Source organism: Siculibacillus lacustris (genome assembly GCF_004328075.1).
Taxonomy (GTDB): Bacteria; Pseudomonadota; Alphaproteobacteria; order Rhizobiales; family Ancalomicrobiaceae; genus Siculibacillus; species Siculibacillus lacustris.
In genome coordinates this window covers 1-56,846 of record NZ_SJFN01000007.1, presented here as the reverse complement: position 1 = coordinate 56,846, position 56,846 = coordinate 1, and the positions used below count along the sequence as shown (strand labels likewise).

The window sequence follows — 56,846 nt, the reverse complement described above, 5'->3', positions numbered from 1 at the left end:
AGCAGTTCCATGCGCTGTCCGGCATCTCCGGCTACCAGGGCGGCGAGTTCCACGTGCCCTCGACCAACATCGGCAATCGCGAGGTGATCTTCGGCGGCGCCGATCGGCTCGACGAGCTGATCGACGCGACGCTGAAGGTGATGGAGGCCGATCTCTTCGTGGTCCAGACCGGCTGCATCCCGGGTCTGGTCGGCGACGACGTCGAGAACGTCGTCGCCCGCTGGCGCCGGCGCGGCGCGCCTCTGGTCTTCGCCGAGACCACCGGCTATCGCGGCAACAACTTCACCGGCCACGAGATCATCGCCAAGGCGATCGTCGACCAGTTCGTCGGCCCGTCGACGGCGCCGAAGCGGGCGCGGCGGGTCAACGTCTGGTCGGCGCTTCCCTACCAGAACCCGTTCTGGCGCGGCGATCTCGGCGAACTGAAGCGCCTGCTCGAAGGCATCGGCCTCGAGGTCGCGATTCTGTTCGGCCCGGCCTCGGACGGTGTCGCCGAGTGGAAGCGGATCCCGGAGGCCGCCTTCAATCTGGTCGTCTCGCCCTGGCTCGGGCTCGGCATCGCCCGCCACTTGGAGCGCAGCTACGATCAGCCGTTCCTGCACCTGCCGCGTCTGCCGATCGGCGCGCGGGCGACCCGCGCCTTCTTGGCCCAAGTGGCGGCCTTCGCCGGCATCGAGGCGCGCGTCGTCGAGGATTTCGCCGCCCGCGAGGAGCGGGAGCACTGGCTCTACCTGCGCGACTTCTCGGCCTTCTATTCCGGCTGCACCAGCCAGTATCGGCTGCCGTCGCAGGTGATCGTCGCCGGCGAGAGCGCCTATGCGCTGGCCGTCGCCGGCTTCATGGTCGAGCAGCTCGGCCTGTCGCCGGGGGCGATCGTCCTGACCGAGAACCCGCCGGAATCGGCGCGCGACGGCATCCGGGCCGCCTTCCGCAACCTCGCCGAGGGCGTCGATGCCGAGGTCGTCTTCGCCCAGGACGGCCCGACCGTCCATCGCCTGATCCGCGACCATGACCGCCACGGCGAATACCCGATCGTCTTCGGGTCGACCTGGGAGGCCGGGCTCGCCCGCGAGATCGGCGCGCCGCTGGTCGAGATCGGTTATCCGGCGACCGACGAGGTGGTGCTGTCGCGCAGCCACGTCGGTTGGCGCGGCGCGCTGACCCTGGTCGAGCACGTCTACACCACCGTCGTGCGCGCCTCGACGCTCGGCTGACCGGAGGGGACGATGTCGATCCGCGCCCGCCCCCCGATCGCCGTCGCCGTCGGCAGCCGCGACGGCCGCGCCGTCACCGAGCATTTCGGCTCGGCCGAGGTCTTCGCGATCTGGCACCTCGGCGAGGGGGCTCCGCGTCTGGTCGAGACGCGCGCCAACGAAGCGGCCTGCGGCCATGCGGTCGATCCGGCGGCGGCGATGGACCGCTCGGTCGAGCTCGTCGCCGACTGCCGCGCGGTGGTGGTCACCCGGATCGGCGACTGTGCGCTGACCCGGCTGAACAAGCTCGGCGTCCTCGCCTTCGAGAGCGACGAGAGCGTCGCCGCGACGCTCGCCGAACTCGCCGATTTCTTCGCCGAAGAGCGCGCCGCCGCGGAGGTCCGGGCATGATCGAGCATCGTCCGCCCTTCGATCCGGTGCCCGAAGGTGCCACCAACCTCTGCCCGTCGAGCGCGATGCGCACCGCGGCGTCGACGCCGGCCTTCCCCGAGCTGGAGGGCCGCCATCCCTGCTTCTCGATCACCGCCGCCGGACATGCGGCGAGCGCCCGGCTGCATCTGCCGGTCTCGCCCCGCTGCAACATCGCCTGCGCCTTCTGCCGCCGCGACTTCAACGACGTCGAACATCGCCCGGGCGTGGCGAGCCGGCTGATCGCCCCGGACGAGGCGGAGACCATCGTCGCGCGGGCGCTGACGCTGTTGCCCAACCTCGCGGTGGTCGGCATCGCCGGGCCGGGCGATCCGCTGGCCAGCGATCATGCCCTCGACGCCTTCCGACGGATCCACGCGCGCTTTCCCGATCTCGTCCTGTGCCTGTCGACCAACGGCCTGAGGTTGCCCGACCGGATCGACGAGATCGTCGCGGCGGGCGTCGCCACCCTGACGGTGACCGTCAACGCCGTCGATCCCGAGATCCAGGCGCGGATCGCCCCGAAGATCGGCTGGCAGGGCCGCGGCCTGTCGGGTCGGGCGGCGGCCGAACGGCTGATCGCCAATCAGCTCGCCGGCATCGCCGCCGCTGCCGCCCGCGGCCTCACCGTCAAGATCAACACCGTGCTGATTCCGGAGATCAACGAGGCCCATGTCGGCGAGGTCGCGCGCGTCACCGCCGCTGCCGGGGCCCGGGTGATCAACGTCATCCCGCTGATCCCGCAAGGCGACCTCGCCCACCTTCCGGCCCCCGGGATCGTCGCCCGCGCCCGCGCCCGCGCGGCGGCCGCCGAGCATCTGCGCGTCTTCTCGCACTGCGCCCGCTGCCGGGCCGACGCCTGCGGCATTCCCGGGGTCTCCGACGTCTCCGCCGAACTGTGGGGCGACGGACGCGTCGCCGAACCGACCTTTTCGCACGGCTGACGCCGCGCCCCCCGACACGAGGACCGACCGATGACCAAGAAACTCAAGCAGATCGCCATCTACGGCAAGGGCGGCATCGGCAAGTCGACGACCACGTCGAACATCTCCGCCGCCCTGTCGGAAGCCGGCTACCGGGTGATGCAGTTCGGCTGCGATCCCAAGGCCGATTCGACGACGACGTTGCGCGGCGGCGAATACATCCCCTCGGTGCTCGATCTCCTCGCCGAGAAGCGCCGGGTCGATGCCTGGGAGGCGGTGTTCGAAGGCTGGAACGGCATCTATTGCGTCGAGGCCGGCGGTCCGGCGCCGGGCGTCGGCTGTGCCGGGCGCGGCATCATCACCGCCGTCGAGCTCCTGAAGCAGCAGAACGTCTTCGAGGAACTCGACCTCGACTTCGTCATCTACGACGTGCTCGGCGACGTGGTCTGCGGCGGCTTCGCCGTGCCGGTGCGCGAAGGCATCGCCGAACACGTCTTCACCGTGTCGTCGGCCGACTTCATGGCGATCTACGCCGCCAACAACCTGTTCCGGGGCATCGAGAAATTCTCGAGCGCCGGCGGCGCGCTGCTCGGCGGGATCATCGCCAACTCGATCAACACCGACTTCCAGCGCGAGATCATCGACGATTTCGCGGCGAAGACCGGCACGCCGATCATCCAATACGTGCCGCGCTCGCTGACCGTCACCCAGGCCGAACTGTCCGGCCGCACCACCATCGAGGCGGTGCCCGAGTCGGCGCAGGCCGAGGTCTATCGCCAGCTCGCCCGCAGCATCGCCGCCCACGAGGTCTCCCGCGTGCCGACCCCGCTCGGACCGGCGGAACTCCGGCAATGGTCCGCCGGCTGGGCCGACCAGTTGGTGGCGATGGAGCGGGCGGCCGCCGGCGGCGAGGGGGCGATCACCGTGCCGGTCCGCGGCAATGGGGCCGCCCACGCGGCGGCGATCCGCGCGCCGGACGGGCGCGTCGCCCGGGTCGGTGCCGCCGAATAGGTCAGATCGCCGCAGGTCCGCCTCTCGACCGCTCGGGCTGGCGGGGGCATTGTCGGAAGGTTGCGCCCGATCGATCCGCCTCTGGAGACACCCCGTCCGATGATCCGCATTCTCGCCCCCGAGGTCTACGACCGCTCGCCCGACGTGCTGGGCACCATCGCCACCCACGTCGCCGCCCTCGGCGGTCGGGCCTTCGTCCTCGGCGGCGAGACGGCGCTCGGCCTCGCCCTGCCGCAGATCGCGGCGAGCCTGGAATCGCGTGGTCTGCCCTGGGAGACCCGCCTGTTCCGCGGCCAGCCGACCGCGGCGGTGATCGACGACCTCGCCGCCGAGATCGCCACCCGCGACGGCGTCGTGGTGGTCGGGGTCGGCGGCGGCAAGGCGCTCGATGCGGCCAAGGCGGCGGGGGTCAAGGCCGGCCGGCCGATCGTCACCGTGCCGACGGTGCCGGCGACCTGCGCGGCCTGGGCGGCGCTGTCGATCGTCTATTCCGCCGAGGGCGTGCAGGAGGAGATCCGCTGGCTGCCCTACGGCCCGGCGCGGGTCCTGGTCGATCCGGCGATCCTCGCCGCCGCCCCCCGACGCTTCCTCGCCGCCGGCATCGCCGACACGGTGGTCAAGTGGTGGGAGACCTTGCCCAATCTCGCCGGCCGCGGCGATCCGCTGGCGCTGCGCCTCCAGGCGGCGATCGCCCGCTTCACCCTCGACACCATCGACCAGGCGCTCGCCGAGACCGACGGCGGTCGGACCATCACCGCCCACCCGATCGCCCACGCCGATCTCCTCGACGCCATCGTCGGGCTCGCCGGCCTGTGCGGCAGCATCAAGGGTGAAGTCGTGTGGGGCGGTTTCGCCCACCCCTTCTACGGCGCCGCGACCCGCGAGCCGGTGACTCGGCGCTTCCTCCATGGCGAGATCGTCGGCTTCGGCCACCTCGTCCAATGGGCTCTCGAAGGCCGTCGCGAGAGCGAGATCGCCGCCTCCATCGAGATGTTCCGCGGGCTCGATCTGCCGGTGACGCTGGCCGCGATCGGCATCGACGACGACGCGACGATCGATCGCATCGCCGCCCACATCGCCGCGTCGATCACCCGCGGCCCCTTCGTCGATCGCGCCGACCCCGCCCGGATCGCCGCCGCGATCCGCGCCGTCGATGGCCTCGGCCGGCGGTCGCCGGCCACCGAAAGCTAGCCGCCCGCCCCGATCGGGAAGCGCCATCCGACGATCGCCAGCCCGGCGCCGAGGGGCGTCGCCGCCGCCCAGAAGGCCGCGACCGGATAACGGGTGATGCCGAGAAAATGGTCGTTGCGGCACAGCGCCTGGGCGAGCGAGCACAGATCCGAGCGCGAGACGAGGCAGGGCACCGCGTCGGCGAGCGCCATCGACGTCGAGCCGACCAATTGGCCGTAGACGATCCACCACCAGCCGATCGCCAGGGACACGCCGATCAGGCCGATCGCCAGCAGCCCCGCCGCGACGACGCGCACCACGCGCCCGCCCGCGGGTCGGCGGGCCGTCGTGCCCGCGCCGGTCGGGGCGTCAGATCGGGACATGGGGGATCCCGAGCCGTTCGAGCACCGTTCGCCGCAGCGCGACCAGGGCCGGATCGTCGCGCCGGCGCGGGCGGTCTTCTTCGATCCGGAATTCGCCGAGGATGCGGGCCGGTCGTTCCGAAAGCACGATCACCCGATCGGCGAGCAGCAGCGCCTCCTCGACGTCGTGGGTGACGAGGAGCGCGGTGAACCCGACCTCGCGCCACAGCGCCGCGAGCTCCTGTTGCAGCACCAGCCGGGTCAGGCTGTCGAGCTTGCCGAAGGGCTCGTCGAGCAGCAGCAGATGGGGATCGTTGACCAGCGCCCGGGCGATCGACACCCGCTGCGCCATGCCGCCCGAGAGCTGATGCGGATAGGCCGCGGCGAAGCCGTCGAGCTTGACCAGTTGCAGCACCTCTTCGATCCGCCCCCGGTGGGTGGCGAGCAGGCCGCGTGCCTCGAGCCCGGTGGCGACGTTCTTCCACACGGTGCGCCAGGGAAACAGCGTCGGATCCTGGAACACCAGGAGCCGGGTCGGGTCCGGGCCCTCGATCGGCACCGCGTCGGCGCGGATCTCGCCGACCGTCGGCCGTTCGAGCCCGGCCGCCAGTCGCAGCAGGGTCGACTTGCCGCAGCCCGACGGGCCGAGCAGGGCGACGAATTCGCCGGGCGCCAGGCTGAGATCGATCGCGTCGAGGACCGGCAGGCTGCGCCCGTCGAGATCATAGGCGTGGGACACCCCGATCACGTCGAGGGCGAGGTTCTGCCGCAGGCGCGCCGGCGCCGCGACGGGGTGCGGTGCGGTGTCGAGGGTCGCGGACATCAGACGATTCCCTTCTGCCAGGCGAGCAGCCGATCGCGGATCCGGAACTGCAGGTGGACGATGCCGGCGCACAGCAGGGCCATGATCACCAGCGTCGCATAGACGTTGGCATAGCCCGAATAGGCGGTCTGGAACTGGATGTACCAGCCGAGCCCATATTTCGCCCCGAGCATCTCGGCGACCACCAGCACCGCGAAGGAATAGTAGAGCCCCATGAACAGGCCGACGAAGACGTGCGGCAACGACGCCGGGATCGCCACCCGGAAGATCAGGAAGCGCCGATTGGCGCCCAGCGTCCGGGCGACGTCGTAGTAGGCGCGATCGACCGAAGCGACGCCCGAGGCGGTCAGGATCGCCACCGGAATGCCGGCCGACAGCGCGACGATGAAGATCGAGGCGTGGAAGGTGGTCGGGAAGAAGAAGAAGGTGCAGGGGATCCAGGCGGTCGCCGGCACCGGCCCGATCAGCTTGAGGATCGGCATGCCCCAGTAGGAGAAGCGCTTCGACCAGCCGAGCGCGACGCCGAGGGCGAAACCGGCGACGATGCCGGAGCCGAAACCGAGCCCCCACAGCCGCAGCGAATAGCCGATGCACAGCAGCAGGCGGTCGAAATCGACCACCCAGACGTTGAGCAGGCCCTGCGGCGGCGAGAAGAACGGCTTCGGCAACCAGCCGGTCTTGGCGGTGGTCAACTCCCACACCGCGAACCACACCCCGATCGCCACGAACCACGGTCCCCAATAGGCGATCTTCCGCCCGAGGTCGCCGAGCCGGTCGATCGTCACCGAAAGCAGCAGCAGCGCCACCCCGCCGCCGGTGACCAGTCCGGCGAACAATCCGGCACTGCCCCAGGGGATCACGTCGGGCAGGCCGACCGTGATCGCCGCGGCGAGGAACCAGGCGGCGGCGGCGTGCAGCCCCGGCCACCAGATCCTGAGGCCGGACCGTGCGACGCCGGCCGCGCCGTCGTCCAGGGATTGCGCCAGATCGCTCACGCCGAAGTCTCCTCTGTCCATGTCGGGCGGCACGGCGGGATGCCGCGCCGCCGGATCCCGTCTCAGGCGAGCAGGTTGAGCGTCACCTGCGCGGCGAGCTTGGCCGGGTCGGTGCCCGGCTCGAGCACCTTGACCAGCTTCAGGTCTTCCGCCCCGAGCCGGATCTGCTCGACGAGGTCGGGACCGATCGGGTGATTGTGGGTGACGAGATGGCCGATCACCTCGGTCAGCGACTTCAGGTCGAGGCCGGCCGGCTTGAGGTTCTCGAGGTACCAGGCGGCGACCTCGTCCGGATGGGCGGCGGTATATTCGTGGACCTCGATGTTGCCCTCGGCGAGCCGGCGCAGCGCATCGCGGTTGTCCTTGATGAAGGCGCCGTTGGCCCCGAGCACGCAGCACGAGCGGTTCTCGAAGATGCCGGTCTGGCTGTCGGCGATCAGCTTGAAGCCGTGCTTCTTCTCGATCGAATAGGCCCAGGGGTCGAGATGGGCGGCGAGATCGGCCTCGCCGCGGGCGACGACGTCGCCGACCAGTTCGAACGGCACCACCTTCCAGGTCACGTCGGCCTGCGGGTCGAGCCCGGCCTTGGCGACCGCCACCTGGAACTGGATGTGCGGCGAGGTGCCGAGCCCGTAGACCGCGACGGTCTTGCCCTTGAGGTCGCGGATGTCCTTGACCTTCGAGGCTTCCGAGGCGAGCAGCCGCAGGCAGCCGCCGTGCGAGCCGACGAACAGCTTGACGTCGAAGCCCTGCTCCAGCGGCTTCAGCCAGTCGCCGACCAGACCGGCGCCGGCGTCGGCCTTACCGGTGGCCAACGCCTGGATCAGGGTCTGGCCGCTCGACCCTTGGAAGAACAGTTCGACGTCGACGCCGTGCTTGGCGTAGATGCCCTTGGCGACGCCGAAGCCGAGCGGCGAATGGCAGGCCGCCACTTCGGTCCAGGCGAGGCGGATCTTGGTCGCCGGCGCGGCGATCGCCGGCGTGAACAGGCCCTTGCCCACGGCGAGGCCGCCGGCGGCGAGCCCGAGGGCGCCGGCGGCGCCGGTCAGGACCCGGCGTCGGGTCGGCCCGACGGCGGGAATGGGGTTGCGGACGTCGATCATGAATGCCCCCTCGTCACGTTGGGGCCTCGTCTCGCGGCCCGCTCGAACTCAGGATAGTCCGGGCTCGGATTGAATCAACATATTCTATAGAAATAGTATTTTGTTTTGCCGGAGCGAGGCAGCATGAGCGGGCTTTCGTGCGTCCGGACGCGAAACCCCGGGCGGCGGACCCGCCGACGCCGGTCGGCGGCGGTCGGGTCGAAGCCGGAAGCCCCGGTCGGTCGGGCGGCCTGCGCTCGCGGGCTTCACCGCCGCGGGTCGTCGCCCGCGGCGGTGGATCGAGGCGTCCACCCGATCGTGACCTTCAGCCGTCGAGCGCCTGGGCGAGATCGGCGACGAGATCTTCGCCGTCTTCGATTCCTGCCGACAGCCGCACCAGTCCGTCGCCGATCCCGAGGGCGGCGCGCGTCTCCGCCGGGATCGACGCATGGGTCATCACCGCCGGATGTTCGATCAGGCTCTCGACCCCGCCGAGGCTCTCGGCCAGCGTGAAGAGCTTCGTCCGCCCGAGGAAGCGGCTGGTTCCGGCGAAATCGCGATCGAGTTCGACCGTGACGATGCCGCCGAAGGCCTTCATCTGCTCGCGCGCCAGCCGGTGCTGGGGATGGCTGTCGAGACCGGGGTAGATCACCCGCCGGACGTCGCGCCGCGCCTCGAGGAAGCGGGCGATGGCGAGGCCGTTCGCCGAATGCCGCTCCATCCTGAGCGCCAGGGTCTTGAGCCCGCGCAACGCCAGGAAACTGTCGAAGGGGCCGGAGACGGCGCCCAGCGCGTTCTGCAGGAAGGTGAGTTTTTCGACCAGATCCGGGCGGTCGCCGACCACCACCGAGCCGCCGATCATGTCGGAATGGCCGTTGAGATATTTGGTCGTCGAATGGACCACCACGTCGATGCCGTGCTCGAGCGGCCGCTGCAGCGCGGGGCTGGCGAAGGTGTTGTCGGCGACGGTGACGACGCCGCGCCGCCGCCCGATCTCGGCGACGGCCGAGAGATCGGCGAGCCGCAGCAGCGGATTGGTCGGCGTCTCGACCCACAACAGCCGGGTTTCCGGCCGGATCGCCGCCTCGATCGCAGCGGGATCGCGGAAGTCGACGAAACTCGTCGACAGCCCGTTGGTGCGCTTCTTGACCCGCTCGAAGGTGCGGAACGAACCACCGTAGAGGTCCTCGGAGGCGACGATGTGCGAGCCCTCGTCGAAGACGTCGACCAGCGTGGCGATCGCCGCCAACCCGGACGCGAAGGCGAAGCCGGCGGTGCCGCTCTCCAGGTCGGCGATGGCGCGTTCGAAGGCCTGTCGGGTCGGATTGTGGGTGCGGCCGTATTCCCAGCCGCGATGCACCCCGGGGCTGAGCTGGGCATAGGTCGAGGTGGCGTAGATCGGCACCATCACGGCGCCGGTCGTCGGGTCGTGGCTCTGGCCGCCGTGGACGGTGCGGGTGGAGAAGGCGAGCCGATTGCGGGGGGTGGCGTTCACGATGCGAGCCTCAGACGGTTGATGAAGTCGACACGGGTGACGAGCCCGAGGAAGGCGTCGCCGTCGACGACCACCGCGACGTCGCCGCGCTCGAACAACGGCAGGAGATCGGCGACCGGCGCCGAGGCGGCGAGGGTGCGCACGTCCCGGGCCATCGCCGAACCGACCAGCCCGGCGAAGCGCCCGGTCGGTTCGCCGCCGGCGCCGAGAGCGGCGAGCAGGTCGCTCTCGTCGAGCAGCCCGACCAGGCGCACGCCGTCGACGACCGGCAATTGCGACACGTCGGCCGCGCGCATGCGGCGATAGGCGGTGAGCAGCGTGTCGTCGGCACCGACGGTGACGGTGCCGCCGTCGACGTGGCGGCGCACCACGAGATCGCCGACCTTGACCGCGCCGGCGCGCGCGCCGATCCGGTCGAGCCCCTCCTCGGTCAGCCACACGTCGTTGAACACCTTGGAGAGATATTTGGCGCCGGTGTCGCAGACCAGACTGACCACCCGCTTCGGCGCGCTCTGCGCCCGGCACCACTTCAGGGCCGCGGCGAGCAGCGTGCCCGACGACGAGCCGGCGAGGATGCCCTCGCGGGCGAGCAACTCGCGCGCCGCCGCCATGCTCTCGCGGTCGGAGATCGAGAAGGCCTGCGCGACCAGCGACAGATCGGCATTCGGCGGCACGAAGTCCTCACCGATCCCCTCGACCGTCCACGAGCCCGGCTCGATGGTCTCACCGGTGGTGATCAGCGGCGCCAGGATCGACCCGACCGGGTCGGCGAGGATCATCTTCGTCTTCGGCGAGACGCTCCGGAAATAGCGGCCGAGGCCGGTCAGCGTGCCGCCCGAACCGACCCCGACGACGACCGCGTCGACGTCGCCGCCGAGCGCCTCGAAGATCTCCGGACCGGTGGTCGCCTCGTGGGCGCGCGGATTGGCCGGGTTGGCGAACTGATCGACGAAGAAGGCGCCGGGGATCTCGGCGGCGATTCGCGCGGCGACGTCCTGATAGTAGTCGGGATGGCCCTTGCCGACGTCGGAGCGGGTGTTCCGCACGTCGACGCCGAGCGCCTTCAGATGCTGCACCTTCTCGCGCGACATCTTGTCCGGCACCACCAGGATCACCCGATAGCCCTTGGGCAGGCCGACCTGGGCGAGGCCGAGGCCGGTGTTGCCGGCGGTCGCCTCGACGATGACCCCGCCGGGTTTCAATCGCCCGTCGGCCTCCGCCGCCTCGATCATCGACAGGGCGATGCGATCCTTGATCGATCCGCCCGGATTCCAGCTCTCGAGCTTGAGGAACAGCCGGCACGGGCCGGTGTCGAGCCGCGTCACTTCGACCAGCGGCGTGTGGCCGATCAGGTCGAGCACCGACCGGGCGGCGGTGCCGCCGGCATCGCGGGTGGGCATCGTGGGGATCTCCTCTGGCCATCGGCGGGACCCGGCGGGCGCGCCGTCGCGGCCGACCGGCGGCGCACCGCGCCCGACGCGGAACACGGACGAGCGGCGCCGGCCCGCCGTCCTCGCCGACCCGGGCCGGTCGTCGCCGAAACAGACAATATCGATCGATCTTGTCTTCTTTCGGATCTTAGCCGAGCCCGACCGGTTTGCGCAGGCCTCGCCGTCGCGGTGTTCGGTCGATCGGGAAAACGGATTCCGCGGGGACGCCGATCGGCGCAACGGCGATGCTCTTCGCCGGGGAAGTTGCCGTCGTCGCCGCCGGCCGGGCGCCGCATCGAACCGGCCTTCCCGTCATTTTGAGACGCATCATTGCTCTCGAAAGCAAGACGGCTCACAAATCACGAATCGAAGGGCTCGACGCGGGGGGACACCCGTCGCGGGCCTTCGGATGAGATTGGGGAAAACGCCATGTCTGGGTTCACCGTCACCGCGGCACGGGTCCGCACCGTCGCCATCGGTCTCTTTCTGGGCACGACCCTGCTCGCCGGCGGAACGTCGGGCGTGCGCGCCGAGGGCAGCCTGGTGATGTACTGCGGCGTCGACGAGGCCTGGTGCCGCTCGATGGCCACGACCTACGAGAAGGAGACCGGGGTCAAGGTCGACATGATCCGCATGTCGGCCGGCGAGACCTACGCCCGCATCCGCGCCGAGAAGGAGAATCCCCACGGCGACATCTGGTGGGGCGGCACCGGCGATCCCCATCTCCAGGCCGCCGACGACGGCCTGACCGAGCCCTATGTCTCGCCCAAGCGCGCGACCCTGCACGACTGGGCCCAGAAACAGGCGGCCATCGCCCACGACCGCACCGTCGGCATCTACATGGGCGCGCTCGGCTTCGGCTACAACAAGGACGAGCTGGCGCGGCGCAAGCTGACCGCCCCGGCCTGCTGGGCCGACCTGATCAAGCCCGAGTTCAAGGGCGAGGTGCAGATGGCCGACCCCAACGCCTCCGGCACCGCCTGGACCGTGCTCGCCACCATCATCCAGCTGATGGGCGAGGAGAACGCCTTCACCTACCTCAAGGCGCTGCACGCCAACGTCAACGAATACCCCAAGACCGGCGCCGCGCCGGCCCTGTCGATCGGCCAGGGCGAGACGCTGATCGGCATCGCCTTCCAGCACGACATCATCAACGTCGCCCGCTCCGGCAAGCCGGCACAGGTGGTCTCGCCCTGCGAAGGCACCGGCTACGAGATCGGCTCGATGAGCCTGATCAAGGGCGCGCCGCATCTCGACGCGGCCAAGAAGTTCTATGAATGGGCGCTGACCCCGGCCGCGCAGAAACTCGCCGCCGCCGCCGGCAGCTTCCAGATTCCGTCCAACCCCGAGACCCCGGTGCCGCCGGAATCGCCCGATCTCTCCAAGATCAAGCTGATCGCCTACGACTTCACCACCTACGGCTCGAAGGCGACGCGCAACCGCATCCTCGCCCGCTGGGCCGAGCAGGTGAAGAACGCGCCGCGGTGATGGACGGGTTTCCGCGCTCCGCCAAGATCTGGCTGGTGGTGGCCTGGGCCGCGCTGATCGCCCTGCCGTGGTACGGCCTCGGCGGCATTCCGCGCGGCGTGCCGGCGTGGCCGGCGGTGGTCCAGGCCTCGGCAGGTGCGCGGGGGTGGCTGATCCCGCTGATCCTCGCCCTGATCCCGGCGACCGTCGCGGTGTTCGGGCGGGCGCGTCCGCGCCTGCTCGTCGCCGCCGCCGCCACGGCGATCCTGTGGACGGTGATCGAAGGTTTCGCGATCGTCCACAACGGCTGGGGCGTCGCGGCACTCGGTCCCTGGTTCGCGGATCCCGCACCGACCCAACCGGCGCTCGGCTGGGGCGCCCTGGTGTTCCTCGTCGCGATGCTGATGCTGATCGCCAACGGCCTCGCCCGGCAGGGGGTGTGCCGCGGCGACGTCTTCGTCACCGGCGCGATCCTCCTGGTCGTCGCGCTGATCGCCCTGTTCGTGATCTATCCGGCGCTGTGCATCTTCGTCTCCGCGGTCAAGGACAACGACGGCGGCTTCGCGCCGGAGCTGTTCGGCGCCAAGCTGTTCGGACGCCCGATCTGGGGCATCGATTGCCTCGTCGGCGGCGGCGCCTGCGGCACCGCCTGGAACACCGTGGTGGTGGCGACCGTGGTCGGGGTGGTCACCACCCTGCTCGGGCTGGCCTTCGCGCTGCTGGCGCTGCGCACCCGGGTGCCGATGAAGCCGCTGATCGGCCTCCTCTCGGTGCTGCCGATCATCACCCCGCCCTTCGTCATCGGTCTGGCGCTGATCCTGCTGTTCGGCCGATCCGGCGCGGTGACGATCTGGGTCGCCGATCTCTTCCACGTGCCGCGTACCCGCTGGATCTACGGCGTCACCGGCATCACCGTGGCGCAAGTCCTGGCCTTCACGCCGATCTCCTTCCTGGTGATGATCGGCGTGCTCCAGGGCGTCGCGCCGAGCCTCGAGGAGGCGGCCGAGACCCTGCGCGCCGGGCGCTGGCGCACCTTCCGCACCATCACCTGGCCGCTGATCCGGCCGGGCCTCGCCAACGCCTTCCTGATCGCCTTCATCGAGAGCATGGCCGATTTCGCCAATCCGCTGATGATCGGCGGCAACTTCACGGTGCTGTCGACCGACATCTTCTTCGCGGTGGTCGGCACCACCCACGATCAGGGCCGCGCCGCGGTGCTGGCGATCGTCCTCCTGACCTTCACCCTGACCGCCTTTCAGGCCCAACGCGCCTGGGTCGGGCGGCGCGGCTACGCCACCATGGGCGGCAAGGGCGCGGCGGGACGGGCGACCGAGCTGCCCGGCGGGCTCAAGGCGCTGTGCTACGGCCTCGCCTTGCCCTATCTCGCGCTCACCGTCGCGGTCTACGGCACGATCATGGTCGGCGGCTTCGTCGAATCGATCGGCCGCGACAACACCCCGACGCTGCGCCACCTGATCACCGCCTTCTCGATCGAGAAGGGCATCGGCGGCTGGTTCCTCAGCGGCTCGGCGTGGAATTCGCTGGTGACCACCTTCGAGGTGGCGCTGATCGCCATGCCCTTCACCGCGGCGATCGGCATCGTCGTCGCCTGGCTGCTCGACCGCCAGCGCTTCGCCGGCCGCCAGGCCTTCGAGTTCCTGGCGATGATGAGCTTCGCCATTCCCGGCACGGTCATCGGCGTCAGCTACATTCTCGCCTTCAACGTGCCGCCGCTGGCCCTGACCGGGACCGGCACGATCATCGCCATCGCCTTCGCCTTCCGCAACATGCCGGTCGGCATCCGCGCCGGCATCGCCAATCTCGCCCAGATCGACCGCTCCCTCGACGAGGCGTCGCTGACCCTCGGCGCGCGGTCGCTGCGCACCCTGGTGCTGGTGCTCCTGCCCCTGATGCGCCCGGCGGTGACCACGGCGCTGGTCTACAGCTTCGTGCGCGCCGTGACGGCGGTCAGCGCGGTGATCTTCCTGGTCACCGGCGAATATCAGCTCGCCACCGTCTACATCGTCGGCCGCGCCGACGTCGGCGACTACGGCGTGGCGATCGTCTATTCGGCGATGCTGATCGTCCTGATGTTGCTGATCCTGCTGATCATCCGCCTGGGCGTCGGGCTCAATCGGCCCGGTGCCCGTCCCGTCCGTGGGACGGCGTCCCTCACTCCCGCGACGATGGTGCAACCATGAGCGACGTCACGACCCCGGCCGTCGAACTGCGCGGCGTGACCAAGCGCTACGGCGACGTCACCGCCCTGCGCACGATCGATCTGGCGATCGACCGCGGCACCCTGGTGACCCTGCTCGGGCCCTCGGGCTGCGGCAAGACCACCATGCTGCGCCTGATCGCCGGTCTCGAGCGGCCGGACGACGGCCGGATCCTGATCGGCGGCCGCGACGTCACCCTCGCCGCGGCGTCGGAGCGCAACATCGGCATGGTGTTCCAGTCCTACGCGCTGTTTCCCCACATGACGGTGCTGGAGAACGTCTGCTACGGCCTGCGCGCCGGCGGCATGAAGAAGGCCGAGGCGATCGCCGCGGCGACCGACAAGATCGCCCTGGTCGGCCTCGCCGGCTACGAGAGTCGCCTGCCGAGCGAACTCTCCGGCGGCCAGCAGCAGCGCGTCGCGGTGGCCCGGGCGATCGTGCTCGAGCCCGAGGTTCTGCTGTTCGACGAGCCGCTGTCGAACCTCGACGCCAAATTGCGCCGCCACGTCCGCGAAGAGATCCGCGAATTGCAGCAGAGCCTGTCGTTGACCGCGGTCTATGTGACGCACGACCAGCAGGAGGCGCTGGCGATCTCCGATCGCATCCTGGTGATGAACATGGCCGCGGTGGCCCAGGACGGCAGTCCGCGCGCCCTCTACGAGCAGCCGGAGAGCCGCTTCGTCGCCGACTTCATCGGCGACGCCAACATCGTGCCGATCGAGGTGCGGCGGATCGACGGCCCCCTCGCCGAGATCGACCTCGCCGGTCTGGTCCTGACCTTGCCCCATCACGGGGCGACGGTCGGGGCCGCCGAACTGGCGATCCGCCCGCAGTCGGTCGGCCTCGCGCCGGGCGCCGGCGCTCCGGGGACCTTGCCCGGCCGCCTCGCCACCGCCGCCTATCTCGGCAGCCACATGGAATATCGCGTGCGGATCACCCCGGAGATCGAGCTCTTCGTGGTCTCGCCGGACGTCGCCGCACCGCTGAAGCCGGGATGCGACGTCGCCGTGTCGGTCGCCGCCGACGGCGTGGCGATCATTCCTGGACGGTGAGTTCCCGCCGAGCCTGCCGGTCGCGCCGTTCCCCGCCTCGTCCGACGTGGGCCGCCGGCTAGGATTCGTAGCCGGTGTCGTGGATCGCGCAGCCCATCCCCCGGACCGCATCGTCGGTCGTGGTCGGGCGAACCCAGTTCCCGGCGGCGATGCCGGTCTTCGCCGCGGATTCGGTCGCCAGCTTGGCGGCGACGCCGGCGAGCACGCCGGCGATGTCGCGCTGCGGCACCACCGCCACCCCGTCGGCGTCGCCGATCACCACGTCGCCCGGCATCACCACCACGCGCGCGCAGGCGATCGGCACGTTGACCTCGCCGCCGCCGGTCTTGAAGCTGCCCGCCGGCGTGACCCCGCGGGCCCGGATCGGCAGCCCGATCGACCGGAGTTGCTCGATGTCGCGGACGCCGCCGTCGATCACCAGTCCGGCGACGCCGCGATGGTGGGCCCACAGCGCGAGATTCTCGCCGATCAGGGCGTTGTCGAGGTCGCCCTGTCCGTCGATCACCACCACGTCGCCGGGCTGGGCGAGGTCGAGGGCCTTGTGGATCATCAGATTGTCGCCGGCGCGGACGCGGACGGTCAGGGCCGGCCCGACGAAGCGCCCCGGGACGATGGCGACGAGCCCGGCCTCCATCACGTTGAAGGTGCGCATCACGTCGCCGACGTCGGCCGCGGCGAGGTCCGCGAAGGCCGCGATCAGATCGGGCGCGGGCCGCGGCACGCGGGTGAAGATGCGAAAGCCGACGTCGGTCATGGTGTCTCTCCGAGTGTCGTTCAGCGGAACTTCGCCGCGAGGTCGTCGGCGCCGCGCACCAGCACGCCCTGGTCGGACCCGACCGCGACGATGTCGAAGCCGGCTTCGATGTAGCGACGCGTCAGCGCCTCGTCGCCGCAGATGGTCCCGGCGCTCTTGCCCGTCGCCTTGATCCGCCGGGCGGCGGCGATCAACACCTCGACGACCTCCGGGCGGGTCGCGCCGTGCAGGAGCCCCATGTCGGCCGAGAGGTCGCCGGGGCCGAAGAAGAAGCCGTCGATGCCGTCGATCGCCGCCACCGCTTCGAGCGAGTCGACCGCCTTCATCGATTCCGGCTGGACGATGATGCAGATCTCCGCCTCGGCCGTGAACGGATAGTCCTTGATCCGGCCGAAACCCGAGGCCCGCGGTGCGCCGCAATAGCCGCGCACGCCCTTCGGCGGATAGCGGGTCGAGGCGACGATCGCCGCCGCCTGCTCCGCCGATTCGACCTGCGGGAACACCAGGGTCTGGACGCCGATGTCGAGATATTGCTTGACCAGCACCGGGTCGCAGCTCGGCAACCGCACCAGCGGGTGGCTCGGGCCGCCGGCGGCGATCGCCTGGAGCTGGGCGTAGACGGTCACCAGATCGCTCGGCCCGTGCTCGGCGTCGATGCCGATGAAGTCGAAACCGGAACCGGCGATCATCTCGATCGCCGTCGGGCTGCCGATCTGGCTCCACAGGCCGATCTGACGGCGGCCTTCGCGGAGCCCCTTCTTGAAGGGGTTGACGGGTGCGGGCATGGGACTTCCTCCGGGGGCGGATACCGCGCGTGACGGCGGCACCCTGGGGATTCAGATGGTCGAGAAGCTCGTCTCGACGCGGCCGAGACCTTCGATCTCGGCTTCGTAGCGCTGTCCGGGGGCGACCAGCGCCATCGGTCCGAGCGAGCCGGTCATCACCACGTCGCCGGCCTGCAGCGGTCGCCCGTCCAGCGCCAGCGCGTCGGCGAGCCAGACGAGGGCGGCGATCGGATTGCCGGCCACCGCCGCGCCGACGCCCGACGACACCACCGCGCCGTCGAGGCGGGTCTCCATCCGGCAGCGCAGCGCGTCGAAGTCGCCGAGCTTCTTCGGCCGCGTGCCCAGCACGATGTGACTGGCGGCGGAGTTGTCGGCGATGAAGTCGGCGACCTTGACGTCCCAATTCAGCACCCGGCAACCGACGATCTCGAAGGCCGGCACCGCATAGGCCACCGCCGACAGCACGTCGGCGACGGTGTTCTTCGTCCGATCGAGCGCGCGTTCGAGCACCACCGCGATCTCGGTCTCGAGCTTGGGCTGGACCAGGTGCGCGAAGGGGATCTCTTGGCCTTCGGCGAGACAACCGTCGGCGAACAGCCGGCCATGGGTCGGCGCCGAGACGCCCATCTGCTGCTGGACCGCCTTGGCCGACAGCGCCACCTTGGCACCGATCGGCCGGCGCCCGGCGGCGATCCAGGCGCGGTGGTTGGCGGCCTGCGCGGCATAGGCGGCGGCGATGTCGTCGGCGCCGATCAGGTCGCGGACGGGTGCGCAGGTGGTCGCGGCGGCCTGGGCCCGGCGCAGCCGCAGGGCGGCGGCGTCGATCGGAGAAAGTTCGCTCATGGAGCCTCTCGAAGGGGGGAAGCGCCGCACCGCGACGGGCCGGGAGGCCCCTCGCGGTGATCGGTCGGGGTCAAGGGCGGACGACGTTGATCGGGCGTCCGGCGAGGAAGGCGGCGAGGTTCTCTTCGGCGATGGTCATCATTCGCTGCCGCGCCGCCTGAGCGGCCCAGGCGATGTGCGGCGTGACGATGCAGTTGCGGGCGGTCAGCAACGGATTGTCGCGCGCCGGCGGTTCGCTCGACAGCACGTCGAGGGCGGCGCCGGCGAGCCGACCGGCGTTCAGCGCATCGGCGAGATCCTGCTCGACCACCAGCGGCCCGCGCGAGGTGTTGAGGAGAAACGCGGTCGGCTTCATCTTGGCGAGCGCCGCCGCGTCGATCATGCCGCGGTTGGTCTCGGTGAGCGGGCAATGCAGGCTGATCACGTCGGACTGCGACAGGAGCTCGTCGAGCCCGGCGTAACGCAGGGTCGGGCTCTCGAGGCTCTCGTCCTGGTAGGCGTCGAAGGCGAGAATCGTCATGCCGAGCGCCTGCCCGATCCGGCCGAAGGCCTGACCGATCCGGCCGAAACCGACGATGCCGAGGGTCTTCCCCGCCAGTTCGACCAGCGGGTTCAGCCAGTAGCACCAGTCGGGCCGGCGGAACCACTCGCCGTCGTGGACGCTGGCGTCGTGGGCGCCGACCCGGTGACACAACTCGAGCATCAGGGCGGTGGCGAACTGCGCCACCGCGGCGGTGCCATAGGTCGGGATGTTGGAAACGACGACGCCCCGTTCGGTCGCCGCCGCGACGTCGACGACGTTGTAGCCGGTCGCCAGCACGCCGATGAAGCGGATCGCCGGACAGGCGTCGAGCACGGCCCGCGACAGCACCGTCTTGTTGGTGAACACGATCTCCGCCACGCCAATCCGCGCGACCACGTCGTCGGCGGCGGTGCGGTCGTGGACCGTGAGGTCGCCCTGGCCGGCGATCGGATCCCAGGAGAGATCCCCGGGGTTCAGCGTATATCCGTCGAGTACGACGATCTTCATGGCGCGCCACCGTCTTCGGTTGAAGGCGTCCGGCCGGCCTCGGGCCGGCGTCGGACGGAGGGACCGCGCGGCAGGACCGATCCTCCCGCGCGGCGATTCCGGCTCAGTGTAGCGGCGCCGCCTGACCTTCGCGAACCGCCCGCCCGTCGAGGGTGAGGGCCGAGATCAGCGAGATGCCGGCGGCGATCGCCAGCCACAGACCGACCATCGCATTGGAGTCGAAGGCGTGATTGAGCCAGGTGGCGATCGCCGGGGTGAAGCCGCCGAGCACCGCCGCGGCCACCGCCTGTGCGAAGGAATAGCCGGAGGTGCGGCTCTGGGCCGGCACGGTCTCGACCATGGTCGGCACCTGGGCGGCGCTGTAGCTCGCGTACATCACCGAGAACCACAGTTCGAACACCACGAACTTGACGATCGTCGGATCGGCCGCCAGCCAGGAGAGCAGCGGATAGGCGGTGACCATCGCCGTGGTGGTGACGACGATCAGCATCGAGCGCCGATTGACCCGGTCGGCGATCAGCGAGGCGAGCAGCAGCGACCCCAGGATGGTCACCCCGACGAAGAACAGGGTGACGAAGCCGACCACGTCGCCGAGCTTGAGCGACTTGATGAAGGTCGGGGCATAGGTGGTGATCGCCTGCGAGGTGACCACCGCCATCGCCGACAGGCCCATGCAGCGCAGGATGACGCGCCAGCCGGTGACCAGGCTGCTGCAGATCTCGCCGAGCGACGGGGTCTTCTTCTTGCGGGCGAAGACTTCGGTCTCGGCGAGGCTCGCCCGGAGCCAGAACAGCACCGGGATCACCGCGCAGCCGAACAGCAAGGGCAGACGCCAGCCCCAGGCCGACATCTCGCTCGGCGACAGGGAGTAGAGCAGCAGGATGCCGGCGATCGACGCGGCCATCACCGCGAACTGCTGACTACAGACCTGGAAGCAGGTGTAGAACGAACGCCGGTTGGGCTGGGCGATTTCGGCGAGATAGACCACCACGCCGCCGAGTTCGGCACCGGCGGAGAAGCCCTGGAGCAGGCGGCCGAGCAGCACGATCAACGGTGCGGCGATGCCGATCGAGGCATAGGACGGGGTGCAGGCCACCGCGATGATGCCGAGCGACATCATGGCGAGCGCCAGGATCAGGCCGGCGCGACGGCCGTGCCGATCGGTATAGGAGCCGATCACGATGGCGCCGACCGGACGGGCGAGGAACCCGAAGGCGAAGGTCATCAGCGACAACATCAGCGACACGTGTTCGTTGTCGCTGGGGAAATAGGTCTGGGCGATGTAGCGGGCGTAGTACCCGTAGATCATGAAGTCGTAGATCTCCAGGGCATTGCCGGCGCCGACCTGGATGATCGGTTTCATACTGAATTTCTTCTGGCCCGTCGGCTGTTCGATGATGGCCGCTGCGTTCGACATGCGCACTCCTCCCTGGAGTGGTTGGAACCATGATTGGATCTCGATGGGGACCGACCCGCCCCGTCGCGGCCGCCGTCGACGGCCGCGCAGAGCTGGTCCCGGGGTGTTCGTGGGCGGATTCAGCGCTTCAGCGCCGTCGGCCCCCAATAGGCGAGACCGGTCTGTTCGACCCGGACCGCCTCGTTCCACTTGGCCATGCGTTCGGAGCGGGCGAAGGAACCGACCTTGAGTTGGCCGGCGTTCCAGCCGGTGGCGAGATGGACGATCGCGACGTCTTCGGTCTCGCCGGAGCGCGCCGAGACCACGGTGCCCCAACCTTCCGCCTGCGCCGCGGCGAGGGCGGCGCGGGTCTCGGTGATGGTGCCGGCCTGATTGGGCTTCAGCAGCACCGCATTGCAGGCCCCGGCCTTCGCCGCTGCCGAGACACGCCCGGCGTTGGTCACCAGGAAGTCGTCGCCGATGATCTGCACGCGGTGACCCACCGCCGCGGTGAAGGCGACGAGCCCCGCTTCGTCGTCTTCCGCCAGCGGGTCTTCGATCGAGACGATCGGATAGCGGTCGAGCCAGCCGATCAGCATCTCCGCCATGGCGTCGGAGGAGAGTTCGCGATCCTCGAGGGCGAGGCGGTAGCGGCCGTCCTTGCCGAACTCCGACGAGGCGATGTCGAGGGCGATGGCGACGTCCTCGCCGGGGACGTAGCCGGCCCGCTCGATGGCGCGCACCAGGGTGTCGAGGGCGTGTTCGTTGTTCTCGAAGGCCGGCCACCAGCCGCCTTCGTCGGCGACGCCCTGCAACAGGCCGCGCTCGGCCATGATCCGGCCGGCGGCATGATAGACCTCGCAGGTCATCTCCAACGCCCGGTCGAAGCTCGTCGCGCCGGTGGCGATCACCATCAGATCCTGGATGTCGATGCGCCGCCCGGCGTGCGCCCCGCCGCCGAAGATCTGGATCTGCGGCAACGGCATCTTCGGCACGGTCGCGCCGGCGAGATGCTTCCACAGCGGCAGGCCGGCGTCGGCGGCGGCCGCGAACATCACCGCCATAGAGGTGGCGACGATGGCGTTGCCGCCGAGCCGCGACCGATTGGGCGTGCCGTCGAGCGCCACCAGGAGCCCGTCGATGCCCGCCTGATCCTGCACGTCGCGGCCGATCAGCGCCGGCGCGATCTCGCGGCGGACCGCCTCGATCGCCGCCGCGACCCCCTTGCCGCCGAGCGCCTCGCCGCCGTCGCGCAGCTCGACCGCCTCGTGCAGGCCGCGCGAGGCGCCGGCCGGGGCGATGCCGCGGCCCGATCGGCCGCCGGCGATGGTGACGTCGACTTCGACGGTCGGCCAGCCGCGGGAGTCCCAGACCCGGCGCGGCGTGACCTCGGTGATGCGGCTCATGATGCGACGATCCTTTCGAGATGCGTGGCGACCGCGGCGAGGCTCACCGGCGGTTGCGCGATCAGGGGGCGGGCGGCGGCGCGCACGAGGTCGCGGCGGCCCGCGTCGAGGTATTCGGCGGGCGACTTGCCGTCGACCCGAGCGAGAAGCAGGCAGGCGAGGAGAGCGGCCGCGCGGGCTTCGAGCGCGTCGACCGGCTCCCAGTCGACATGGGCGAGATGGGCCGCGGTCAGGCGGCGGAAACTCTCGAACAGCGCCGGGCGCACCGCCGGCAGCACCGCCGCCTTGAGCAGCAGGTGGTTGAGGCAGAAGGCGAGATCGAAGGCCGGATCGCCCCACCAGGCGCATTCGGCGTCGAGCAGCACCGGCCCTCGAGGTCCGATCAGAATGTTCTTCGGCGACACGTCGCCGTGCACCAGCGCCAGCTTGGTGGTCCGCGTGGTCTCGACCACCGCCTCCAGCCGTGCCGCCAGATCGGGGTGGTTGCGCGCCGTCTCGAGCAGATAGGGATCGAGCCGCAGGGCATGGAAATCGGCGTCGGTGGCGAAGGTGGCGGCGAGCTCCGGTCGGCGCGCCGTGGCCGCATGGATCCGCCCGAGGCGGTCGCCGAGGAGACCCGCGAAGGCGGGATCGACCGATCCGGCCATCAGCCGCGCCTTCCAATTGGGATGCTCGGCCGGCGCCAGGAATTCCATGGCGAAGCAACCGGCGGCGCGGTCGACGCCGAGCACCGCCGGCACCAGGGTCGGCTCGATCGTCGCGACGGTGGTCAACCAGTCGATCTCGGCATAGATCCGCGAGATCGGCACCAGCCATTCCTTCGCCACCTTGAGACGGGGCAGTGCCTGTTTGAGACAGAGGCGGCGCTCGCCGGTGCTGATCACCAGGACGTTGGACGAGACGCCGCCGGTCAGCGGCTCGACGACGAAGGGTTCGTCGGCGGCGAGCAGCCCCATGCCGGAGAGGGTCGCGCGGACGGCGGCGAGATCGGCGCTGAGATCGGTGAATGCCATGGCCATGCGAAACCCCACCCGCGCCGGGACGTTCTGTTGCAACGCACAAAGACCGCCGAGGGTCCCGTACGATTTCGCTCGCAACCGCGAAGCAACGCCGTTGCCGCGACTGGTGCTCACGTGTGCATTATTGCTAGCGCACACGTGTGCAATCTGTCAATGCCGCGATTCCGCGTTTCGTGGCATTGCGCATCGGCAAGAGGTCGCACGGGGCGCGCGTGCCGAGAAGCGGGTTGCCGCGCGGGCGGAATCGGTATCCTTTCCGGAGGGCGTCGACCCGCGGCGCGGACGGCGGCGAGCGAGCGAGATCCATCGCGTGGCGACGAGAGAGCCGATCACCATCAAGCAATTGGCGACCATGCTCGGCATGGCGCACTCGACCGTGTCGCGGGCGCTCAACGACCATCCGGCGATCAGCGCCGAGACCAAGCGCCGCATCCAGGAGCTCGCCGCCCATCACGGCTACGTCCCCAACAGTGCGGCGCGCAGTCTGAAGACCGCCAAGAGCCGGATCATCGGTCTGGTCATCCCCGACATCGAGAATCGCTATTACACCACCATCGCCAAGACGCTGGCCGACGCCGCCGCGCCGCGCTCGCGCCAGATGATGCTGTCGACCACCGACGACCGCCCCGATCGCGAACAGTCGGCGATCCTCAATCTGCTCGAGGCCCAGGCCGAAGGCGTGGTGCTGGCGCCGACCGCCGATCCGACGCCCGAGACCCTGGCGATGTTGGCGCGGCTCGACGTCGTGCAGCTGCTGCGCCACCACCCGCAGATCGACGCGCCGCGGGTCGAGGTCGCCGACGACTACGGCCTCGCCTTGTCGGCGCGCCACCTCGTCGATCTCGGCCATGTCCGTATCGGCTACATCGGCAATCTCTCGCGCGTGTCGACCGGGGCGGCGCGCCTCGACGGTTTTCTCTCGGTCGTCGGCCGCGATCCCGAGACGCTGCGGCGGGTGCGGATCTGCCCGCCGCGCGCCGATGCCGCCGAAGGCGCATTCCTCGACCTGATGGCCGGCCCCGACCGCCCGACCGGCCTGGTGCTCGGCAGCGCCCGCCACACCGCCGGCGTGCTGGCCGGTGCCGCCCGCCTCGGTTTGCGGATCCCCGAGGATTTCTCCCTCGTCGGCTATGGCGACGGCGAGCTGGTGCCCCACCTCGCCAACGGCCTCACCACCCTGGCGTTGCCCGAACAGGAGATGGCCGACGCCTGCGCCGCCCTGCTCGGTCTGATCGAGCCGGCCGGCGAGCGCCCCGCGCGGTTCCGCCCGACCCTGGTGGTGCGCCGCTCGACCCGCGCGCCGGCGTGAGCGAGCGGAACGGTCGACGGCGGCGCAGCGCATCGCCGTTCGTCGCCACCCATGCGACGTCACGCGGCGGACTGCACGCGTCGGAGATGAGATCTTAAAGGCTCCTCGGCTAGAAACGTCTCGGACGCCCGACGAAGGCGGTCGCGAAACCTTGGGCCGGAGACGAGGCGTGTCGCAGACGATCACCACCCGCCGCACCGGGCGCGGCCTTTCGGCCCTGATCCTGCCGGCCTTCGCCGGCACGCTGTTCCTCTCGGCCTTCCTGCTGTTCTCCGTGCAGCCGATGTTCACCAAGATGGTGCTGCCGAAGCTCGGCGGTTCGGCGGCGGTATGGTCGGTGGCGATGGTGTTCTTCCAGGCCGTGCTGCTCGCCGGCTATGGCCTCGCCCATCTCCTCACCACCCGGCTCGGTCTCGCCAAGGCGATCGGCGTCCACCTGATGGTCTGCCTCGCCGCCGCGGTGGTGCTGCCGATCGCCGTGCCGGCGTCCTGGGGCGCGCCGCCCGAGCGCTTCACCGAGGTCTGGCTGATCGGCCTCTTCGCCCTCACCGTCGGCCTGCCGTTCTTCGCGGTGTCGGTCAACGGGCCGCTGTTGCAGGCGTGGTTCGCCCGCACCGGCCATGCCCATGCGAGCGATCCCTATTTCCTCTACGGCGCCTCCAATCTCGGCTCGTTCCTGGCGCTCCTCGCCTATCCGGTGGTGATCGAGCCGTGGATCGGCGCGCAGGCCCAGGCCCGCCTGTGGGCCGGCGGCTTCCTCGTCCTCGCCGCGCTGATCGCCGCCCTCGGCGCGGTGACGCTGAAGACCGCTCCGGCCGGGGCCGCGCGCGAGGTCCGCACGAAGCCCGAACCCATCGCGGCGCGGCGCGCCTTGCGCTGGGTCTTCCTCGCCTTCGTGCCCTCGGCGCTGCTGGTCGCGGTCACCGCCCACATCTCCACCGACGTCGCCGCCGCCCCCTTCCTGTGGGTGCTGCCGCTGTCGCTGTTCCTCGCCACCTTCGTGCTGGTGTTCCGGCACCGGCCGCTGCCGCCCCATGGCGCCATGCTGGCGGTGCAGCCGTTCCTGATGGCCGCGGTCGTGGCGCTCACCGCCCTGCCGGTGCTGCCGCTGCCCGCCCGCGTCGCCCTCGAACTCGCCGCCTTCTTCGTCGCCGCGATGGTCGCCCACGGCGAACTCGCCGCCGACCGGCCGAAACCCGACAACCTCACCGCCTTCTATCTGTGGATGAGCCTCGGCGGCGTGCTCGGCGGCATCTTCGCCGGCCTCCTGGCGCCGGCGATCTTCACCACCATCGCCGAATACCCGATCCTGCTGGTGGCGGCGCTCGCCTGCCGGCCGGGCCTGCGCCGGCCCTCGACCGCCGATCTGCGACGCGCGCTGCCCTGGGTCGCCGGCGCGGCGCTCCTCTTCGCCCTGCCGGTGGCGCTGCATCTGCCGCTCGGCACGCTCACCGACGCCACCCTGCTGGCGCTGGTGGCGCTGGCGGTGGTGCTGGTGGTGATGGCGCGCGCCGACGATCTGCGCCTCGCCGGCACCTTCGCCGTCACCCTCTTCGCCGCCGTCGGCTTCGCGCCGGGCCTCGCGAAGGTCGAGAGTGTGCGCTCCTTCTACGGCGTCCACCGCATCGCCGAATCGGCCGACGGGCAGTTCCGCTTCCTGTTCCACGGCACCACCATCCATGGCGCCGAGCGCATCCGCGACGTCGCCGGCGCGCCGATCGACGGCCGCCCGCGGCCGGCGACCTATTACTGGTCCGGCGGCCCGCTCGCCGACGTGATCGCAGCGGCGCGGGCGGCCGGCGGCGGCCGCATCGCCCGGGTTGCGGCGATCGGGCTCGGTACCGGATCGCTCGCCTGCCACGCCCGCGCCGGTGAGGCCTGGACCTTCTACGAGATCGACCCGGAAGTGGTGCGCATCGCCCGCGACCCGGCGAAGTTCCGCTTTCTCGCCGCCTGCAGGCCCGATCAGGAGATCGTCGTCGGTGACGGCCGTCTGACCCTGGCGCGCGCCGATCGTCCGGCCGCCGACCTGATCGTCGTCGATGCCTTTTCCTCCGACTCGATTCCCGTCCACCTCCTCACCCGCGAGGCGATCCGCCTCTACCGCGATCGCCTCGGGCCCCACGGCCTCCTCGCCTTCCACCTCACCAACCGCCACATGGACCTGTTGCCGGTGGCCGCAGCGCTCGGCACCGCCGAGGGTTTGACGGTGTGGAGCCGGGTCGGGCATCCCGACGCGGCCGGCGAGGCCGAGCACGACGGGACTTCCGCCGTGGCGGTGATGGCCCGCGATCCGGCCGATCTGGCGACGATCGCCGGCGACCCCGCGTGGCGGCGCATGGCCCCCGAAACCCAGGTCGCCGCCTGGACCGACGACCACGCCGACGTCCTCGCCGCCATCCTGCGCCGAGCGACCGGCCGCGAGCCCGAGACTCACTGACCCGAGACCGGGGTTTGGACGGGTCCGCTCCGGATGAGTAGGGTCAAACCGCGAGAACGATGGTCGGGACCGTTCGAGCGGGCGTCGGAGCCGCCGCGTGGAGCGAGGCGGCGACGCAGCGCCGCAGATCGCCGACTCGTTTCGAGCGCGGTCGAGGCGTGATCGACGGGTCGCCGCGGCCGTCATCGTGGCCGAATAGGCGCAAACTTTGCCGCACACCGGCGCCGCGAATCGGTAGTATTTCGTATGACGCGGTGTCGCGGTCGCCCCTTCCCTCGGGGAGGTCCGGCGGCCGCAGGTGTGATCTCCGCCGTTCGAAAACATCGGTAACCGGCGCTCGCCGCGGAGCCTGCGGTCCCGAGAGGGGCGGGGCGTCTGCGGTGGCCCCAGATGATCGTGGCCTTCAGATGCCGTCTCCCCGCCGCGCGGTTCGCAACGCACTCTTCGCCGCCATTTGCCTCGCCGCCTCGGCCGCCGGCGCCGACGAGGCCCCGCCGGTCTGGGCCTACCCCGTCGCACCGCGCGACTATGTGCCACCCGCCGACGACGGCTCGGTCCGCCACGTGCCCGGGAGCAGCCGCGGTTACACCCTGACCGAGATCCGCGATCTCTTCGTCGCCCGTGACTGGTTCCCGCAGGCCCATCCCCCGATGCCGTCGGTGGTCGCCGAGGGGCGCAAGCCCGATCTTCGGCCCTGTGGGGTCTGTCATCGCCCCGAGGGTATCGGCGGACCGGAGAACGCCAGCCTCGCGGGTCTGCCGGCCGCCTACATTCGGCGTCAGATCGCCGATTTCCGCAGCGGTGCGCGCTCGACCGCGGTCAAGGAACGCGGCCACGTCTTTCGCATGATCGCCGGTCTGAAGACCCTGACCGACGAAGAGATCGAACAGGCGGTCGCCTATTACGCGTCGCTGACCCTCCCGCCCCGCATCAGGGTCGTCGAGACCGAGACGGTCCCGACCAGCTACGTCCCGTCCTGGTACTACACGCCGAAAGGCGACGGCAGCACGGAGCCCTTGGCCGGTCGCATCGTCGAAATGCCCGACGACGAGGAAAATTTCGTCAATCGCGATTCCCGCGTGACGTTCACCGCCCATGTGCCGCCCGGCAGTCTCGCGCTCGGTGAAGCGATCGCCAAGCGCGGCGCTTCCGACCGCATTCCCGCCTGCGTCGCCTGCCATGGCGACGCCCTCGAGGGCGTCGCCGACATTCCGCCGCTCGCCGGGCGGTCGCCCTCCTATCTCGTCCGCCAGCTCTACGAGTTCAAACACGGCCTCAGGGCCGGAACCATGGCCGAGCCGATGAAGGCGAACACCGCCGGGATGTCGCTCGCCGAGATGGTCGCGGTCGCCGCCTATGCGGCATCGCTGAAGCCGTGATCTCCCCCCCGATCCAGAGAGGATCCGTTTCCATGCACAACATTTTCACCGCGGCCGTACTCGGGCTCGTCGTCTGTGCGAGCGGTGCGGCTTCGGCCGGCGAAACGATGCGGAGCGAACTCATCGGCTCATGGAAGCTGGTGACCAACTACGACCAATTCGCCGACGGGTCGACGCGCGACACCTGGGGACCCGGCTCGCAGGGCCTGGTGGTCTTCACGCCGGAAGGCACGTTCAGCGCCGTCATCGTCGGTGGCGATCGCGCCGCCAAGGCCGGTACCGTGCCGACCGACCCGGTCGGTCCGGCCATCGCCTATTTCGGCGCCTACGACGTCGACGAGAGCGCACGCACCTTCACCACCAGGGTCTGGCAATCGACCTTTCCGCAATGGCGGGGGCTGAGCCTGATGCGCAAGGTCGAAGAGCTGAATGCCGATCATCTGAAGGTGGTCGCGTCGCCGATCACCGATCCGAGCGGTCGGCAATTCGTACCGCACCTGGCGTTCGATCGCGTGAAGTGAGCGATGTCGGGGCGGGGCGCCTGTCGATCTCGACAGCAGAGGTGACGGCGGTTCCGATGGGTGTCGACCATCGGCCGATGCGGCACGATCTCCGCCGACGGCCCGTCGCGATGGTTCAGGGGATGTCGCGCACATCCGGCGGCGCTCGCCCGTCGTCGGCGCTCGCGGAACGCGTCGTGACCTGGCGTTGCGGCGGTGAGAGCCGATGGCTCGGCAGCGTCCGGGTGTCGGTCTCGATCTCGACGGTCACCGCCATGCCCGGCCGTTCGCCCGGCCAGCCGTCGACGCGCCACCGCTTCTTCGGACACCGCGGCGACGCGCCCGCGGAGGCGGCGGTCACATCAGGGCGGCGATCAGGAACGGCAGTCCGACATAGGCGAGCGCGGTCGACACCAGGATCATCCCGGCGACTTCTTCCGGTTCGTTGCCGTAGAGGCTGGCGAACAGATAGTTGAACACCGCGACCGGCATGGCGCTCTCGATGATCGGTGCGCCGCGGGCCGGCCCGGCGAGCCCGAAGGCGGCGGCCACCGCCCAACCGGTCAGGCCGCCGCCGCCGATGCGGGCGAGCGACAGCACGGTCGCCCGCCCGAATCGCGCCACCTTCAACTGCGCCAGGGCGACGCCCAGGGACAACAACATCATCGGCACGGCGATCGCGCCGGCGAGATCGGTGGTGTTGGTCAGCCAGGCGGGCGGCCGGATCTCCCAGATTTGCAGGGCGATCGACAGGATCATCACGTAGACGAACGGCAGTCGCAGCAGGGTGCGCGCTTCGAACCGACCCGCGGCGAGCGCCGGACCCACCGTGAACTGACCGATCACCGAAACGGCGAAATAGACCATGGCCAGCGTCATGCCGGCGTCGCCGAAGGCGAAGAAGCAGACCGGGAGCCCCATGTTGCCGACGTTCGGGAAGATCAGGGACGGCAGGAAGACGCGGGCCGAAAGTCCGGCGAGGCGCAGTCCGATCGCCCCGACCACGCCGAAGATCAGCATGCAGAGGATCGTCGCCGCGGCCATCGTCGCGACATCGGCGAGCGGCAGGTGCATCTTGGTGAAGATCGAAAACACCAGGCTGGGCGCCGCGACCATGGTCATCAGGTGGGTGATCATGGTCTGATCGAACGGCAATCCGCGTTTGGCCCAGACGAAGCCGATCAGCGAGATCAGGAACGCCGGCGCGATCACCGCCGCCAAACTGGAAATGAGGAGCATCGTCCATCCCGTCGAGAGTCGCGTCGCCGACAGCCGGTGCCACTCGTCGCCGCAACCTACCTCGCGAGACCGACGCTGCCCAGACCGCACGGGTGCCGGCGATCGGCGACCTGTTCGAAGCGAGGGCATCCCCCGGGACGAGGTCGACGGCGTGGCCGGCGCCGGGCCGGCCCTTCGAGACCCACGTCAGACGTAGCAGTGTGGCGCCGGTCGCCAGGTCTCCCAGAACGCCGGGTCGTGGCAGATCACGAGGTCGCCGTCGAGGAAGTCGGCCAGCATCTTCAGCCGGTTGATCGAGGCGACGGCGTGCTCCAGGCAATGGGCGTTGCCGGGCGGCGTCTGCGGGTGGAGGTTGGCCGGACACGACAGCGCGTCGCCGGTGAAGATCATCGTCCGTCCCGACGGCAGCCGCACCAGCAGCGACTGGTGGCCGGGGGTGTGGCCCGGGGTGGTGAGCACGGCGATCCCGGGCTTGATCACTCGATCGCCCTCGAGCAGCTCGAACGGCCGGTCCTTCTCCAGGAAGTTGCCGATGTAGGGCCCTTCGATGAAGGTGTCCGGCAGGCAGGCGAAGCGGTATTCGCTCAGCTGGATGAACACCCGCGCCTTGTCGAACAGTCGGTTGGCGCCCGAATGGTCCCAGTGGAAATGGCTGTTGATCACCATCTTCACGTCGTCGGTGGTGCGGCCGATCTCGCCGAGCCGGGCGCGGATGTCGTCCTGCGGTCCGTAATTGGCGATCATCGACAGAACGCGCGGCGGCGGCGCGTGGCCCTCCCAGCCCGGCGGCAGCATGCCCGTGTCGAACAGGATGTGCTCGCCGTCGGCCATCTCGATGAAGGCGCCGGTCACCGGGATCTCGACCCGGGTGCCCATGCCGCGGCGAAAGGTCATGGTCGACTGGTCGTTGTAGAGCGAGCCGAGGTGGAACAGCGTCACGCCGATGACCAGGGTGTCGAGCCGCGGGGGGACTGTCGCGTCGGAGTTCGTTCGGGACATGGAGGGCTCCTCAGAAGGCATGGACGGCGGCCGAACGCACCTTGAGGTGGACGATCTGGTCGACCACGAACTCCCCGGCGCTCTCCGATTCGACGATCACCGGCTGGTCGCCGATACCGTCGACTACCAGACGCGTGCGATCGCCGAGGAAGAAGGTGGCGGCGACGCGGCCGGTGAGGTCGCACTCGGCCGGGTCGGCGATGGTGACGCTCTCCGGGCGGAACATCACCTCGCGGCAGTCGGGATCGAGGTGGCGGCAGGGAATGCGCCCCGACTTGGTGACGAACTGGCCGTCGCGCACCTCGCCGGGCAGCCGGTTCATGGTGCCGACGAACTCGGCGACGAAGCGGCACCCCGGGCGGTGGTAGATCTCGCGCGGCGATCCGATCTGGACGATCTTGCCGCGATCCATGACGATGATGCGGTCGCCGAGCGACATCGCCTCTTCCTGGTCGTGGGTGACATAGACCGTGGTGATGCCGAGCCGCCGCAGCAGGACGTCGATCTCGGTGCGCAGCGTGTCGCGCAGCTTGGCGTCGAGCGCGGTCAGCGCCTCGTCGAGCAGCAGCGCCCGCGGTTGGATCGCCAGGGCGCGGGCCAGTGCCACCCGCTGCTTCTGGCCGCCCGACAACTGGTCGATCCGGCGCTCGGCGAAGGGCTCGAGCCGCATCATGCCCATCATTTCGCGCGCCCGCGCCGAGCGCTCGGCGAGGCCGATGCCGCGCACCCGTAGGCCGTAGGCGATGTTCTCCAGCACGTCGAGATTGGGAAACAGCGCGTAGCTCTGGAACACCATGCCGACGTTGCGCTTCTCGATCGGCAGCCGGGTGACGTCGTCGGCGCCGAACAGCACGTGGCCGCCGGGGTCGGGCATTTCCAGCCCCGCCATCATCCGCAGCGTCGTGGTCTTGCCGCAGCCCGAGGGGCCGAGGATCACCACGGTCTCGCCGGCGGCGATCTCGATGTCGACCGGGCCGACGGCGATCGTGCCGTCGCCATAGGTCTTGCTGCAGTTGCGCAACCGAATCGGGCTCGAGTCCATCTTGCGGATCATGGCGAAACCACCTTTTCGAGGGCACGGCGCTTACGCTTGGTCGATGTCCGCGACGGGTTGCCCCAGATCTGCATCGCGACCAGCAGCGGAATGATCATGGCGAAGAACAGCACGGTGTAGGCGCTGCCCAGTTCGAGGCGCGCGTTGGTGTAGGCGACCGCCAACCCGACCGGGATGGTCTGGGTGAAGGGCGTGGTGAGCAGCAGGGTCAGGTTGAACTCGCCGATCGACAGGGTCGTCACCATCAGCGAGCCGGCGAGGATGCCCGAACCGGCATTGGGCAGGACGATGGTCCAGAAGCGCGTCCAGAATCCCGCCCCGAGGCTGGCGGCGCCCTCCTCCAGGGTGCGCAGATCGATCGACGACAACACCGCCAGCACCGATCGCACCATGAAGGGGAGGGTGTAGAGCACGTGTCCGACCAGCACGAAGGTCCAGCTGGATCGGAAGCCGCCGAAGGTGCCGTAGAGCATCACCAACGCCAGCGCCGTGGCGAGACCGGGGATCGCCACCGGCAGGATGATCAGTTCCTCGAACATCCGCGACAGCCGCGACTGGCGCTTGGCCAGCACATAGGCGGCGGGCACCCCGATCAGGATCGTCACCACCAGGCACGACGCGGCGATGCCGAGCGACAGGAAGATGTTGTCGCCGTAACGCTCCCACACCTCGACGATCCACCGGGTGGTCAACCCGCTGGAGGGGCCGCGAAAGTAGTTCTCGGTGAAGCCGGCGAGGATCGACATGCCGATCGGGACCATCAGGAAGGCCGAGACCAGCAGGGTGAAGCCGAGTTGCAGCCAGAAGCCGATACCGTGACGCATGATCCTCACCCCGCTGCCGAGACGCCGGAACCGGCGAAGCTCCGAGCCAGCGCCAGCACCGCCCAGGTGATCAGACCGAGGACGACGCTCAGCGCCGCCGCCACCGCGATGTTCGCGTTGAGCGTGAACTCGGTATAGATCAGCATCGGCAGCACGCTGGCGCCGGCGTTGAGTGTGAAGGCGGTGCCGAAAGCTCCCATCGAAGTGGCGAAGCAGATCGCGCCCGACGAGATCAGCGCCGGCTGCAGGCCGGGAAGGATGACGTCCCGAAACACCATCGGCGGCGTGGCGCCGAGCGACCGCGCCGCCTCCTCGAGCTGGATGTCGAGCTTCTCGGCCGCCGCCATCACCGTCAGGATGACGCGCGGGATCGAGAAGTAGACGTAGCCGACGAACAGCCCGACCATGTTGTAGGCGAACACCGTCTTGACGCCGAACAGCGCCACCGACACGTCGCCGACGATGCCCTGACGGCCGCCGAGCATGATCACCATCAGACCGATCACCACGCCCGGAAAGGCCAGCGGCAGGGTCATCACCGCCACCAGCGCGCTGCGGCCGAAGAAGTCCTGGCGCACCAGGAACAGCCCGCTGATCACCGCGATCGCCAGGGTCGTCAACGTCACCAGACCCGACAGGGCGAGTGTCTGGAGCAGGCTCGAGGCATAGCGCCCGTTGGTGAGCACCGAGAGATAGGTCTCGATGCCCGCCTCGCCGCTGGCGCCGAGCGCGACCAACCGCGCGATCGGCAGCAGCCAGAAGGCCGAGAAGACGACGATGGCGGGCGTGATGAGAAGCAACAGAAGGACGTTCTCACGCGCCCGCGGGTCGGCGCCGGGAGAGACCGGCGCCCTCTCGACGACAGCGGCGATGCTGGTCATGACGGTCTCCTTGCGACGAGGTCAGCGCACGTCGGCGAGATAGCGGGCCGCGAACGGCTTCTGCGCTTCGGCCACCTTGGCGAAGTCGACCGACTTGACCCGCGCATAGTCGGAGGCCGGCAGGAACTTCGCCGCCGCTTCGGTCGACAGGGCCGCCGGTCGGATCGGCTTGAGGAAGGCATCGCCCCACACCGCCTGGCCCTGGTCGGACATGATGAAGTCGAGCGCCTTCTTGGCGTTCTCGGCGTGCGGTGCGCCCTTCACCATCACCATCACGTAGGGCACCGGCAGCGAGCCTTCCTTGGGGATGACGAAGTCGACGTTGGCCTTGTCCCGGTACTTGCCGCGATAGGCGTTGAAGTCGGCATCGATCAGGATCGGGATCTCGCCGGAGAGCACGCGGGCGTAGGAGCTCTGGTTGACGACGATCGGCGCGTTCTTCTTCAACTGCTGGAAATAGGCGATGCCGGGGTCGAAATTGTCGACCGAACCGCCGAGCGCGGTGTTGACCGCCATCCCCGACATGAAGCCGATGAAGGCGCTGGTCGGGTCGTAGTAGCCGACCAGACCGGCATATTCGGGCTTGAGCAGATCGGCCCAGGACTGCGGCATCGGGTGGTTGCCGAGCGCGTCCTTGTTGATGAAGAAGCCGACCGCGCCGGTGTGGATCGTGTACCAGTGGCCGTCGGGATCCTTCAGCTCGGCCGGAATCTCGTCGAAATGGGCCGGTTTGTAGGCTTCGGTGACGCCGAGCTTCTTGGCCTGGATGCCGAAGGTGATGCCCATGTTGGCGAAGTCGGCGACCGGATTGTTGCGCTCGGCGACGATCTGCGACAACGCCTGACCGGAGTTCTTGGCGTCGGCCGGCACGGTGATGCCGATCGCCTTCTTGATGGCGCGCAGTTCGCTGCCCCAGTCGGCCCATTCCTCGGGGCAGCTGTAGCACATCGCCACCGGCGTCGACTGAGCGAAGGCTTGCGCCGGCGTCAGGATGGTCAGGATCAGAAGCGCCTTCTTGAGCATTTTGCTCTCCCTGTCGTCTCGTTTTTCTTATGGTTTCACATGGGCGCCTCCGCCCACGACCCGTCCCGTCTGCGCGGGGCGGGGATCAGTCGGCGGCGCCGACGGCACCGGGCAGCGCAACGGCGAACCGTTCGGCCCACGGCGTCAGCCCCGGCAGGATGCCGGGGTGGAGGGCGATGCCGTCGCGCATCTGGTCCCGCCGCCGCCGCAGGGCGGCTTCGCCGGGCATCCGCAGCGAGGATCCGCCGGGGCGGGCCGGCACCGCGCGGGCGGCCTCCGCCAGCCACCCGGTCTCGCGCCGGAAGGCGTCGAGCCCGCCGAAGGCGGCGGGATCGAAGATCTCGAGGAACACCGCCGCACTCCGGCCGGTCGGTCGATCGGCGCGGCCGGAGCCGCCGAGCACGGTGGGCTCTCCCTCGACCCGCATCGCGCCACGCTCGATCTCGCCGAAATGGGCGGCGAGGAGTTGCAGTCCATGGGTCGTGTGCCCGAGGAGATCGCCCTCTACCAGTATCTCGGCGACCGCCGGGACGCGGTCGTCCGGCGCTCCGACGGCGATCGGCAGCGATCGGGCGAAGGCCGTCAGCGCGGCCGGCGAATGGCGACGGGCCGAAGTCGGGGCGGACTCGCCGCCGGACGGTCGGCGCGCCCGATCCGTCGCGATTGCCGATCTCGGCGGCTCGGCGTCCCGAAGCGGCGCCGCACGCCCGGGGGCCGCGTCGAGCCGATGGGGATGATCGTCACTGCTCCGCATCATCGTCCGCTCGCCACGAGGAAGGCACGGTCGGTGCCTTCGTTGCAACTAACATGCTTACATGTTAGCATTCCTGTCAAGGCGAACGACCATCATCTGCGAACGATTCTCGCCCCCCCCACCCGCCGCGACGGGCTTGCGCCGCGACGACGCCGTGCCCTGCGCCGGCCCTTCCGGGCGGTTCGATTCGGCCTCCCGCCGGAGCCGCCCGCCAGAGACCAGAGGACGTGACGATGTCGGAAGCGAAGCCGCGGCTCGGACTCATCGGGGTCGGCCTGATGGGCCATGGAATCGGGCGCACTCTCCTCGCCGGCGGGCACCGGCTCACCGTGGTCGGCCATCGCAACCGCGCGCCGATCGACGATCTGGTCGGGCAGGGCGCGACCGAGGCCGCGAACCCGGCCGAAGTCGCCGCGGCCGGCGACGTGCTGTTCCTGTGCGTGACCGGATCGCCCCAGGTCGAAGCCCTGTGCCGCGGCGCCGGCGGCATCCTGGAGGCCGCCCGTCCCGGCCTGACCGTGGTCGACTGCTCGACCAGCGAACCGGCCTCGACGCTGCGTCTCGCCGCCGAATTCGCCGCGCGCGGCGCCACCCTGGTCGATGCGCCGCTGACCCGCACCCCGGCCGACGCCGAGGCCGGCCGCCTCAACATCCTGGTCGGCGGCAGCGAAGCGGTGGTCGCGCGGCTCACGCCGATCCTCGCCTGCTTCTGCGAGAACGTCTTCCATGCCGGTCCGACCGGCTCGGGCCACAAGCTCAAACTGATCAGCAACTTCCTGATCGGCGGCACGGTCGCGCTCTATGCCGAGGCGCTGGTCACGGCGGCGCGCGCCGAGGTCGACGGCGACACTCTCTACCGGCTCGTCCGCGCCGGGCCGCTCTACAGCCCGCTCGTCGACCGGCTGCTGCCCCAGGCACTGGCCGGGCACTTCGACGGGGTGCGGTTTCAACTCGGCAATGCCCTGAAGGACCAGCGCTATTACGCCCACATGGCCGAGGAGGTCGGCGCCGTCAGCGTGGTCGGCGGGGCGGTCAAGCAGATGTTCACCCAGGCCAGCGTCCAGGGATTCCACGACCACTTCATCGCCTCGCTGATCGAAGCGCAGGCGCTGACCCACGGCGTCGATCTCGCCGAGCCCGGTTGAGCCGCGCTGCGGCCGCGACGGCCGCTCGCGCCTTCGAGGACGAGCGGCCGTGGTCGGTCGCGCCTCAGATCGCTGGGGCGACGATCGGGACGCCGTCGACCGACCGCGCCAGACCGAGCGGATTGCCGTCGCGCAGCGCCGCCGGCAGGAGGGCCTGCGGCAGGTCCTGGTAGCAGACCGGGCGCAGGAAGCGGCGGATCGCCAGGGTGCCGACCGAAGTGGTGCGGCTGTCCGAGGTCGCCGGGAACGGCCCGCCGTGGACCATGGCGTGGCCGACTTCGACCCCGGTCGGATAGCCGTTGACCAGAATGCGGCCGGCCCGCCGCTCGAGCACCGGCAACAGCGCCCGCGCGTCGTCGAGATCGCCCGCGTCCATCTGCAGGGTGGCGGTCAGTTGGCCGTCGAGGCGCTCCGCCACCGCCCGCAACGTGGCGACGTCGGGACAGCGCACCACCAGCGACGACGCGCCGAAGGTCTCCTCCTGCAGCACCGGATCGGCGAGGAACTGCGCCGCATCGGTCGCAAACAGCGCCGGTCGACCCTCGAACGGCCCCTGCGCCGGCCGACCCTCGGCGAGGGTTGCGACCGCCGCATGCGCCCCGAGCCGCAGCCGGCCGGCGTCGTAGGCGGCGTGGATCGCCGGTGTCAGCATGGTGGTCGCCGGAGCCGCCGCCACCGCCGCCGCCGCCTCGGTCAGGAAGCGGTCGAGGTCGGGACCGCCGACGGCGAGGACCAGGCCGGGATTGGTGCAGAACTGCCCGGCGCCGAGAACCAACGAGGCGACGAATCCGGCGGCGATCGCCGGCGCCCGGGCCGCGAGCGCCACGGGCAACAGGAACACCGGATTGATGCTGCTCATTTCGGCATAGACCGGGATCGGCTCGGCGCGCGCCGCCGCGGTCGCCATCAAGGCCACGCCGGCGCGCCGCGAGCCGGTGAAGCCGACCGCCTTGATCGCCGGATGGGCGACCAGCGCGGTGCCCATCGAACTGCCGGCGCCGAACAGCAGCGAGAACACGCCCTCCGGCAGGCCGCAGGCGGCGACCGCCGCCCGAATCGCGCAACCGACCATCTCGGAGGTGCCGGGATGGGCCGAATGGGCCTTCACCACCACCGGGCAACCGGCGGCGAGCGCGGCGGCGGTGTCGCCGCCCGCCGCAGAGAAGGCGAGCGGGAAGTTGCTGGCGCCGAACACCGCGACCGGTCCGAGCGGGATGTGGCGCAGGCGCAGATCGGGACGCGGCGCGGGCCGGCGCTCGGGGCTCGGCGTGTCGAAGCGCAGGCCGAGCCAGTCGCCGCGCCGGACTTCCTCGGCGAACAGCCGCAACTGGCCGACGGTGCGCCCGCGCTCGCCTTCGATGCGCGCGCGCGGCAGGCCGGTCTCGGCCGAAGCGCGTTCGATCAGGTCGTCGCCGAGATCGAGGATGTTCTGCGCGATGGTTTCGAGGAACCCGGCGCGGGCGGCGAGCGAGGTCTCGCGGTACGCGTCGAAGGCCGCGGCGGCGAGCGCACAGGCGCGCGCCACCTCGTCCGGACCGCCGCCGCCGTAGGCCGGGGCGAGACGTTCGCCGTTGCGCGGGTCGATCGCGTGGATGTCGCCTTCGGCGCCGTGCAGGCGCGTGGCACCGATCAGCATGTCGCCGTCGATCTTCATGGGAATGGCTCCGGACTCGGGTTGGTGCGGCCGGCGTCGCCGGTCGACGATCAGGCCTGGCGTTGCGGCGTCACCGCCACCGCGAGCAGGCCGCGTGCGGCGAGATTGGCGATCAGCGCCCGGGTGCCGAAGGTCCACTCCGGCAGGAGGTCCGAGCGGCCGACCCGGTTGACCAGAGTACCGAGCGGAGCGGCGTGGATCGAGACCAGATCGTTCGGGCGATGCGTGAAACCGCCGGTCTCGCCGCGCGGCTCGGTCGGCACGAACATGGTGCCGAGAAACAGCATCAACCCGTCCGGATATTGATGTTCGCGGCCGATCGTCGCCGCCACCAGATCGGCCGGATCGCGGCTGATCCGGCTCATCGAGCTGACGCCCTCGACCACGAAGCCGTCGTCGCCCGTGACCCGCAGGGTCAGGTCGGTGGTGCGGACGTCGTCGAGCGAGAAGCTCTCGTCGAACAGCCGCAGGAACGGCCCGATCGCGGTCGAGGCATTGTTGTCCTTGGCCTTCGACAGGAGCAGTGCGCTGCGGCCCTCGAAGTCGCGCAGGTTGACGTCGTTGCCGAGCGTCGCGCCGACGATCGCCCCGGCGCTGGAGACGGCGAGTACGATCTCCGGCTCGGGGTTGTTCCATCGCGACGCCGGATGGAGGCCGACGCCGGCGCCGTAGCCGACCGCCGAGCCCGGCTGCGCCTTGGTGAAGATCTCGGCATCCGGGCCGATGCCGACCTCGAGGTACTGCGACCACAGTCCGCGCGCCACCAGCGCCACCCGCAGGGCCTCGGCCTCGGCCGAGCCCGGCACGATCCGCGACAGATCGACCCCGATTTCGGCGACCAGCGCCCCGCGGATCGCTGCGGCGCGGGCGGGATCGCCCTTGGCCTGTTCCTCGACCACGCGCTCGAGCAGGCTGTCGGCGAAGGTGACCCCGGCCGCCTTGATCGCCTGCAGATCGATCGGTGCCAGCAGCGACGGACGGTCGGCGCGGCGCTGGGCGGGATCGCTGTCGGCGAGGAGTTCGTCGACGCCGCCGAGGCGACGGTCGTCGGGCAGGCTACGCAGGAAGCCGACCGGATCGGCCAGATCGAGCAGCGCCGATACCGTGGCGACGTGACGGCTGATGTCGTAGACGCCCTCGGGGCGTACCACCACCACCGCCGGCCCACCGTCGGGACCGGGCAGCCAGGCCCGACCCACCCACGTGCCGCGGTAGCCACCCTCGGGCGGTCGGTAGGCGTCGAACACCGTTTCGTGCATCGTCGTCTCTCTTCGTGTGCGCGGGCGCTCGCCTTCCACCACGGGAAGAGAGGGGAACGCCGGGGGGTCAGGATCCCTGGTCGAAGACCTCCGGCTGCAACGCCATCAGGGCCATCAGCTCCGCCAGAACGGTGTCGACGTGGTTCTGCATCGCCTCGGCCGCGGCAACGGCGTCGCGGGCGGCGAGGGCGCGGAAGATCGCCTCGTGCTCGGCCAGCGTGTCGGCATGCCGACGCGGCGACGACAGCATCCGCCGGGCCCGCTCCAGGCTGGCGCGCGCCGAATCGATCGCGGTATTGACCCGCTGATAGCCGAGGCAGTCGAGCATCAGGTTGTGGAAGGCGAGGTCGAGTTCGTGGAACACCTTCGGTTCGACCCGCTCCACCGCCAGGCGTTGGTACTGGATGTTCAGGTCGAGCTGATCGAGCACCGAGTCCGGCATGGTGGCGGTCAGCGTGCGCACCATCTCGACCTCCAGCGCGCGCCGGATGAACATCGCCTGGCGTACGTCGGAGACGCGGATCCGCGACACCCGGGTGCCGCGCTGCGGCAGCACCTCGACCAGACCCTCGGTCTGAAGGCGCGCCAGCGCATCCGACACCGGAAAGCGCGAGACGTCGAAGCGTTCGCACAGGGCCGCCTTGTCGATCATGCTGCCGGGGGCGAGCTCGAGATTGATGATCGCCTCGCGCACCGCCGTCTGCACGCGATTGGTGGCGCTGCCGCGCTGGTCGTCCGCCGCCATCGGTTTGAGTATCGCCATTCCCGTTTCCCACTTCGAATACGCTGTCGAGCACGTTAGAGACCGGCGCCGGCGCGTCAACGCGATACCACCGTCAACGGCGCTCCGGCCGCACCGACGAATGGTGATGCAGCACGCACCAGAGCCCGTTGCGCTCGCCGACGAGTAGGCTGAAGCGCGCCGGGATCCGCGTCTCGCGGGTCCCGCGCGGGCGGTGGAAGTCGTAGAGGCCCGAGACCATCACTTCGCCGCCGGTCAACGCCTGCATCACCGCCTCGCCCATCTCGACCTCGGACAGGCCCGAAAAATAGCCGCCGATCTGCGTTCGCCCGACGAAGAGGAGCGGGCTGGTGGTGCCGTGCAGCGTGGCGTCGTCGGCATAGAGCGCGGTCAGCGCCGCGAGGTCGCCGGCGTTGAACAGCGTGACCCATCGGTCGAGCAGCGCGCGGGCGGCGGCGACGCTGGTGGTGGCGTCCGAGGCGAGGTCGATGGTCGCGGTCACGCGCAGGTCCTTGGTCGGAGGAGCGGGTCGGCGGTCGGCGGCACCGGTCACATGGTCGCACCGATCTGCCAGGGCACGAATTCCGCATCGCCATAGCCGAGCAGTTCCGATTTCGAGCGCCGACCCGAGGCGACGGCGAGGACCATTTCGAAGATCTCCCGGCCCTTCTCGGCGATCGAAACCCCGTCGAGCACGTCGCCGCAGTCGAGGTCCATGTCGTCGCTCATGCGGCGGAAGATCTCGCTGTTGGAGGCGAGTTTGATCGCCGGCGTCGGCTTGCAGCCGTAGGCCGAGCCGCGCCCGGTGGTGAAGCACAGGACGTTGGCGCCGCCGGCGACCTGACCGGTGGCCGACACCGGGTCGTAGCCGGGCGTGTCCATGAACACGAGGCCGCGGCGATCGATCTTCTCGGCGTAGCGATAGACCCCGCGCAGCGTGGTGGTGCCACCCTTGGCGAGCGCGCCGAGCGACTTCTCGAGGATCGTCGTGAGCCCGCCGATCTTGTTGCCGGGTGACGGATTGTTGTTCATTTCCATTCGGTTGCGCGCCGCGTAGTCCTCCCACCAGGCGATCGTCGCCAGCAGTCGGTCGCCGATGGCGGGATCGGCGGCGCGGCGGATCAGCAGGTGTTCGGCGCCGTAGATCTCCGGCGTCTCCGACAGGATCGCGGTGCCTCCGTGGCGCACCAGCAGATCGACCGCGGTTCCCAGCGCCGGATTGGCGGTGATGCCGGAATAGCCGTCGGAGCCGCCGCACTGGAGCGCCAGCCGCAGTTCCGACGCCGGCACGGTCTCGCGGCGGGCCCGACCGATCGCCGGCAGCATCTCGCGGATCGCCGCGACCCCGGCCTCGACCGCCTTGCGGGTGCCGCCGACGTCCTGGATCGTCAGAGTGCGGAAGCGCTCGCTCTCGCTCACCCCGTAGGCGTCCTTCCAATGGTCGATCTGGAACGCCTCGCAGCCGAGGCCGACCATCACCACGCCGCCCATGTTGGGGTTGGTGGCGTAGCCCCATTGGGTGCGCTTGAGGACGTCGTAGCCCTCGCCCTTGGTGTCCATGGCGCAGCCGCCGCCGTGGATCAGCGGGATGATGCCGTCGATGCCGGGATGGTCGTCGAGCACGCCGCTGCGTTGCAGCTCCGCCGCGATGAAGCGGGCGACCGTTGCCGAGCAGTTCACCGAGGTGAGAATGCCGACGTAATTGCGGGTGCCGACGCTGCCGTCGGCGCGGCGGAAGCCCTCGAAGGTCGCCCGCTCACCGAGCGGCAGCACGTCCTCGGGCCGCGCGTCGATGCCGGAGAGATAGTCGCGGTCGAAGTCGCGCATCGTGACGTTGTGCTCGTGCACCCAATCGCCCGGCGCGATCGGCTGCGACGCGAATCCGATGATCTGGCCGAACTTGCGCACCGCCTCGCCCGCGGCGATCGCCGCGGTGGCGATCTTGTGCCCCCGGGGCACGGCGGTGCCGGCGGGGTGGCCCTCGACCGGCACGCCGCGGCCGACGGCATCGGCCGCGACCACGACGTTGTCGTCGCCGTGCAGGCGCACGATCCGTGGACGGGTCGACGTCTTCATTGCTCGCTCAACCACGGTTGTGGACGGCATCGGGGCTCCGTCGACGTTCAAATCAACATTCTAACATGCTAGCATAACACGAAAGACTCGACAAGCCCGATCTCCGGCGACCGCCGCGCTCATGAGGCGCGACGGGCGATCGTCGGGGGCGGGCGAAAATCCGGCGGAGGCGGCGGCGCACATGGCGCCGCGCTGCGGCGGAACGGCGGCAGTCGGGTGGGGAAGCTCCGGCCGGCGATGGCCGAGGACGCGGCGCGCCAGCACGCCCGGACCGGACGGGGGGAGGGCGAAGCCGCCCTCCCGAGGCGTCACGTCCGATGGGAGAACATCGGCTTGCCGGCGACGTCCAGGTCGGCGATCAGGATCTGGGCGCTGCCGGATTCGGTGATGTACAGCGTCTTGTTGTCGGGGCCGCCGTAGGCGACGTTGGTGGTGTGGTTCTCGGCGCAGGTACGGATGCGCCAGACCGGTTCGCCGAGGCGGTCGACCACCCACACCGCACCCATGCCGACATGGGCGATCGCCAGCCGCCCTTCGACGTCCATGGCGACGCCGTCGGGCCCGCCCCAGCCGCCGGAGAGCTGGACGAACAGCCCGACCTTGGCGACGCGGCCGTGCGGCATCAAGGGCACCCGCCAGATGCAGTTGCCCCGGGTGACGGCGACGTAGAGCATCGATTCGTCGAGGTTCATCACCAGCCCGTTGGGGCTGGGGACGTTGTCGAGCAGGCAGTCGACGCGCCCGTCGGGGGTCACCCGGAACACTCGGCCGGTCGGATCGTGCAATCCGGTCAGGCCCTGGTCGGTGAAGTAGAGATCGCCGTTGGCGGCGAAGAACAGGTCGTTGACCGCCTTGAACCGCTCGATGCCGTTGCGCACGAGATACGGCTTCACCACGCCGTTGACCGGGTCCATCTCCATGATGCCGTGCTTGTAGTCGGCGATGAAGATGCGGCCGTCCCGGTGGAACTTGAGACCGTTGGGCCAGCCGTCGTATTCGGCCATGACGTGGAAGGTGCCGCTCGGATCGACCTTGAGGATGCGGCCGTTGGGCAGGTCGACGCACCACAGATTGCCGTCGCGATCGAACGACGGCCCTTCCAGGAGCGACGACGGCGGGGTGCCGCCGGGTTGGCCGCGGACCCATTCGTTGTCGGGCCCGGCGGTGCGCAATTCGTCGGGCAGGCGGGCGAAGACCCGGGTCGGCAGGTCCTGGGGTGGTTTGAAGAACATCGGGGCTCCTCCGGTCAGACGCGAGCGTCGATGGTGCCGCGGGTCAGCACCAGCGACGAGACCACGCCGATCACCAGCAGACAGCCGGCGATGACGAAGGCCAGGTCGAAGTTGCCGGTCGCGGCGATGACGTAGCCGGTGATGATCGGCGCCAGCAGGCCGAACACGTTGCCGCCGAACACCTGCATGCCGGTGGCGGTGCCGATGTCGGCGGGCGACTTCAACACGTCGTTGAGCAGCGCGAAGTTCAGCGAGATCGCCGACGACACGCCGGTCAGCGCCACGGTGATCAGCAAGAGGATCGTCGGCACCGAATTGGTGGTCGGAACCAGCAGGATCACCGAACCGAGCAGCATCATCGCCGCCACCATCAGGCGACGGCGGCCGGTGGTCACGACGTGGCCGGTCAGCAGCCGGTCGCTGACCCGGCCGAGCAGGATGCCGAGCACCACCGCGCCGAGATAGGGCACCGCCATCAACGTGGCGCTGGCGAGCAGGCCGATCCCCTTCTGGGTCTGCAGGTAGCCCGGCAGCCAGGTCAGGAACAGGTACTGCGTGTAGACGCCGCAGCCTTGGGTCAGCATGATTCCCCACAGCGTCGGCGCACCGATCAGGCCGGCGATGCCGAGCGCCGGGGTGCCGGCCGGCAGATCGGAGCCGGCGTTGCGCTCGCGCAGGATCAGCGCGCGCTCTTCCGGGTCGAGCCAGGGAGTGAGTTCGGGGACGCGGTAGCGCATCAGCCACGCCGCCAGCCACACGAAGCCGATCGCGCCGCAGACGAAGAAGGCGATGCGCCAACCGGCGGCGGCGACCAGCGCGCCGATCACGATCGAGCCGATCGCCGGACCGAAATAGGCGCCGCTGTTGAAGATCGACATCGCCAGACCGCGCTCGCTCGCCGGCATCCATTCGCGGATGACGCGATTGCCGGCCGGGTAGGAGGTCGATTCGCCGACGCCCATCGCCAGGCGGGTGGCGATCAGCGTGCCGAAGCCGCCGGCCAGCCCGGTGAACACCGTCGCCAGCGACCACAGTCCGATGCCCGCGGCATTGACCGCGCGGGTGCCGACCCGATCGACGATCATGCCCATCGGGATCAGGCACAGGACGTAGAGCCACAGGAACGACGAGAACATGTAGCCGAGCTGCACCGGCGACAGGCCGAACTCGGCGGCGATCGGCTTGGCCGACACCGACAGCGCGACGCGGTCGACGTAGTTGATGCTGCTCAGGAAGAACAAGAAAACCAGAATCCAGACGCGTTTGTTTTTCATGACGTTTCCCCCTCGTTTCCTGGTCGGCCGGCGGGTTCGATCGCCCGCCTCGACCCTCGATGCGCCCGGTTCGGGCGGCGCCGGCCTCCGGTCGGCGCAGGCCGCCCTCCGCGCGCCGGCACCCGCGTCGCCCGACGGGCATGCGGGACACGGGACGGCGGCGGCGTCACGGCGGGCGCGACCGCGTCTCGGGCGGGCGGCCGGCCGCGGGTTCGTCGCACGTCGCGATGAACATTCTAGCATGCTAGCATTGCGAACAGCCCACGACAACCCGGCATCCGGCGAGGGCCGGACCGGGGTCGAGGCGGCGCACCGATCGGCTCAGCCGGGGACGATTTCCTGGAAATGGGCGAGGTAGGGCGCCAGCATCGCCGGCGTGATCTCGATCCCGAGCCCCGGTCCGGTCGGCACCGACACGGTGCCGTCGGCGTTGACCACCGGACGTCCGGCGAGATCGAGCAGCGGGTTGGGGCCGACGTCGTATTCGAGGTAGGGGAACGGCAGGGCCGCACCGCAGCGATGGGCGGGCAGCGTCGCCGCCAGATGCAGCGCGGCGTGGAAGTTGATGGTGCTGCCCCACACGTGCGGCACCACCGGGCGATGGTGCAATTCGGCGAGCGCGACGACGCGCAGCACGCCGGTGAGGCCGCCGCACAGCGCGATGTCGGGCTGCAGCACGTCGAGGCACCCCTCGGCGAGGAAGGGCAGGAACTGCCCGGCATGGCCGAAGGTCTCGCCGCCGGCCAGCGCCGGTCGCACCCGTCCCGCCAGCAGCGCGTAGCCGGCGACGTCGGCCGGCTGCGCCGGTTCCTCGATCCACAGGAGATCGGCACCCTCCATCCGCAGCGCCGCCTCGAGTGCGGCGCGGGGCGGATAGGACTGGTTGAAGTCGAGCATCAGCGTCCGGTCGGGCCCGATCTGCCGACGCACGGCCAGCGCCGTCGCCACGTCGTCGGCGAGGGCGAAGCCGCTGCGGATCTTGATGGCGCGAAAGCCGGTCGCCAGATAGCCGTCGATCTCGCGCGCGAAGTCGCGGTAGGGATGGCCGCCGGGCTTGAAGAACGGGCCCGACGCGTAGGTCGGGATCCGGTCGCGCAGCGCCCCGCCGAGCACGGTCGACAGGGGCACGCCCCGGCGCCGTGCGGCGAGATCGTGGAGCGCCATGTCGAGGGCCGCGACGGCCATCCGGGCGATGCCCTGCCGGTCGGCATGGCCGGCGCCGCACATCGCCAGCCACAGCCGCCCGGTGTGGGCCGGATCCTGGCCCAGCACCTGCGGCGCCAGTTTGGTGGCGATCACCACCGCCGCCGCCGCCGGCTCGGCCCAGGTCTCGCCCCAGCCCGAGAGCCCGTCGTCGCCGACCACCTCGACCACCAGGGTCTCACGGCGGTCGAAGACCATCAGGGCGTTGCCGATCGGTTCGGGCAGGCGCGCGGCGAGGTGATGGAGCCGAATGGCGACGACGCTCATGCCCGCGTCTCCACCGCGAGGTTCGGACGACGCACCAACTCGTGCATCATGGCGCCGAGGACCAGGATGGCGCAGGCGGTGGCGGCCATCGCCGCGGCGAGCACCAGCATGGCGCCGCCGAAGCCGCCGGTGAGGTCCTTCATGAAGCCGATCACCGCCGGTCCGAAGAAGCCACCGGTACTGCCGACCGAGTTGATCAGCGCCAGCCCGGCCGCCGCCGCCGCCCCGGTGAGCAGGCGGGTCGGGAAGTACCAGATGTTCGGCGAGGCGCCGCCGATGCCGGCCGCGCCGATGGTCAGGCCGATCAGGCCGATGATCGGCGACGGCGCGACCGCGGCCAGCACGAAGCCGGCGGCGCTGGCCAGGAACGGACCGGCGGTGTGCCACACCCGTTCGCCGGTGCGATCGGCGTGGCGGCCGACCACCACCATCGAGATCGCCATGAAGGCGGCGGGAATGGCGGTGACGAATCCGGTCTGCAACGTGGTCAGACCGAAGGCCTGCACGAACTGCGGCATCCAGATGGCGATGCCGGTGGTGCCCCACACCAACCCGACGGCGATCAGGCACATCAGCAGCACGCGCGGATCGGACAGCGCCCGGCCGATCGAGAAGCGGCCGGCGACTTCCTGTTCGGCGCGCTCGCTCGCCAGCTTGGCGACCAGCCAGTCGCGTTCCTCGGCGGGCAGGAAGTCGGCCTTGTCCGGCGAATCCGGCAGTTTGAACAGCACCACGAAGCCCATGATCAGCGCCGGCAGCCCCTCGATCACGAACATCCACTGCCAGCCGGCGAGGCCGTGCAGACCGTTGAGATAGGTGATCACCAGGCCCGACACCGGCGCGCCGATCACCGACGAGATCGGCACCGCGATGTTGAACAGCGCGAACATGCCGACCCGGTAGCGACGCGGGAACCACAGGCTCATGAAGAAGATCATGCCGGGGAAGAACCCGGCTTCGGCGGCGCCGAGCAGCACCCGCACGGAATAGAAGCTGGTGGTGTCCCAGACGAAGGCGGTCATCGCCGACAGGAGACCCCAGGTGATCAGGATGCGGGCGATCCACCGCCGCGCGCCGAAGCGCACCAGGAGCAGGTTGCTCGGCAGTTCACACAGGACATAGCCGAGGAAGAAGATCCCGGCGCCGAAGCCGAAGGCCGAGGCCGAGAATCCGAGGTCGCGGTTCATCGTCTGCGCGGCGAAACCGATGTTCACGCGGTCGAGAAAGGCCGCGAAATAGCAGGGCAGCAGGATGGGCAGAATGCGCCAGGCCACTTTGGCGATGACGTCGGGCCGATCATTCATGACGTTCTCCCTCGAGACGGCGACTTCCGTCGCTCTTCGGTTCGACGGCGAGTATCCAATGATTGATCTTTTCGGACAAATCGGTTGTTTGGAACGAGTCACATTGGGATAATCAAACTATGCGAGTCACCCTGGCCCAGCTCGAGGCGTTCTTCTGGACCGTGCAGCTCGGCTCGGCGGGCCGCGCGGCGCAGCATCTCGCCATCTCCCAGCCGACCATGTCGCTGCGCCTGAAGGACCTCGCCGAGGCGGTCGGCTGCGAGCTGTTCGAGCGCAACGGGCGCGGCTTGCGAGTCACCGCCGACGGGCGCGCGCTGTTGCCGCGGGTCGAGGCGATCATGGCCGAGCTGCGCCAGATCAGCGGTCGCGACCCGCATCTCGACGTGGCCGGCGCGGTGCGGATCGGTCTGGCCGAGGGCTTCGCCGTCACCTGTCTGTCGCCGCTGCTGACGGCGCTTCAGGAGGACTACCCGACGATGCAGCCGGAATGGGTGGTCTCCACCAGCACCACGCTGGAATCGGCGCTGATGCGCGACGCGCTCGATCTCGCCGTGCTGCTCAATCCGGTCGGCGATGACCGCATGCGCCTGACCCCGCTCGGCGCCCAGCCGACCAGTTGGGTCGCACCGGCCACATGGGCATTCGGGCGGGCGGTGACGCCGAAGGACCTGCAGGATCTGCCGGTGATCTCCAACCCGCAGCCGTCGGCCATGCATCGCCAGATCACCGGTTGGTTCGCCACCGCCGGGCTCGAACCGGCGCGGCTCAGCCTGTGCACCAGCGTCGCGGTGATCGCCGAACTGGTCGCCGGCGGGATCGGCGCCGGTCTGTTGCCGGTGCGCATGGTCGAGCGACATGTCGCCGCAGGCACCATGCAATATCTCGTCACCAACCCGACGGTCCTCAACGGCCGCCTCTACGTCGGCGTCCGCACCGGCGTCGACGACCCCAAGACCCGCGCCGTCGCCCGCACCATCGGGCGGGTCCTCCAGAGCATCGACTATCTGCAGACCTGACCGCGGCGATCGCCGCACCGTGCGCGCATCGCAAGCGGCGACGGTCAGCGGATCGTCTCGCCCACCGTCACCGCGACCCGCACCAGCGCCGAGATCAGCGGCGACATCGTCTCGCGGTGATAGGCGACACCGACCGTCATCTGGGGGGCCGGTCCGTCGAGGGTGCGGAACGTCGCCATCGGGCGGATGAAGTGCTGGACCTCGGAGGCGATGAATCCGACGCCGAAGCCGCAGGCCGCCATCGCCACGATCGATTGCGCCGGATAGGTCTCGATCACCGATTCCGGGCTGACGCCGACTTCGGCGCACATCCCGAGGATGCCGTCGTAGAGGCGCGGGCCGATCCGGCGCGGAAACAGGATGAACCGTTCGCGGGCCAGATCGGCCAGTCGGATCTTCGGTTCGGCGGCGAGCCGATGGCTCGACGGCAGCACCACGTCGAAGGGAATGCGGGTGATCTCCCGGCAGATCAACGCATCGTCGACCACCGGCGGGTGGACGATGCCGACGTCGATGGCGTGGGCGAGCAGCGCCTCCTCCTGTTCGGCCGTGGTCATCTCGCGGCAGACCAGATTGACCTGGGGTTGCTCGCGGGCGAAGGCCGCGACGATCTCCGGAAACAGGATGTAGAGCGCCGGGGTGGTGACGCCGACGGTCAATTCGCCGATCGTCCCGTGCTCGATCCGTCGGGCGAGATCCGCCGCCCGGTCCATGTGCGCGACGATGTGGCGCGCCTCCTGGACGAAGGCTTCGCCGGCCCGGGTCAGCGAGACGTGGCGCTTGGTGCGGTAGACGAGTTTGGCGCCAATCTGCTCCTCGAGGGCGCGCAGATGCTGGCTCATCGCCGGCTGCGTCATGTGACAACGCAGCGCGGCGCGATCGAAATGCAGCTCCTCGGACAGCGCGAGGAACGAAATCAGTCGCTTTCGGTCCATGCCCACTGATTGCGATCGCTGATCAAAAAATCAAGACAAATAATTGGACGGCATGAAAGGGATCCCCTCTACTCACCGCCAGGAGGAAACAACAAAATGAAGATCCTCTTGGTCGGCGAAGCCGCCAATCACGCGGGAAAACTCCGCGCCGAATTGAAAATCCCCACCGATGTGGTCGCTCTGCCGCGAGAAGCGGCGAGCGACCCGGCCTTCGACGACGCCATCGGCCCCGAGGACGTGGTGGTGTCGTTGCGCTTCCGCCGTCCGGCCGGCGCACCGCCCTTCCGCCTGCTGCACGTCCCTGGCGCCGGACTCGACGGCATCGATCTCGCCACGCTTCATCCCGGCTGCGCGGTCTGCAACGTCTTCGAGCACGAGATCCCGATCGCCGAATACGTCCTCGCCGCGCTGCTCGAATGGCGGGTCGGGCTTGGCCGGATGCGCGCAGCCTTCACGCCGCAGAGCTGGTCCGACCTCTATCGCGACCGCCCGCCCCACGGCGAGATCCACGGCGCCACCCTCGGAATCGTCGGTTTCGGCCGGATCGGCCGCGCCATCGCGGCGCGGGCCCGCGCCTTCGGGATGCGCATCGTCGCGGTCGACGCCTTCGCCGGCGACGGCGGCGGCCTCGCCGATCTGGTGCTGCCGCCGGCGGCGCTCGCCGAGATGCTGGCCGAGGCCGACTTCGTGGTCGTCGCCTGTCCGCTCACCGAGGCGACCCGCGGTCTCTTCGGCGACGCTCAGTTCGCGGCGATGAAACCCTCCGCGGTGTTCCTCGACGTCTCGCGCGCCGAGATCGCCGACGAGGACGCCTTGTACCGCGCGCTGGAGAGCCGTCGCATCGCCGGCGCCTTCCTCGACGTCTGGTATCGCTACCCGACCGACGCGTCGGAGCAGGTGCCGCCCTCGACCCGTCCCTTCCACGATCTCCCCAACGTCTTCGCCACCCCCCATTCCTCGGCCTGGACCGACGCTCTGCCGGGGCGTCGCTACGCGGTGATCGCCGAGAACATCCGTCGTCTCGTCGTCGGCGAGCCGCTTCTCAATCTCGTCCGCGCGGCCTCCTGACGCCGCGTGGACGCTACCGCCAGAGAGACAGCATGTCGTTCCCGATCGCCATCACCGGCGTGAAGACGCTGGTCGTCAACGCCGAAATGCGCAACTGGATCTTCGTCAAGATCGAAACCGACCAGGACGGTCTGTTCGGTTGGGGCGAAGCCTCGCTCAACTGGAAGACCCGCGCCGTCACCGGGGCGGTCGAAGATCTCGCGCCGCTGATCCTCGGTCGCGATCCCCGCGACATCGAGCAGATCGTCCGGGTGCTGAAGAAGCACAGCTACTACCGGCTCGGCATCATCGGTGCGACCGCGATCAGCGGCATCGAACACGCGCTGTGGGACATCTTCGGCAAGTCGGTCGGCCTGCCGGTGTGGCGGCTGCTCGGCGGCCAGACCCGCGACAAGGTCCGCGTCTACACCCATCTCGGCCTCGGCGACATGAAGTCGGTCTACGAGACCTTCGATCCCGGCGCCCTGCGCGACAAGGCCCTCGCCGTGGTCGAGAAGGGCTACGACGCCCTGAAGGTGGTGTTCATTCCCTATTCCGGCCACAGCGTCGGCATCGGCGCACGCCGCCACGTCGGCCGACTGATGAAGACCCTGCGCGAGGCGGTCGGCGACGACGTCGACATCATGATCGACTTCCATGGCCGCCCCGCCTCGACCGCGGTGGCGCTGCAGTTCATCGAGGAGCTGGCGCCCTACGGGCCGATGTTCTGCGAAGAGCCGGTGCAGCCGGGCGACACCGAAGCGCTGCGGATCGTCACCGAGCGCGCCGGCTGCCCGATCGCCTCGGGCGAACGGCTGGTCGGCTTCGAAGAGTTCGAGCCGCTGTTCCGGCAGAACGCCCTGCACATCATCCAGCCCGACCTCAACCACACCGGCGGCATCCTCGAGGGCAAGCGCATCGCCGCGGCCGCCGATCAGGCGATGATGGGTGTCGCGCCGCACAATCCCAACGGCCCGATCGCCGGGGCCGCCGCCCTCCACTTCGACGTCGCCACGCCGAACTTCGTCATCCAGGAGGAGATGAGCGGCGCCGTGCCCTGGTACGACGACGTCGTGCGGGTGCCGATGCGGCGGACGGGCAGCTACTGGGCGGTGCCCGAGGCCCCCGGTCTCGGTGTCGAGATCGACGAGCGGGAAGCGGCCAAGCATCCCTTCGTGCCCGAGGTGTTTCACACCAAGGGTGCGGTCCTGCCCGACGGAACCATCGTGGATTGGTGAACGGTGATGAACAGAACGTCCTTCAGCCTACCCGGCGGCGTCTACAATGCCGTTCCCCCGCGCATCGTCTTCGGCGCCGGATCGCTCGCCCAGGTCCTCGACGAAGTGGAGCACACCGGCGCGCGCCGCGCCCTGGTTCTCTCCACCCCCGGACGCGGCTTCCTGGCGGAGCGCGTCGCCGGGCTCCTCGGTGAGCGTTGCGTCGGCATCCTGCGCGACGCCGTGTCGCAGGTGCCGATCGAGATCGCCGTCGCGGCCCGTGAAAAGGCCCAGGCGATGGGCGCCGACTGCCTGGTCTCGGTCGGCGGCGGCGCCTCGATCGGCCTCGGCAAAGGCATCGCGCTCGGCCTGCCGCTGCCGATCGTGGCGATCCCCACGACCTACTCGGGCTCGGAGATGACCGGCTTCTGCGGCATCACCATCGACGGGGTCAAGCGGATGCACACCAGCCTCGACATGCTGGCCTCCGCGGTGATCTACGACCCGGAGCTCACCGCCACCCTGCCGGCCGACGTCGGCGCGGCGAGCGCCCTGAACGCGCTCGCCCACTGCGTCGACGCGATCTACGTGCCGACGGTCAGCCCGATGATGGCCCTCGCCGCGATCGACGGCGCCCGCGTCCTGCTCGACGCGCTGCCGCGGGTCGCCGCCGACCCGACCGACCTCGCCGCGCGCAGCGATCTCCTCTACGGTGCGATGCTCGGCGGCGCCGCGTTGACCGGCGGTTTCGCGCTCCAACACGGCCTCGCCCACACCCTGGGCGGCAGCTTCGGCATCTCCCATGGCCTCGCCCATGCGCTCGTGCTGCCGCACGTCGCCGCCTACAACGCCCGCTTCGCCGCCGATCGGCTCGCCCCGCTGATCGCGAGCATCCCCGGCGGCAATCTCGGCCGCGCCATCTTCGACACCATGGTCGCCACCGGCCTGCCGACCAGCCTCGCCGCGGTCGGCTTCGACCGGGGCGACATCGACCGCGCCGCCGCGATCACCGTCGAGACCGACAACGGGCTGAACCCCGCGCCGATCACCCGCGACGCCGTCCGCGCCATCCTGGAGGACGCCTTCGCCGGCCGCCGGCCGTGAACATCCGGCGCCGCCCCCTCGACGGGACGGCGCCCTCCATCGAAAAATCAGAAACGAACGGGAGGGATTGCCATGATCAAATCAACGACCTCGTCTCCGGTCTCGGGTTTCGGCCCGTCGCGACGGGCGGTTCTCGTCGGACTCGGCGCCGCCGGTCTCTCGGCGCCGTGGATCTCGCAGGCGCGCGCCGCCGAATTCGAATGGAAGTTCGGCCACGGCTTTCCCGCCAGTCATCCGGTCCACGTCCATGCCGCCGCGGCGGCCACGACGATCCGTGAGGCGACCGGCGGGCGGGTGAAGATCGACGTCTTCCCCAACAGCCAGCTCGGCGGCGACAGCGACCTGCTCAGCCAGGTGCGCTCCGGCGGCGTCGACTTCTTCTCCACCGGCGGTCTGATCTTCGCCACGGTGGTGCCGATCGCCGCGATCAGCGGCACCGGCTTCGCCTTCACCGACGCCGGCGCGGTCTGGACGGCGATGGACGGCGACCTCGGCGCCTACATCCGCACCGGCTTCGAAAAGGCCGGACTGCACGCCTTCGATCGCATCTGGAACAACGGCTTCCGCCAGATCACCACGTCGAGCAAGCCGATCACCGGCCCGCAGGATCTCGTCAACTTCAAGATCCGGGTTCCGGTCAGCCAGGTCTACATTTCGCTGTTCAAGGCTCTCGGCGCCTCGCCGACCAGCATCAATCTCGCCGAGGTCTATACCGCGCTGCAGACCCGGGTGGTCGACGGCCAGGAAAATCCGCTGGTGGTCGCCGAGTCCGCGAAGTTCTACGAGGTCCAGAAATACTGCTCGCTGACCAATCACGTCTGGGACGGTTCGTGGATCGTCATGAACGCCAAGACCTGGCGCAGCGCTCCCGACGACGTCAAGGCGGCGGTCGCCAAGGGCTTCGACGACGCCAGCCTGCGCCAGCGCGAGGCGGTCACCAAGACCAACAAGGACCTCGAGGAGTCGCTGAAGAGCAAGGGCGTGACCTTCAACGCGACCCAGCCGGAACCCTTCCGCGAAGCGCTGCGCAAGGCCGGCTTCTATGCCGATTGGAAGAACCGCCACGGTGAGGAAGCCTGGTCGTTGCTCGAAAAGTCCGTCGGACGACTGGCATGAGCCCCCGGTCGGCCGGCCCCGCCGGCGCTGCCGCCGCAGCGCTCGCGGGGAAACCCCCCTTCCTCCGGGGCGTCGCGCGGATCGACGGCTGGTTCGCGGCGGTGATCGAAGCGATCGTCGCCCTTCTGGTGGCCGTCGAGATCGTCGTCCTGTTCGTCGGCGTGGTCGCGCGCTACCTGTTCCAGGCGCCGATCGTCTGGACCGACGAATTCGCGGCGATCGCCTTCATCTGGCTCGCCATGCTCGGGGCGGTCGTCGCCCTGCAGCGCGGCGAGCACATGCGGATGACCGCGCTGGTCGCCAAGGCCGGACCGCGCACCGCCGCCTTCGTCGAGGCACTGACCGCCGCGGCGGCGATCGCCTTCCTCGTCCTGGTGCTCCAGCCGGCGATCGAATTCACCCTCGACCAGATGGTGGTGGTGACGCCGGCGCTGGAGATCTCCGACGCCTGGCGGGCGGCGGCGGTCTCGGTCGGGGTGGTGGCGATGCTGATCGTGTCGCTCCTGCGCCTCGCGCGCGCCGCCGACCTGCGCACCGCCTTCTTCGCCATCTTCGTGGTGGCGGCGATCTGCATCGCCTTCTGGCTCGCCAGCCCGCTGTTGAGCGGCCTCGGCAAGGCCAATCTGCTGATCTTCTTCGTGGTGATCGTGATGGCCCAGGTGTTCGCCGGCATTCCGATCGCCTTCAGCTTCGGGCTCGCCGCCTTCGGCTATCTGGCGACCACGACGCGGGTGCCGCTGACCGTCCTGGTCGGCCGCATGGACGAGGGCATGGGGCATCTGATCCTCCTCGCCGTGCCGTTGTTCGTCTTCCTCGGCCTGCTGATCGAGATGACCGGCATGGCCCGGGCGATGGTCGGCTGTCTCGCCAATCTGCTCGGCCACGTCCGCGGCGGACTGCAGTATGTGCTGGTCGCGGCGATGTATCTGGTCTCCGGGATCTCCGGCTCGAAGGCGGCCGACATGGCGGCGGTCGCGCCGGTGCTGTTCCCCGAGTTGCAGGCGCGCGGTCGCAGCCGCGGCGAACTCGTCGCCCTGCTCGCCGCCACCGGCGCCCAGACCGAGACCATCCCGCCGTCGATCGTCCTGATCACCGTCGGCTCGGTCACCGGCGTGTCGATCGCCGCGTTGTTCACCGGCGGTCTCCTGCCGGGCCTGGTCCTGGCGGCGACCCTCTGTGCGGTGGTCTGGCACGGCGCGCGCCGGGAAGACCTGTCGGGCGTCCGTCGCCCGCCGTGGGGCGAGGTCGGCCGCGGCTTCGTCGTGGCGATTCCGGCGATCGCCCTGCCGTTCGTCATCCGCTGGGCGGTGGTCGGCGGCGTGGCGACCGCGACCGAAGTCTCGACCATCGGCATCGCCTACGCGACGCTCGCCGGGCTGTTCGTCTATCGCCAGTTCCCCTGGCGCCGGCTCGGGCCGATGCTGGTCGAGACCGCGGCCCTGTCCGGAGCGATCCTCCTGATCATCGGCACGGCGACGGCGATGGCCTAGTGCATCACCCGCTCGGGCTTCTCCGAAGATCTCGCGCGGGCGATGCAGTCGCTGCCCGGCGGGGCGGTGACCTTCATGATCGTCTCGGTGATCGCCTTCGTGGTGCTCGGATCGGTGCTGGAGGGCATCCCGGCGATCGTCCTGTTCGGACCCTTGCTGTTCCCGATCGCCCGCTCGGTCGGCATTCACGAGGTCCACTATGCGATGGTGGTGGTCCTGGCCATGGGTCTCGGCCTGTTCTCGCCGCCGTTCGGCGTCGGCTTCTACGTCGCCTCGGCGATCGGCCGCGCCGATCCGGCCGAAGCGATGCGACCGATCGTCCGCTACATGGTGGCGCTCGCCATCGGCTTAGCCCTGGTCGCCGCGATCCCGTGGATCTCGGTCGGCTTCCTGTGATCGCGCCGGCGCGCTGCCCCCGGTGACGCCCGTCGAGGAAAAAGCGGAGCCCCGTCCGGTCCGAGGGGATCGGCGCGGACGGAGCTCCGAGTGCGTCGGTCACTGGGCGGCGCGGCCGACGAGGGTCGCGACCGGCTGCGGCAGAGCGGCGGTCGCGGGGGCGGGCGGGCTCGGGCGTTCGGCGAGTTCGACGAAGGCGCGGCCGTAATAGCTGTCGATCAGGATCGCTTCGAGTTCGGCGATCAGCGGAAACCGCGGATTGGCGCCGGTGCACTGGTCGTCGAAGGCCTCGACGGCGATCCGGCCGACCGCCGCCAGGAACGCCGCCTCCGGCACGCCGGCGTCGCGGATCGAAGCCGGGATGCCGAGATGCGCCTTCAACTCCTCGACCCAGGCGATCAGCCGGTTGACCGATCGCTCGACCTTCGGCGCGGTGTAGGCGCCGGGTTCGCCGAGACCCAGGTGATCGACGATCTCGGCGTAGCGCCGCCGTGCCTGCGGCCGGTCGTATTGTGAAAACGCCGTCTGCTTGGTCGGATTGTCGACCGCGTTGTAGCGGATGACGTTGGCGATCAAGAGCGCGTTGGCGAGGCCGTGCGGCAGATGGAAGGCGGCGCCGAGCTTGTGGGCCATCGAGTGGCAGACGCCGAGGAAGGCGTTGGCGAAGGCGACGCCGGCGATGGTCGCGCCGATGTGGACCTTCTCCCGCGCCACCGGGTCGAGGGCGCCCTTGGAATAGCTGTCGGGCAGATGGTCCTTGAGCAGCTTCAGGGCCTGCAGCGCCTGGCCGTCGGTGAACTCGTTGGCCATCACCGAGGCATAGGCCTCGAGCGCGTGGGTCACCGCATCGATGCCGCCGAAGGCGGTCAGCGACTTCGGCATGTTCATGACGAAGTTGGCGTCGACCACCGCCATGGTCGGGGTCAGCTCGTAGTCGGCGAGCGGGTACTTCATGCCGGTGACGTCGTCGGTGACCACCGCGAAGGGGGTGACCTCCGAGCCGGTGCCCGAGGTGGTCGGGATCGCCACCAGCTCCGCCTTCACGCCGAGCTTGGGGAACTTGTAGATGCGCTTGCGGATGTC

Annotated in this window: 49 protein-coding genes and 2 pseudogenes (1 of these 51 running past the window's edge); 19 read left to right on the top strand and 32 right to left on the bottom strand. The window is 69.9% G+C overall.

What is annotated here, in order from left to right; translation table 11 throughout:
* The 5 genes and pseudogenes from EYW49_RS06355 to EYW49_RS06335 form a co-directional block, all read left to right on the top strand.
* Window positions 1-1,214, top strand: partial view of a nitrogenase component 1 gene (locus EYW49_RS06355; protein WP_131307354.1) — the 3' portion only. The gene continues 169 nt to the left of window position 1, outside the view; the window shows 1,214 of its 1,383 coding nt (coding positions 170-1,383); its start codon lies beyond the left edge, outside the window; the stop codon is at window positions 1,212-1,214.
* Between the two features lie 12 nt (window positions 1,215-1,226).
* Window positions 1,227-1,604 carry a NifB/NifX family molybdenum-iron cluster-binding protein gene (locus EYW49_RS06350; RefSeq protein ID WP_165498151.1) on the top strand — a complete coding sequence of 126 codons (378 nt, stop codon included), beginning with the start codon at window positions 1,227-1,229 and terminating at the stop codon, window positions 1,602-1,604.
* The gene (locus EYW49_RS06345; protein WP_228259518.1) at window positions 1,601-2,566 is read left to right on the top strand and encodes a radical SAM protein; all 966 of its coding nucleotides are present in this window, start codon (window positions 1,601-1,603) and stop codon (window positions 2,564-2,566) included. The genes EYW49_RS06350 and EYW49_RS06345 overlap by 4 nt, the downstream gene beginning before the upstream one ends.
* A 30-nt stretch (window positions 2,567-2,596) precedes the next feature.
* Window positions 2,597-3,391, top strand: a pseudogene (locus EYW49_RS06340) (nucleotide-binding protein); the annotation flags it as partial.
* 264 nt (window positions 3,392-3,655) lie between these two features.
* Window positions 3,656-4,747 carry an iron-containing alcohol dehydrogenase gene (locus EYW49_RS06335; RefSeq protein WP_131307350.1) on the top strand — a complete coding sequence of 364 codons (1,092 nt, stop codon included), beginning with the start codon at window positions 3,656-3,658 and terminating at the stop codon, window positions 4,745-4,747.
* On the opposite strand, the gene EYW49_RS06330 is transcribed toward EYW49_RS06335, so the two are convergent.
* The 6 genes from EYW49_RS06330 to EYW49_RS06305 all read right to left on the bottom strand — a co-directional run bounded on the left by EYW49_RS06330 (window position 4,744) and on the right by EYW49_RS06305 (window position 10,883).
* Window positions 4,744-5,109, bottom strand: a complete 366-nt coding sequence (locus tag EYW49_RS06330; RefSeq protein WP_131307348.1) for a hypothetical protein — start codon at window positions 5,107-5,109, stop codon at window positions 4,744-4,746. The two genes, EYW49_RS06335 and EYW49_RS06330, sit on opposite strands and share 4 nt — an antisense overlap.
* Window positions 5,096-5,914, bottom strand: a complete 819-nt coding sequence (locus tag EYW49_RS06325) for an ABC transporter ATP-binding protein (protein WP_228259529.1) — start codon at window positions 5,912-5,914, stop codon at window positions 5,096-5,098. Before EYW49_RS06325 ends, EYW49_RS06330 begins: the two co-directional genes overlap by 14 nt.
* The gene (locus tag EYW49_RS06320) at window positions 5,911-6,906 is read right to left on the bottom strand and encodes an ABC transporter permease (RefSeq protein WP_228259517.1); all 996 of its coding nucleotides are present in this window, start codon (window positions 6,904-6,906) and stop codon (window positions 5,911-5,913) included. The genes EYW49_RS06325 and EYW49_RS06320 overlap by 4 nt, the downstream gene beginning before the upstream one ends.
* 62 nt (window positions 6,907-6,968) lie before the next feature.
* Window positions 6,969-8,009, bottom strand: coding sequence for an ABC transporter substrate-binding protein (locus tag EYW49_RS06315; protein WP_131307342.1), 1,041 nt, complete (start codon window positions 8,007-8,009; stop codon window positions 6,969-6,971).
* Window positions 8,010-8,313: 304 nt separating this feature from the next.
* Window positions 8,314-9,483, bottom strand: a complete 1,170-nt coding sequence (locus EYW49_RS06310; protein ID WP_131307340.1) for a trans-sulfuration enzyme family protein — start codon at window positions 9,481-9,483, stop codon at window positions 8,314-8,316.
* A complete protein-coding gene (locus EYW49_RS06305; RefSeq protein WP_131307338.1) occupies window positions 9,480-10,883 on the bottom strand; it encodes a pyridoxal-phosphate dependent enzyme in 1,404 nt (467 codons plus the stop codon). The genes EYW49_RS06310 and EYW49_RS06305 overlap by 4 nt, the downstream gene beginning before the upstream one ends.
* 459 nt (window positions 10,884-11,342) lie before the next feature.
* On the opposite strand from EYW49_RS06305, the gene EYW49_RS06300 reads away from it, so the two are divergent.
* From EYW49_RS06300 to EYW49_RS06290, 3 genes are read left to right on the top strand one after another with little or no spacing between them, the layout of a single operon-like run.
* The gene (locus tag EYW49_RS06300) at window positions 11,343-12,401 is read left to right on the top strand and encodes an ABC transporter substrate-binding protein (protein ID WP_131307336.1); all 1,059 of its coding nucleotides are present in this window, start codon (window positions 11,343-11,345) and stop codon (window positions 12,399-12,401) included.
* Complete coding sequence (locus EYW49_RS06295; protein ID WP_131307334.1) at window positions 12,401-14,581, top strand: ABC transporter permease; 2,181 nt, start codon at window positions 12,401-12,403, stop codon at window positions 14,579-14,581. The genes EYW49_RS06300 and EYW49_RS06295 overlap by 1 nt, the downstream gene beginning before the upstream one ends.
* Window positions 14,578-15,651, top strand: a complete 1,074-nt coding sequence (locus EYW49_RS06290) for an ABC transporter ATP-binding protein (protein WP_131307332.1) — start codon at window positions 14,578-14,580, stop codon at window positions 15,649-15,651. The genes EYW49_RS06295 and EYW49_RS06290 overlap by 4 nt, the downstream gene beginning before the upstream one ends.
* 58 nt (window positions 15,652-15,709) lie before the next feature.
* Here the strand turns inward: EYW49_RS06290 and EYW49_RS06285 are convergent, their stop codons facing one another.
* From EYW49_RS06285 to EYW49_RS06255, 7 genes are all read right to left on the bottom strand, one after another.
* A complete protein-coding gene (locus tag EYW49_RS06285) occupies window positions 15,710-16,405 on the bottom strand; it encodes an RraA family protein (RefSeq protein ID WP_131307330.1) in 696 nt (231 codons plus the stop codon).
* Between the two features lie 20 nt (window positions 16,406-16,425).
* Window positions 16,426-17,190 carry an HpcH/HpaI aldolase family protein gene (locus EYW49_RS06280; RefSeq protein WP_131307328.1) on the bottom strand — a complete coding sequence of 255 codons (765 nt, stop codon included), beginning with the start codon at window positions 17,188-17,190 and terminating at the stop codon, window positions 16,426-16,428.
* Between the two features lie 51 nt (window positions 17,191-17,241).
* Window positions 17,242-18,033: a 2-keto-4-pentenoate hydratase gene (locus tag EYW49_RS06275; protein WP_131307326.1), complete on the bottom strand. Its 792-nt coding sequence runs from the start codon at window positions 18,031-18,033 to the stop codon at window positions 17,242-17,244.
* Between the two features lie 70 nt (window positions 18,034-18,103).
* Window positions 18,104-19,063: a D-2-hydroxyacid dehydrogenase gene (locus EYW49_RS06270; protein ID WP_131307324.1), complete on the bottom strand. Its 960-nt coding sequence runs from the start codon at window positions 19,061-19,063 to the stop codon at window positions 18,104-18,106.
* A 103-nt stretch (window positions 19,064-19,166) separates the two neighbouring features.
* Entirely contained in the window at window positions 19,167-20,480 is a 1,314-nt protein-coding gene (gene tcuC / locus EYW49_RS06265; RefSeq protein ID WP_131307322.1) for a tricarballylate/proton symporter TcuC, read from the bottom strand.
* 119 nt (window positions 20,481-20,599) lie between these two features.
* A complete protein-coding gene (gene eno, locus EYW49_RS06260; protein WP_131307320.1) occupies window positions 20,600-21,865 on the bottom strand; it encodes a phosphopyruvate hydratase in 1,266 nt (421 codons plus the stop codon).
* Window positions 21,862-22,884 (bottom strand): phosphotransferase family protein, encoded by a 1,023-nt coding sequence (locus EYW49_RS06255; protein WP_228259514.1) that lies wholly within the window; start codon window positions 22,882-22,884, stop codon window positions 21,862-21,864. The genes eno and EYW49_RS06255 overlap by 4 nt, the downstream gene beginning before the upstream one ends.
* A 310-nt stretch (window positions 22,885-23,194) precedes the next feature.
* On the opposite strand from EYW49_RS06255, the gene EYW49_RS06250 reads away from it, so the two are divergent.
* The 4 genes from EYW49_RS06250 (at window position 23,195) to EYW49_RS06235 (ending at window position 28,533) form a co-directional block, all read left to right on the top strand.
* Window positions 23,195-24,193 (top strand): LacI family DNA-binding transcriptional regulator, encoded by a 999-nt coding sequence (locus EYW49_RS06250; protein WP_165498150.1) that lies wholly within the window; start codon window positions 23,195-23,197, stop codon window positions 24,191-24,193.
* 169 nt (window positions 24,194-24,362) lie between these two features.
* Window positions 24,363-26,633, top strand: coding sequence for a spermidine synthase (locus EYW49_RS06245; protein ID WP_131307316.1), 2,271 nt, complete (start codon window positions 24,363-24,365; stop codon window positions 26,631-26,633).
* A 407-nt stretch (window positions 26,634-27,040) separates the two neighbouring features.
* Complete coding sequence (locus EYW49_RS06240) at window positions 27,041-28,012, top strand: c-type cytochrome (RefSeq protein WP_131307314.1); 972 nt, start codon at window positions 27,041-27,043, stop codon at window positions 28,010-28,012.
* The gene (locus EYW49_RS06235) at window positions 28,009-28,533 is read left to right on the top strand and encodes a lipocalin-like domain-containing protein (protein WP_131307312.1); all 525 of its coding nucleotides are present in this window, start codon (window positions 28,009-28,011) and stop codon (window positions 28,531-28,533) included. The genes EYW49_RS06240 and EYW49_RS06235 overlap by 4 nt, the downstream gene beginning before the upstream one ends.
* 115 nt (window positions 28,534-28,648) lie before the next feature.
* Here the strand turns inward: EYW49_RS06235 and EYW49_RS22955 are convergent, their stop codons facing one another.
* The 8 genes from EYW49_RS22955 to EYW49_RS06200 form a co-directional block, all read right to left on the bottom strand.
* A complete protein-coding gene (locus EYW49_RS22955; protein WP_165498149.1) occupies window positions 28,649-28,789 on the bottom strand; it encodes a hypothetical protein in 141 nt (46 codons plus the stop codon).
* Between the two features lie 80 nt (window positions 28,790-28,869).
* The gene (locus EYW49_RS06230) at window positions 28,870-29,751 is read right to left on the bottom strand and encodes an AEC family transporter (protein ID WP_131307310.1); all 882 of its coding nucleotides are present in this window, start codon (window positions 29,749-29,751) and stop codon (window positions 28,870-28,872) included.
* Window positions 29,752-29,937: 186 nt separating this feature from the next.
* Complete coding sequence (locus EYW49_RS06225; RefSeq protein WP_165498148.1) at window positions 29,938-30,750, bottom strand: N-acyl homoserine lactonase family protein; 813 nt, start codon at window positions 30,748-30,750, stop codon at window positions 29,938-29,940.
* A gap of 10 nt (window positions 30,751-30,760) precedes the next feature.
* A complete protein-coding gene (locus EYW49_RS06220) occupies window positions 30,761-31,804 on the bottom strand; it encodes an ABC transporter ATP-binding protein (RefSeq protein WP_131307306.1) in 1,044 nt (347 codons plus the stop codon).
* Window positions 31,801-32,628, bottom strand: coding sequence for an ABC transporter permease (locus EYW49_RS06215; protein ID WP_131307304.1), 828 nt, complete (start codon window positions 32,626-32,628; stop codon window positions 31,801-31,803). Before EYW49_RS06215 ends, EYW49_RS06220 begins: the two co-directional genes overlap by 4 nt.
* Before the next feature lie 5 nt (window positions 32,629-32,633).
* Complete coding sequence (locus tag EYW49_RS06210; RefSeq protein ID WP_131307302.1) at window positions 32,634-33,509, bottom strand: ABC transporter permease; 876 nt, start codon at window positions 33,507-33,509, stop codon at window positions 32,634-32,636.
* 21 nt (window positions 33,510-33,530) lie between these two features.
* On the bottom strand, window positions 33,531-34,532 hold the full coding sequence (locus EYW49_RS06205; RefSeq protein WP_131307300.1) for an extracellular solute-binding protein: 1,002 nt from the start codon (window positions 34,530-34,532) through the stop codon (window positions 33,531-33,533).
* A gap of 85 nt (window positions 34,533-34,617) precedes the next feature.
* Entirely contained in the window at window positions 34,618-35,286 is a 669-nt protein-coding gene (locus EYW49_RS06200) for an Ldh family oxidoreductase (RefSeq protein ID WP_131307298.1), read from the bottom strand.
* Between the two features lie 233 nt (window positions 35,287-35,519).
* Between EYW49_RS06200 and EYW49_RS06195 the strand changes: the two genes are divergently transcribed.
* Window positions 35,520-36,431, top strand: a complete 912-nt coding sequence (locus EYW49_RS06195; protein WP_131307296.1) for an NAD(P)-dependent oxidoreductase — start codon at window positions 35,520-35,522, stop codon at window positions 36,429-36,431.
* Between the two features lie 64 nt (window positions 36,432-36,495).
* Here the strand turns inward: EYW49_RS06195 and EYW49_RS06190 are convergent, their stop codons facing one another.
* The 9 genes from EYW49_RS06190 to EYW49_RS06150 all read right to left on the bottom strand — a co-directional run bounded on the left by EYW49_RS06190 (window position 36,496) and on the right by EYW49_RS06150 (window position 47,442).
* Entirely contained in the window at window positions 36,496-38,085 is a 1,590-nt protein-coding gene (locus EYW49_RS06190; protein WP_131307295.1) for an aldehyde dehydrogenase (NADP(+)), read from the bottom strand.
* Window positions 38,086-38,135: 50 nt separating this feature from the next.
* Window positions 38,136-39,344, bottom strand: coding sequence for a fumarylacetoacetate hydrolase family protein (locus EYW49_RS06185; protein WP_131307293.1), 1,209 nt, complete (start codon window positions 39,342-39,344; stop codon window positions 38,136-38,138).
* A 67-nt stretch (window positions 39,345-39,411) separates the two neighbouring features.
* Window positions 39,412-40,107, bottom strand: coding sequence for a GntR family transcriptional regulator (locus EYW49_RS06180; RefSeq protein WP_131307291.1), 696 nt, complete (start codon window positions 40,105-40,107; stop codon window positions 39,412-39,414).
* Between the two features lie 73 nt (window positions 40,108-40,180).
* Complete coding sequence (locus EYW49_RS22950) at window positions 40,181-40,588, bottom strand: nuclear transport factor 2 family protein (RefSeq protein WP_165498147.1); 408 nt, start codon at window positions 40,586-40,588, stop codon at window positions 40,181-40,183.
* A gap of 47 nt (window positions 40,589-40,635) precedes the next feature.
* Window positions 40,636-42,162, bottom strand: coding sequence for a UxaA family hydrolase (locus EYW49_RS06170; RefSeq protein ID WP_131307287.1), 1,527 nt, complete (start codon window positions 42,160-42,162; stop codon window positions 40,636-40,638).
* 308 nt (window positions 42,163-42,470) lie between these two features.
* Window positions 42,471-43,394 (bottom strand): SMP-30/gluconolactonase/LRE family protein, encoded by a 924-nt coding sequence (locus tag EYW49_RS06165; protein ID WP_131307285.1) that lies wholly within the window; start codon window positions 43,392-43,394, stop codon window positions 42,471-42,473.
* A gap of 14 nt (window positions 43,395-43,408) precedes the next feature.
* Window positions 43,409-44,668 carry an MFS transporter gene (locus EYW49_RS06160; protein WP_131307283.1) on the bottom strand — a complete coding sequence of 420 codons (1,260 nt, stop codon included), beginning with the start codon at window positions 44,666-44,668 and terminating at the stop codon, window positions 43,409-43,411.
* 321 nt (window positions 44,669-44,989) lie between these two features.
* Window positions 44,990-46,138, bottom strand: coding sequence for a mandelate racemase/muconate lactonizing enzyme family protein (locus EYW49_RS06155; RefSeq protein WP_131307281.1), 1,149 nt, complete (start codon window positions 46,136-46,138; stop codon window positions 44,990-44,992).
* A complete protein-coding gene (locus EYW49_RS06150; protein ID WP_131307279.1) occupies window positions 46,135-47,442 on the bottom strand; it encodes an MFS transporter in 1,308 nt (435 codons plus the stop codon). The genes EYW49_RS06155 and EYW49_RS06150 overlap by 4 nt, the downstream gene beginning before the upstream one ends.
* 119 nt (window positions 47,443-47,561) lie before the next feature.
* Between EYW49_RS06150 and EYW49_RS06145 the strand changes: the two genes are divergently transcribed.
* Entirely contained in the window at window positions 47,562-48,458 is an 897-nt protein-coding gene (locus EYW49_RS06145; protein WP_131307277.1) for a LysR family transcriptional regulator, read from the top strand.
* A 44-nt stretch (window positions 48,459-48,502) separates the two neighbouring features.
* On the opposite strand, the gene EYW49_RS06140 is transcribed toward EYW49_RS06145, so the two are convergent.
* Window positions 48,503-49,393 (bottom strand): LysR family transcriptional regulator, encoded by an 891-nt coding sequence (locus EYW49_RS06140; protein WP_131307274.1) that lies wholly within the window; start codon window positions 49,391-49,393, stop codon window positions 48,503-48,505.
* Between the two features lie 96 nt (window positions 49,394-49,489).
* On the opposite strand from EYW49_RS06140, the gene EYW49_RS06135 reads away from it, so the two are divergent.
* The 5 genes and pseudogenes from EYW49_RS06135 to EYW49_RS06115 all read left to right on the top strand — a co-directional run bounded on the left by EYW49_RS06135 (window position 49,490) and on the right by EYW49_RS06115 (window position 55,763).
* Window positions 49,490-50,461, top strand: coding sequence for an NAD(P)-dependent oxidoreductase (locus tag EYW49_RS06135; protein WP_131307272.1), 972 nt, complete (start codon window positions 49,490-49,492; stop codon window positions 50,459-50,461).
* 32 nt (window positions 50,462-50,493) lie between these two features.
* Entirely contained in the window at window positions 50,494-51,678 is a 1,185-nt protein-coding gene (locus tag EYW49_RS06130) for an enolase C-terminal domain-like protein (protein WP_228259511.1), read from the top strand.
* 6 nt (window positions 51,679-51,684) lie between these two features.
* The gene (locus EYW49_RS06125) at window positions 51,685-52,761 is read left to right on the top strand and encodes a maleylacetate reductase (protein ID WP_131307270.1); all 1,077 of its coding nucleotides are present in this window, start codon (window positions 51,685-51,687) and stop codon (window positions 52,759-52,761) included.
* Between the two features lie 72 nt (window positions 52,762-52,833).
* Window positions 52,834-53,877, top strand: a complete 1,044-nt coding sequence (locus tag EYW49_RS06120; protein ID WP_131307268.1) for a TRAP transporter substrate-binding protein — start codon at window positions 52,834-52,836, stop codon at window positions 53,875-53,877.
* A pseudogene (locus EYW49_RS06115) lies at window positions 53,874-55,763 on the top strand (TRAP transporter large permease). The gene EYW49_RS06120 and the pseudogene EYW49_RS06115 overlap by 4 nt, the downstream one beginning before the upstream one ends.
* Window positions 55,764-55,862: 99 nt before the next feature.
* Here the strand turns inward: EYW49_RS06115 and EYW49_RS06110 are convergent.
* The coding region (locus tag EYW49_RS06110; protein ID WP_131307266.1) for an iron-containing alcohol dehydrogenase at window positions 55,863-56,846 on the bottom strand (984 nt) is incomplete at its 5' end.

What these genes read in the sequence shown, in the direction of transcription:
- EYW49_RS06350 (WP_165498151.1), top strand. Translation starts at nt 1,227, where the DNA reads ATGTCGATCCGCGCCCGCCCCCCGATCGCCGTCGCCGTCGGCAGCCGC.
- EYW49_RS06345 (WP_228259518.1), top strand. Translation starts at nt 1,601, where the DNA reads ATGATCGAGCATCGTCCGCCCTTCGATCCGGTGCCCGAAGGTGCCACC.
- EYW49_RS06335 (WP_131307350.1), top strand. Translation starts at nt 3,656, where the DNA reads ATGATCCGCATTCTCGCCCCCGAGGTCTACGACCGCTCGCCCGACGTG.
- EYW49_RS06330 (WP_131307348.1), bottom strand. Translation starts at nt 5,109, where the DNA reads ATGTCCCGATCTGACGCCCCGACCGGCGCGGGCACGACGGCCCGCCGA.
- EYW49_RS06315 (WP_131307342.1), bottom strand. Translation starts at nt 8,009, where the DNA reads ATGATCGACGTCCGCAACCCCATTCCCGCCGTCGGGCCGACCCGACGC.
- EYW49_RS06305 (WP_131307338.1), bottom strand. Translation starts at nt 10,883, where the DNA reads ATGCCCACCCGCGATGCCGGCGGCACCGCCGCCCGGTCGGTGCTCGAC.
- EYW49_RS06300 (WP_131307336.1), top strand. Translation starts at nt 11,343, where the DNA reads ATGTCTGGGTTCACCGTCACCGCGGCACGGGTCCGCACCGTCGCCATC.
- EYW49_RS06295 (WP_131307334.1), top strand. Translation starts at nt 12,401, where the DNA reads ATGGACGGGTTTCCGCGCTCCGCCAAGATCTGGCTGGTGGTGGCCTGG.
- EYW49_RS06290 (WP_131307332.1), top strand. Translation starts at nt 14,578, where the DNA reads ATGAGCGACGTCACGACCCCGGCCGTCGAACTGCGCGGCGTGACCAAG.
- EYW49_RS06285 (WP_131307330.1), bottom strand. Translation starts at nt 16,405, where the DNA reads ATGACCGACGTCGGCTTTCGCATCTTCACCCGCGTGCCGCGGCCCGCG.
- EYW49_RS06280 (WP_131307328.1), bottom strand. Translation starts at nt 17,190, where the DNA reads ATGCCCGCACCCGTCAACCCCTTCAAGAAGGGGCTCCGCGAAGGCCGC.
- EYW49_RS06275 (WP_131307326.1), bottom strand. Translation starts at nt 18,033, where the DNA reads ATGAGCGAACTTTCTCCGATCGACGCCGCCGCCCTGCGGCTGCGCCGG.
- EYW49_RS06270 (WP_131307324.1), bottom strand. Translation starts at nt 19,063, where the DNA reads ATGAAGATCGTCGTACTCGACGGATATACGCTGAACCCCGGGGATCTC.
- tcuC (WP_131307322.1), bottom strand. Translation starts at nt 20,480, where the DNA reads ATGTCGAACGCAGCGGCCATCATCGAACAGCCGACGGGCCAGAAGAAA.
- eno (WP_131307320.1), bottom strand. Translation starts at nt 21,865, where the DNA reads ATGAGCCGCATCACCGAGGTCACGCCGCGCCGGGTCTGGGACTCCCGC.
- EYW49_RS06255 (WP_228259514.1), bottom strand. Translation starts at nt 22,884, where the DNA reads ATGGCCATGGCATTCACCGATCTCAGCGCCGATCTCGCCGCCGTCCGC.
- EYW49_RS06240 (WP_131307314.1), top strand. Translation starts at nt 27,041, where the DNA reads ATGCCGTCTCCCCGCCGCGCGGTTCGCAACGCACTCTTCGCCGCCATT.
- EYW49_RS22955 (WP_165498149.1), bottom strand. Translation starts at nt 28,789, where the DNA reads ATGGCGGTGACCGTCGAGATCGAGACCGACACCCGGACGCTGCCGAGC.
- EYW49_RS06230 (WP_131307310.1), bottom strand. Translation starts at nt 29,751, where the DNA reads ATGCTCCTCATTTCCAGTTTGGCGGCGGTGATCGCGCCGGCGTTCCTG.
- EYW49_RS06225 (WP_165498148.1), bottom strand. Translation starts at nt 30,750, where the DNA reads ATGTCCCGAACGAACTCCGACGCGACAGTCCCCCCGCGGCTCGACACC.
- EYW49_RS06220 (WP_131307306.1), bottom strand. Translation starts at nt 31,804, where the DNA reads ATGATCCGCAAGATGGACTCGAGCCCGATTCGGTTGCGCAACTGCAGC.
- EYW49_RS06215 (WP_131307304.1), bottom strand. Translation starts at nt 32,628, where the DNA reads ATGCGTCACGGTATCGGCTTCTGGCTGCAACTCGGCTTCACCCTGCTG.
- EYW49_RS06210 (WP_131307302.1), bottom strand. Translation starts at nt 33,509, where the DNA reads ATGACCAGCATCGCCGCTGTCGTCGAGAGGGCGCCGGTCTCTCCCGGC.
- EYW49_RS06205 (WP_131307300.1), bottom strand. Translation starts at nt 34,532, where the DNA reads ATGCTCAAGAAGGCGCTTCTGATCCTGACCATCCTGACGCCGGCGCAA.
- EYW49_RS06200 (WP_131307298.1), bottom strand. Translation starts at nt 35,286, where the DNA reads ATGCGGAGCAGTGACGATCATCCCCATCGGCTCGACGCGGCCCCCGGG.
- EYW49_RS06195 (WP_131307296.1), top strand. Translation starts at nt 35,520, where the DNA reads ATGTCGGAAGCGAAGCCGCGGCTCGGACTCATCGGGGTCGGCCTGATG.
- EYW49_RS06190 (WP_131307295.1), bottom strand. Translation starts at nt 38,085, where the DNA reads ATGAAGATCGACGGCGACATGCTGATCGGTGCCACGCGCCTGCACGGC.
- EYW49_RS06185 (WP_131307293.1), bottom strand. Translation starts at nt 39,344, where the DNA reads ATGCACGAAACGGTGTTCGACGCCTACCGACCGCCCGAGGGTGGCTAC.
- EYW49_RS06180 (WP_131307291.1), bottom strand. Translation starts at nt 40,107, where the DNA reads ATGGCGATACTCAAACCGATGGCGGCGGACGACCAGCGCGGCAGCGCC.
- EYW49_RS06170 (WP_131307287.1), bottom strand. Translation starts at nt 42,162, where the DNA reads ATGAAGACGTCGACCCGTCCACGGATCGTGCGCCTGCACGGCGACGAC.
- EYW49_RS06165 (WP_131307285.1), bottom strand. Translation starts at nt 43,394, where the DNA reads ATGTTCTTCAAACCACCCCAGGACCTGCCGACCCGGGTCTTCGCCCGC.
- EYW49_RS06160 (WP_131307283.1), bottom strand. Translation starts at nt 44,668, where the DNA reads ATGAAAAACAAACGCGTCTGGATTCTGGTTTTCTTGTTCTTCCTGAGC.
- EYW49_RS06155 (WP_131307281.1), bottom strand. Translation starts at nt 46,138, where the DNA reads ATGAGCGTCGTCGCCATTCGGCTCCATCACCTCGCCGCGCGCCTGCCC.
- EYW49_RS06150 (WP_131307279.1), bottom strand. Translation starts at nt 47,442, where the DNA reads ATGAATGATCGGCCCGACGTCATCGCCAAAGTGGCCTGGCGCATTCTG.
- EYW49_RS06145 (WP_131307277.1), top strand. Translation starts at nt 47,562, where the DNA reads ATGCGAGTCACCCTGGCCCAGCTCGAGGCGTTCTTCTGGACCGTGCAG.
- EYW49_RS06140 (WP_131307274.1), bottom strand. Translation starts at nt 49,393, where the DNA reads ATGGACCGAAAGCGACTGATTTCGTTCCTCGCGCTGTCCGAGGAGCTG.
- EYW49_RS06135 (WP_131307272.1), top strand. Translation starts at nt 49,490, where the DNA reads ATGAAGATCCTCTTGGTCGGCGAAGCCGCCAATCACGCGGGAAAACTC.
- EYW49_RS06130 (WP_228259511.1), top strand. Translation starts at nt 50,494, where the DNA reads ATGTCGTTCCCGATCGCCATCACCGGCGTGAAGACGCTGGTCGTCAAC.
- EYW49_RS06125 (WP_131307270.1), top strand. Translation starts at nt 51,685, where the DNA reads ATGAACAGAACGTCCTTCAGCCTACCCGGCGGCGTCTACAATGCCGTT.
- EYW49_RS06120 (WP_131307268.1), top strand. Translation starts at nt 52,834, where the DNA reads ATGATCAAATCAACGACCTCGTCTCCGGTCTCGGGTTTCGGCCCGTCG.